At 65.1% G+C, this 57,436-nt stretch carries 49 protein-coding genes and 1 tRNA gene (1 of these 50 running past the window's edge); 25 read left to right on the top strand and 25 right to left on the bottom strand.

What is annotated here, in order from left to right:
* The 3 genes in view from ACSBQT_RS11645 to bioD are tightly spaced (each overlapping or abutting the next) and all read left to right on the top strand, a layout consistent with a single transcriptional unit that may run on beyond the window.
* Positions 1-885: the 3' portion of an adenosylmethionine--8-amino-7-oxononanoate transaminase gene (locus ACSBQT_RS11645; RefSeq protein ID WP_410710453.1), read on the top strand. Its footprint begins 441 nt before the window's first position; only the last 885 of its 1,326 coding nucleotides appear in the window; the start codon falls outside the window, past its left edge; its stop codon occupies positions 883-885.
* The gene (locus tag ACSBQT_RS11640; protein WP_410710452.1) at positions 882-2,015 is read left to right on the top strand and encodes an aminotransferase class I/II-fold pyridoxal phosphate-dependent enzyme; all 1,134 of its coding nucleotides are present in this window, start codon (positions 882-884) and stop codon (positions 2,013-2,015) included. Before ACSBQT_RS11645 ends, ACSBQT_RS11640 begins: the two co-directional genes overlap by 4 nt.
* On the top strand, positions 2,012-2,821 hold the full coding sequence (gene bioD / locus ACSBQT_RS11635; protein ID WP_410710451.1) for an ATP-dependent dethiobiotin synthetase BioD: 810 nt from the start codon (positions 2,012-2,014) through the stop codon (positions 2,819-2,821). The genes ACSBQT_RS11640 and bioD overlap by 4 nt, the downstream gene beginning before the upstream one ends.
* A gap of 68 nt (positions 2,822-2,889) precedes the next feature.
* Here bioD and ACSBQT_RS11630 read toward each other — a convergent pair.
* Positions 2,890-2,966, bottom strand: a tRNA-Leu gene (locus ACSBQT_RS11630).
* Between the two features lie 90 nt (positions 2,967-3,056).
* Here ACSBQT_RS11630 and ACSBQT_RS11625 point away from each other — a divergent pair.
* Entirely contained in the window at positions 3,057-4,343 is a 1,287-nt protein-coding gene (locus ACSBQT_RS11625; RefSeq protein ID WP_410710450.1) for an MFS transporter, read from the top strand.
* A 66-nt stretch (positions 4,344-4,409) separates the two neighbouring features.
* Entirely contained in the window at positions 4,410-5,312 is a 903-nt protein-coding gene (gene ppk2, locus ACSBQT_RS11620; RefSeq protein WP_410710449.1) for a polyphosphate kinase 2, read from the top strand.
* 307 nt (positions 5,313-5,619) lie between these two features.
* Here ppk2 and ACSBQT_RS11615 read toward each other — a convergent pair whose 3' ends face one another.
* The 5 genes from ACSBQT_RS11615 to ACSBQT_RS11595 form a co-directional block, all read right to left on the bottom strand.
* On the bottom strand, positions 5,620-6,810 hold the full coding sequence (locus ACSBQT_RS11615) for a TIGR01906 family membrane protein (RefSeq protein WP_410710448.1): 1,191 nt from the start codon (positions 6,808-6,810) through the stop codon (positions 5,620-5,622).
* A 71-nt stretch (positions 6,811-6,881) separates the two neighbouring features.
* Complete coding sequence (locus ACSBQT_RS11610) at positions 6,882-7,808, bottom strand: AEC family transporter (RefSeq protein ID WP_410710447.1); 927 nt, start codon at positions 7,806-7,808, stop codon at positions 6,882-6,884.
* A 123-nt stretch (positions 7,809-7,931) separates the two neighbouring features.
* Positions 7,932-8,249: a hypothetical protein gene (locus tag ACSBQT_RS11605; protein WP_229663872.1), complete on the bottom strand. Its 318-nt coding sequence runs from the start codon at positions 8,247-8,249 to the stop codon at positions 7,932-7,934.
* 71 nt (positions 8,250-8,320) lie between these two features.
* Positions 8,321-8,668 (bottom strand): DUF202 domain-containing protein, encoded by a 348-nt coding sequence (locus tag ACSBQT_RS11600; RefSeq protein ID WP_410710446.1) that lies wholly within the window; start codon positions 8,666-8,668, stop codon positions 8,321-8,323.
* Complete coding sequence (locus ACSBQT_RS11595; RefSeq protein WP_264801104.1) at positions 8,668-9,060, bottom strand: YidH family protein; 393 nt, start codon at positions 9,058-9,060, stop codon at positions 8,668-8,670. Before ACSBQT_RS11595 ends, ACSBQT_RS11600 begins: the two co-directional genes overlap by 1 nt.
* Positions 9,061-9,111: 51 nt before the next feature.
* On the opposite strand from ACSBQT_RS11595, the gene ACSBQT_RS11590 reads away from it, so the two are divergent.
* The 3 genes from ACSBQT_RS11590 to hrpA all read left to right on the top strand — a co-directional run bounded on the left by ACSBQT_RS11590 (position 9,112) and on the right by hrpA (position 15,564).
* Entirely contained in the window at positions 9,112-9,699 is a 588-nt protein-coding gene (locus tag ACSBQT_RS11590) for a DinB family protein (protein ID WP_410710445.1), read from the top strand.
* 183 nt (positions 9,700-9,882) lie between these two features.
* Positions 9,883-11,205 (top strand): Nramp family divalent metal transporter, encoded by a 1,323-nt coding sequence (locus tag ACSBQT_RS11585; RefSeq protein ID WP_435001790.1) that lies wholly within the window; start codon positions 9,883-9,885, stop codon positions 11,203-11,205.
* A gap of 51 nt (positions 11,206-11,256) precedes the next feature.
* The gene (hrpA, locus tag ACSBQT_RS11580) at positions 11,257-15,564 is read left to right on the top strand and encodes an ATP-dependent RNA helicase HrpA (protein WP_410710443.1); all 4,308 of its coding nucleotides are present in this window, start codon (positions 11,257-11,259) and stop codon (positions 15,562-15,564) included.
* Positions 15,565-15,788: 224 nt separating this feature from the next.
* Here hrpA and ACSBQT_RS11575 read toward each other — a convergent pair whose 3' ends face one another.
* The gene (locus ACSBQT_RS11575; protein WP_410710442.1) at positions 15,789-16,157 is read right to left on the bottom strand and encodes a hypothetical protein; all 369 of its coding nucleotides are present in this window, start codon (positions 16,155-16,157) and stop codon (positions 15,789-15,791) included.
* 162 nt (positions 16,158-16,319) lie between these two features.
* Here ACSBQT_RS11575 and ACSBQT_RS11570 point away from each other — a divergent pair, with 162 nt between their 5' ends.
* The 11 genes from ACSBQT_RS11570 to ACSBQT_RS11520 all read left to right on the top strand — a co-directional run bounded on the left by ACSBQT_RS11570 (position 16,320) and on the right by ACSBQT_RS11520 (position 29,113).
* Complete coding sequence (locus ACSBQT_RS11570; RefSeq protein ID WP_181270306.1) at positions 16,320-17,912, top strand: peptide chain release factor 3; 1,593 nt, start codon at positions 16,320-16,322, stop codon at positions 17,910-17,912.
* A gap of 152 nt (positions 17,913-18,064) precedes the next feature.
* Positions 18,065-19,150, top strand: coding sequence for an inositol-3-phosphate synthase (locus tag ACSBQT_RS11565; protein ID WP_101545123.1), 1,086 nt, complete (start codon positions 18,065-18,067; stop codon positions 19,148-19,150).
* Between the two features lie 288 nt (positions 19,151-19,438).
* Positions 19,439-21,022 carry an AbgT family transporter gene (locus ACSBQT_RS11560; RefSeq protein ID WP_410710440.1) on the top strand — a complete coding sequence of 528 codons (1,584 nt, stop codon included), beginning with the start codon at positions 19,439-19,441 and terminating at the stop codon, positions 21,020-21,022.
* Positions 21,023-21,239: 217 nt separating this feature from the next.
* Entirely contained in the window at positions 21,240-22,022 is a 783-nt protein-coding gene (locus tag ACSBQT_RS11555) for a Bax inhibitor-1/YccA family protein (protein WP_410710506.1), read from the top strand.
* Positions 22,023-22,239: 217 nt separating this feature from the next.
* Positions 22,240-23,136: a dihydrodipicolinate synthase family protein gene (locus ACSBQT_RS11550; RefSeq protein WP_410710439.1), complete on the top strand. Its 897-nt coding sequence runs from the start codon at positions 22,240-22,242 to the stop codon at positions 23,134-23,136.
* A complete protein-coding gene (locus tag ACSBQT_RS11545; RefSeq protein WP_410710438.1) occupies positions 23,133-24,650 on the top strand; it encodes an aldehyde dehydrogenase family protein in 1,518 nt (505 codons plus the stop codon). Before ACSBQT_RS11550 ends, ACSBQT_RS11545 begins: the two co-directional genes overlap by 4 nt.
* 53 nt (positions 24,651-24,703) lie before the next feature.
* Positions 24,704-25,030: a hypothetical protein gene (locus ACSBQT_RS11540; protein WP_410710437.1), complete on the top strand. Its 327-nt coding sequence runs from the start codon at positions 24,704-24,706 to the stop codon at positions 25,028-25,030.
* A 23-nt stretch (positions 25,031-25,053) separates the two neighbouring features.
* Positions 25,054-26,628 carry a molybdopterin-dependent oxidoreductase gene (locus ACSBQT_RS11535; RefSeq protein WP_410710436.1) on the top strand — a complete coding sequence of 525 codons (1,575 nt, stop codon included), beginning with the start codon at positions 25,054-25,056 and terminating at the stop codon, positions 26,626-26,628.
* A gap of 145 nt (positions 26,629-26,773) precedes the next feature.
* Positions 26,774-26,980 (top strand): hypothetical protein, encoded by a 207-nt coding sequence (locus ACSBQT_RS11530; RefSeq protein WP_167194909.1) that lies wholly within the window; start codon positions 26,774-26,776, stop codon positions 26,978-26,980.
* On the top strand, positions 26,977-28,515 hold the full coding sequence (locus tag ACSBQT_RS11525; RefSeq protein ID WP_410710435.1) for a sodium/proline symporter: 1,539 nt from the start codon (positions 26,977-26,979) through the stop codon (positions 28,513-28,515). The genes ACSBQT_RS11530 and ACSBQT_RS11525 overlap by 4 nt, the downstream gene beginning before the upstream one ends.
* 1 nt (position 28,516) lies before the next feature.
* On the top strand, positions 28,517-29,113 hold the full coding sequence (locus ACSBQT_RS11520) for a hypothetical protein (protein WP_410710434.1): 597 nt from the start codon (positions 28,517-28,519) through the stop codon (positions 29,111-29,113).
* Positions 29,114-29,129: 16 nt separating this feature from the next.
* Here ACSBQT_RS11520 and ACSBQT_RS11515 read toward each other — a convergent pair whose 3' ends face one another.
* Positions 29,130-29,552: a VOC family protein gene (locus ACSBQT_RS11515; protein WP_410710433.1), complete on the bottom strand. Its 423-nt coding sequence runs from the start codon at positions 29,550-29,552 to the stop codon at positions 29,130-29,132.
* A gap of 18 nt (positions 29,553-29,570) precedes the next feature.
* Between ACSBQT_RS11515 and ACSBQT_RS11510 the strand changes: the two genes are divergently transcribed.
* Positions 29,571-30,470 carry a DUF6597 domain-containing transcriptional factor gene (locus tag ACSBQT_RS11510; RefSeq protein ID WP_410710432.1) on the top strand — a complete coding sequence of 300 codons (900 nt, stop codon included), beginning with the start codon at positions 29,571-29,573 and terminating at the stop codon, positions 30,468-30,470.
* Positions 30,471-30,555: 85 nt separating this feature from the next.
* On the opposite strand, the gene iadA is transcribed toward ACSBQT_RS11510, so the two are convergent.
* From iadA to ACSBQT_RS11475, 7 genes are all read right to left on the bottom strand, one after another.
* Positions 30,556-31,710: a beta-aspartyl-peptidase gene (iadA, locus tag ACSBQT_RS11505; protein WP_410710431.1), complete on the bottom strand. Its 1,155-nt coding sequence runs from the start codon at positions 31,708-31,710 to the stop codon at positions 30,556-30,558.
* Positions 31,711-31,761: 51 nt separating this feature from the next.
* Positions 31,762-32,598 (bottom strand): ABC transporter ATP-binding protein, encoded by an 837-nt coding sequence (locus tag ACSBQT_RS11500; RefSeq protein WP_410710430.1) that lies wholly within the window; start codon positions 32,596-32,598, stop codon positions 31,762-31,764.
* Positions 32,595-33,386: an ABC transporter ATP-binding protein gene (locus ACSBQT_RS11495; protein WP_410710429.1), complete on the bottom strand. Its 792-nt coding sequence runs from the start codon at positions 33,384-33,386 to the stop codon at positions 32,595-32,597. Before ACSBQT_RS11495 ends, ACSBQT_RS11500 begins: the two co-directional genes overlap by 4 nt.
* Positions 33,383-34,315, bottom strand: a complete 933-nt coding sequence (locus ACSBQT_RS11490; protein ID WP_410710428.1) for an ABC transporter permease — start codon at positions 34,313-34,315, stop codon at positions 33,383-33,385. The genes ACSBQT_RS11495 and ACSBQT_RS11490 overlap by 4 nt, the downstream gene beginning before the upstream one ends.
* Positions 34,312-35,424: an ABC transporter permease gene (locus tag ACSBQT_RS11485; RefSeq protein ID WP_410710427.1), complete on the bottom strand. Its 1,113-nt coding sequence runs from the start codon at positions 35,422-35,424 to the stop codon at positions 34,312-34,314. Before ACSBQT_RS11485 ends, ACSBQT_RS11490 begins: the two co-directional genes overlap by 4 nt.
* A gap of 2 nt (positions 35,425-35,426) precedes the next feature.
* A complete protein-coding gene (locus tag ACSBQT_RS11480; RefSeq protein ID WP_410710426.1) occupies positions 35,427-36,989 on the bottom strand; it encodes an ABC transporter substrate-binding protein in 1,563 nt (520 codons plus the stop codon).
* Between the two features lie 210 nt (positions 36,990-37,199).
* The gene (locus ACSBQT_RS11475) at positions 37,200-38,681 is read right to left on the bottom strand and encodes a malate:quinone oxidoreductase (protein ID WP_435001789.1); all 1,482 of its coding nucleotides are present in this window, start codon (positions 38,679-38,681) and stop codon (positions 37,200-37,202) included.
* A gap of 64 nt (positions 38,682-38,745) precedes the next feature.
* Between ACSBQT_RS11475 and ACSBQT_RS11470 the strand changes: the two genes are divergently transcribed.
* The gene (locus ACSBQT_RS11470; RefSeq protein ID WP_410710424.1) at positions 38,746-39,657 is read left to right on the top strand and encodes a LysR family transcriptional regulator; all 912 of its coding nucleotides are present in this window, start codon (positions 38,746-38,748) and stop codon (positions 39,655-39,657) included.
* A gap of 3 nt (positions 39,658-39,660) precedes the next feature.
* Here the strand turns inward: ACSBQT_RS11470 and ACSBQT_RS11465 are convergent, their stop codons facing one another.
* From ACSBQT_RS11465 to ACSBQT_RS11455, 3 genes are all read right to left on the bottom strand, one after another.
* Complete coding sequence (locus ACSBQT_RS11465) at positions 39,661-41,796, bottom strand: iron ABC transporter permease (RefSeq protein WP_410710423.1); 2,136 nt, start codon at positions 41,794-41,796, stop codon at positions 39,661-39,663.
* A gap of 3 nt (positions 41,797-41,799) precedes the next feature.
* Positions 41,800-42,843 carry an ABC transporter substrate-binding protein gene (locus tag ACSBQT_RS11460; protein ID WP_410710422.1) on the bottom strand — a complete coding sequence of 348 codons (1,044 nt, stop codon included), beginning with the start codon at positions 42,841-42,843 and terminating at the stop codon, positions 41,800-41,802.
* 85 nt (positions 42,844-42,928) lie between these two features.
* Complete coding sequence (locus ACSBQT_RS11455; RefSeq protein ID WP_410710421.1) at positions 42,929-43,753, bottom strand: ABC transporter ATP-binding protein; 825 nt, start codon at positions 43,751-43,753, stop codon at positions 42,929-42,931.
* Positions 43,754-43,875: 122 nt separating this feature from the next.
* Between ACSBQT_RS11455 and ACSBQT_RS11450 the strand changes: the two genes are divergently transcribed.
* Both ACSBQT_RS11450 and ACSBQT_RS11445 read left to right on the top strand, forming a co-directional pair.
* Entirely contained in the window at positions 43,876-45,009 is a 1,134-nt protein-coding gene (locus ACSBQT_RS11450) for a metallophosphoesterase family protein (RefSeq protein WP_410710420.1), read from the top strand.
* Positions 45,006-47,609, top strand: a complete 2,604-nt coding sequence (locus ACSBQT_RS11445; protein WP_435001788.1) for an AAA family ATPase — start codon at positions 45,006-45,008, stop codon at positions 47,607-47,609. Before ACSBQT_RS11450 ends, ACSBQT_RS11445 begins: the two co-directional genes overlap by 4 nt.
* Before the next feature lie 21 nt (positions 47,610-47,630).
* Here ACSBQT_RS11445 and ACSBQT_RS11440 read toward each other — a convergent pair whose 3' ends face one another.
* From ACSBQT_RS11440 to ACSBQT_RS11425, 4 genes are all read right to left on the bottom strand, one after another.
* Entirely contained in the window at positions 47,631-49,349 is a 1,719-nt protein-coding gene (locus tag ACSBQT_RS11440; RefSeq protein WP_410710418.1) for a class I adenylate-forming enzyme family protein, read from the bottom strand.
* 85 nt (positions 49,350-49,434) lie between these two features.
* Positions 49,435-50,640 (bottom strand): acyl-CoA dehydrogenase family protein, encoded by a 1,206-nt coding sequence (locus ACSBQT_RS11435; protein WP_410710417.1) that lies wholly within the window; start codon positions 50,638-50,640, stop codon positions 49,435-49,437.
* Between the two features lie 83 nt (positions 50,641-50,723).
* Positions 50,724-51,518 (bottom strand): SDR family oxidoreductase, encoded by a 795-nt coding sequence (locus tag ACSBQT_RS11430; RefSeq protein ID WP_410710416.1) that lies wholly within the window; start codon positions 51,516-51,518, stop codon positions 50,724-50,726.
* On the bottom strand, positions 51,515-52,537 hold the full coding sequence (locus tag ACSBQT_RS11425; RefSeq protein ID WP_139907412.1) for a phosphotransferase family protein: 1,023 nt from the start codon (positions 52,535-52,537) through the stop codon (positions 51,515-51,517). Before ACSBQT_RS11425 ends, ACSBQT_RS11430 begins: the two co-directional genes overlap by 4 nt.
* A 176-nt stretch (positions 52,538-52,713) precedes the next feature.
* Between ACSBQT_RS11425 and ACSBQT_RS11420 the strand changes: the two genes are divergently transcribed.
* Positions 52,714-53,685: an NADPH:quinone oxidoreductase family protein gene (locus ACSBQT_RS11420; protein WP_410710415.1), complete on the top strand. Its 972-nt coding sequence runs from the start codon at positions 52,714-52,716 to the stop codon at positions 53,683-53,685.
* Positions 53,686-53,697: 12 nt separating this feature from the next.
* Here ACSBQT_RS11420 and ACSBQT_RS11415 read toward each other — a convergent pair whose 3' ends face one another.
* The gene (locus ACSBQT_RS11415; RefSeq protein WP_410710414.1) at positions 53,698-54,864 is read right to left on the bottom strand and encodes an acyl-CoA dehydrogenase family protein; all 1,167 of its coding nucleotides are present in this window, start codon (positions 54,862-54,864) and stop codon (positions 53,698-53,700) included.
* A gap of 230 nt (positions 54,865-55,094) precedes the next feature.
* On the opposite strand from ACSBQT_RS11415, the gene ACSBQT_RS11410 reads away from it, so the two are divergent.
* Positions 55,095-55,733, top strand: coding sequence for a TetR/AcrR family transcriptional regulator (locus tag ACSBQT_RS11410; protein WP_410710413.1), 639 nt, complete (start codon positions 55,095-55,097; stop codon positions 55,731-55,733).
* A gap of 42 nt (positions 55,734-55,775) precedes the next feature.
* Here ACSBQT_RS11410 and ACSBQT_RS11405 read toward each other — a convergent pair whose 3' ends face one another.
* Together ACSBQT_RS11405 and ACSBQT_RS11400 are read right to left on the bottom strand one after the other, a co-directional pair.
* A complete protein-coding gene (locus tag ACSBQT_RS11405; protein WP_410710412.1) occupies positions 55,776-55,943 on the bottom strand; it encodes an ATP-binding domain-containing protein in 168 nt (55 codons plus the stop codon).
* 33 nt (positions 55,944-55,976) lie between these two features.
* Entirely contained in the window at positions 55,977-57,392 is a 1,416-nt protein-coding gene (locus tag ACSBQT_RS11400; protein ID WP_410710411.1) for a nuclease-related domain-containing DEAD/DEAH box helicase, read from the bottom strand.
* Positions 57,393-57,436: the final 44 nt, after the last annotated feature.

Below are 57,436 nucleotides of genomic sequence, written 5' to 3'. Positions count from 1 at the left end.
CACGGTGACACCACCGGGGCGATGAGCGTGTGCGACCCAGTTGGGGGAATGCACAACGATTTCGCCGGGCTGCTCGCAACCCAGCTGTTCCTGCCTCGTCCGCCGTTGCCGGAGGCATCCGCTGCCGAGGTGCACGAATGGTTGGTCAAGGCTGAAAACCTCGTCGATGCGCACGGGGCAGAGATCGCCGGCATCATCGTCGAACCCCTCTTCCAAGGTGCCGGAGGTATGCGGCCGTATCACCCCGCCGCCCTGCAGTCATTGCGGCGGTTGGCCACCGAGATCGATGCCATACTCATCGCCGACGAGATCGCCACCGGCTTCGGACGCACGGGCTCTGACTTCGCCTGTCGGGCCGCGGGGATCACCCCGGACGTCATGTGCCTGGGCAAGGCTCTGACCGGCGGCTATCTCACATTGGCGGCGCTGCTGTGCAGTGGACCAGTTGCCGACGTCATCACCACTTCGTCCCATCGGGCGCTCATGCACGGGCCCACGTTCATGGCGAATCCCCTGGCGTGTGCTGCGGCAAATGCGTCGGTCGGCCTCCTCATCGATGACGAGACGAGCGGCTGGGAGCCGGCCATTGGACGGATCTCTCAGGCCCTCGAAACGGGCCTCGCTCCTGCCAGGCGGCTGGATCATGTCATCGAAGCGCGGGTGACCGGTGGCATCGGCGTCGTCGAACTCGACCGCCCGGTCGACGTGGCGCTGACCACGCGCATAGCCACCGAACACAGGGTATGGCTGCGGCCGTTTCGGCAGCACATCTATACGATGCCGCCCTATATCTCGACTCCGGCGGTGGTGGACACCATCACGACGGCGATTGTCGCGGCAGCCGCGGCACACGGGGACGGGTGTGAGTTCGAGGTTGCATCGTGAACGCGCTCTTCTCCCGCCTTTCCGCCGCCGCCGAGCGCCGAAGTACTGCCGGTCTTGATCGCAGTGACCTCGTGCTCGACGGACTCGACCTCGCCTCGAACGACTACCTCGGGCTCTCGGCGCATCCGCTGGTGCGTGCCGCAGCGATCGAGGAGATCGAACGCAGCAGCACCTCGGCCAGCGCATCGCGACTCGTCACCGGGACCACACACGTCCACCACCGATTGGAAGCTGCGCTGGCCGAACGGCTGCGGCACCCTGCGTGTGTGACCTTCTCCAGCGGCTACCTGGCTAACATCGCCGCCGTCACTGCTCTGGCCGGTCCAGATACTCTCATCATCTCCGACGCCCACAACCATGCGTCACTCATCGATGCCTGCCGTCTGGCAAAAGCTTCGACGAGCATCGTCGCCCACAACGACCTGGACGCCGTTGAAGCCGCTTTGGCTGGTCGTCAGCAGTCAGAGGCGCTTGTCGTCGTCGAATCTGTGTACTCCGTATTCGGTGACACCGCGGACCTGCCTCGTCTTCTTGACCTCTGCGTTCGTTACGACGCTCTGCTGCTCGTCGACGAAGCGCACGGGATCGGCGTGACCGGCGCCGAGACAGCCGTCGGAATGGGGGCGGCCGCCGCGGTGAGCGGTTGCCGCGACCGCCTCGTGGTCACAGCCACGCTGTCGAAAGCGCTCGGCGCCCAGGGAGGGGCTGTGCTGGGAGCCGGTCTCGTCCGAGATGCTGTGGTCAACACGGCTCGTACCTTCATCTTCGACACCGGTCTTTCCCCTGCCATGGCGGCCGCAGCGGGTGCGGCTCTCGACCTCGTTACCGCTGAGCGGGTGGCGTCGATGAAGGCGGCCCGCGCACAACTGGCAGCCGTGCTTGATGTGCCGGTCCCGGCCGGTGCCGTGCTGTCCGTTCCCATGCCGAGCCCGGAATCAGGCGTCCGGGCGCGCGAACTGCTGTGCGAGGAGGGCATCCTCGTCGGCTGTTTCCGCCCACCTTCGGTGCCCGACGGCATCACGCGTCTGCGGCTGACAGCTCGTGCCGGACTCAGCCCTGGGGATCTGGCCAATGCCTGTGAGCGCATTCGAGCGATCACCGAAATCTGCGCTGCGGAGTCGGTGGCATGATCCCGCGCTTTCTGCTCGTCACGGGAACGGACACCGGCGTCGGCAAGACCATCGCCACCGCGGCGTTGGCCGCGGCACTGAATGCGGCTGGGCGTCGAGTGATCATGTGCAAGCCGATCCAGACGGGGCATATCAGGGCCGACGACCCTGAACGTGAGCAGCTCGAGTCCGATTACAGCGACGTCGTCACAGAATCCGACGCGGAGGCAGTGGCTCGGCTGACCGGCATCCAAGCGTTCACGAACACTACCCTCCGCCTGCCGATGGCTCCGGTTCCGGCCGCCAAAGCCGAATGGGACGAGTTCAAGTCGGTCGATGATGAGTCAGTTGGCGCCGTACCATCCGGTCCGGACTCCTCAGGGGCCGACAGAGTCTCGAATCTGCCGAGCGCAGCCGAGCACGTGGACTTCATCTGTAGGGCACTCGCACGAACCGATGCCGACCACGTCCTCATCGAAGGGTCCGGGGGAGTCCTCGTCGATTTCGGAGAGCATACCGTCGCAGACATCGCAGCCGGACTGTCGGAAGGAGAGAACTCGGTCGGTGCCGCTATCGTCGTCCGCTCCCGCCTAGGGACCCTCAACCACACTGCTCTCACCGCTGAAGCCCTTGAGAGCCGGCGGGTTTCGACCACCGGCATCATCATCGGTTCGTGGCCCGAAAAGGCGTCTCCGGTTGACCGTGACAATTGGGCTGCACTGTCGGCGATGGCACCTGTCCTCGGAGCGATTCCCGCCGGAGTCGGAGACAGGCTCGATCGGAACGAGTTCTCTGCCCGGGCACCTGGGTGGCTGCGCCTGTCCTGATCGCAGAGGCGGTGAAGGAATCAGCCTGGTCCTCGCTGCGAAACGTCTCAGGTCAGCTCAAATATCTCTGGTCCCCCCAGTGGGACTCGAACCCACACTGAATCGATTTTAAGTCGACTGCCTCTGCCGATTGGGCTATAGGGGGAATGCTCAGAACACACTTTATCGGCAAAGCCCGGCCACCGCGATCTGAGACATCCCGCGGACGATCCGGTCACACGGCTAACCTGGAGCGATGACGACGAACGGACCCACCAGACAGGCCTGGGTGATCCTCGTCGTCGGCGTCCTCACGCAGATGGCGGCGACCATCGCGATCGCCGGACCCGCCTTCCTCATCCCATACATGCACTCCGACCTCGGGTTCACACTCACCCAGGCCGGCACCGTCGCTGCCGCACCGAGCTTCGGACTCATCCTCACCCTCATCGCCTGGGGCGCATTCGCCGACCGTTTCGGCGAACGTCTGGCGATGACTTTGGGGAGCGGGCTGACCGCTGCGTTCTCGGCCGCCGCTGTGCTCGTCGTCGACTCACCGATCTGGATGGTCATCGTCATCGCCGCTTCCGGTGCCGCGGCCGCCTCGGTGAACTCTGCATCCGGCCGCGTCGTCATGGGCTGGTTCCCCCGCCACCGCCGAGGACTGGCCATGGGCATCCGCCAGATGTCCCAGCCCCTGGGCACAGGCGTGGCCGCCGTGACCATCCCGGGGATCGCCGCGGCCGGCGGATTCCCCGCCTACCTGTGGTTCGTCGCCGCCGTAACTGGTGTACTCGCCCTCGTCTGCTTCGCCCTCATCCGCAACCCCCCGGACCCGACGCCCACCCGCGCCGAGGTGGCCGACCCCGACCGCGACACCGAACCGGAGACGGAACGCCACGGGCAGAACGAACCGGGCACCACCTCGGCGGGGGAGGGGAAGCCCAGCGCCGCCTCGGCGATCAATCCCTACCGCAGCGATTCCTTCCTGTGGCGCATCCATGCGGTCTCCGCGCTCCTCGTCGTCCCGCAGTTCGCGTTCTCCACCTACGGACTCGTCTGGCTCATCGTCGTCCAGGGGATCGGCGCGGGCGCCGCCGGAGCGATCGTCGCGATCGCGCAGATCGTCGGCGCAGTCGGTCGCATGGTCGTCGGCGCTCTCTCCGATCGCACGGGATCCCGCGTCGGCCTCATGCGCATCGTCGCCGTCGCGGCGGTGATCGTCGTCGTGGCCATCGCCATCCTGTCGCTGACGGAGCTGCCCGCCGTCGCCGCAGTCGTCTTCATCCTCGCCTCGGCCGTCTCCGTGGCCGACAACGGACTGGCCTTCGCCTCGGTGGCCGAAGCCGCCGGACCACGGTGGTCGGGCAAGGCGCTGGGAACCCAGAACACAGGACAGTTCGTCATGTCGGCCCTGCTCGGCCCCGGATTCGGTGCCCTGGTGACGGCATTCGGCTATCCGCTGTCCTTCGGACTCATCGCGCTGGCCCCACTATTGAGCGTCGGAATCATCCCGCGACGCGACGTCGATCGCATAACCTGATATTCATCTCGGCACATTATCGTGCACGAGGCACACCCGGTGTCGACAGCGAAAGGGAAGGATCTCGTGAACAATCTGTTCCAAGAGAATCTGCGGGAGTACATCGACAAACTCCGCCTCGAAGGGTACACCGTCGAGGACAGTCAGACCACGGATCCGCACCTCATCGACCCCATGGGCCGGGCCGTCGAAACCTGGCGGGAAGGGTACCCGTACGACGAACAGATGGACCGCGAAGAGTACGAACTCGAGAAGTACAAACTGCAGGTCGAACTGCTGAAATTCCAGTACTGGGGTCAGGACACCGGCGCCAAACACGTCATCGTCTTCGAAGGTCGTGACGCCGCCGGCAAGGGCGGAACGATCAAACGCTTCACCGAACACCTCAACCCGCGTGCCGCCCGCGTCGTCGCACTCAACAAACCCTCCGACCGCGAAGCCGGACAGTGGTACTTCCAGCGCTACATCTCCCACCTGCCCACGAGCGGGGAGATCGTCATGTTCGACCGCTCCTGGTACAACCGGGGAAATGTCGAGAAAGTCATGGGATTCTGCACCGACGACGAATACGAGACTTTCATGGAACAGGCTCCCGTGTTCGAGAAGATGCTCATCGACTCCGGAGTCCACGTCACGAAGTTCTGGTTCTCCGTGACCCAGAGAGAACAGCGGACCCGGTTTGCGATCCGTCAGATCGACCCGGTGCGGCGGTGGAAGCTCTCACCGATGGATCTCGAATCCCTCGATCGCTGGGACGACTACACGGAGGCGAAGGAAGAGACTTTCCGCCGCACGGACACCGACCACGCTCCGTGGATCACGATCAAGAGCAATGACAAGAAACGCGCCCGCCTCAATGCGATGCGCTACTTCCTCAACCAGTTCGACTACGAGGACAAAGACCCGTCGGTCGTCTACGAAGCCGACCCGCTTCTGGTCCGCCGCGGCCGCGACGCCGTCGACGACTAGTCAGCAGTCGTCCACCGTCACCGAGGCGGGGGATCGGTGATCCGGGCAGCGTGCCTGTCTCCTGTGAGTGGTTCCACCGCGGAATCCGCTCCGTGATCGAGGTGAATTCACCCACAGGAGACGCCCCAGCCGAGACACGGTGATCGGGGGATCGGTGGTCTCGTCGAATGATTCCGGACAGGAATTCGGCCGGGTGGAAGGGGAAAGACCACCCGGCCGGAACCGTGGAGCGGGACTCGAACCCGCTGTGCAGTGACGTGCTGCTGTGCCGCCGGACGCCGATGCTCCGGACTGCGGCGAAACCGAATCAGCTCTCTGCTTCGGCGTCCTTCCGTGCCTTGCGCAGCGCCCGGCGCTTCTTGTGACCGGTGAAGCTGAGCAGGAAGAGGATGATCGCCAGAAGCACGAAGAGTCCGCCGCCGGCGATGCCCGCATCGACCCAGAACTGAGGGGGGAAGAGGCGGATGAGCGAATCATCGGCGTAGAACTCCCAGGTCCCATCGGCGAAGAACACCTTGTGGAAGCCGCGGAAGAAGCTGTCCCAGCCGAGGACGGCGACGACGGCGACAGCGGCCATGAAGATGATGCTGAAGATCGACCCCAGGCGCACGCCTGCATGGATGCCCGATCCGTTCTTGCGGCACATGTAGATGCCGAACAGCACGGATCCGATGATGCCGACAAGAGCCACGAGGTAGAGCAGCGAGATCAGACCCTTGACGTCAGCCATATGGCTGAGCTCGTCGGAGATGAAGATCGGCTCCCCGTTGGGCATGACGATATCGGCGAGGTAGCGCCGGGAATCGAAGTTGTGCAAGTAGTCGATGACATAGGTCCCGTAGTGCTCACGGTCGGCGGCACTGAAGCCGAACTGATCGGCCGGGAAGCCGGGCCGGAAGTACTCGAATTTGAGGAAGATCCCCGAGGCGACGAAGCGCACCGCCAGAGCCAACAGGACGAAGGGGGTGGCGAGCATGATCCAGATCGTGCCGATGACATCGAGCACGGACCGACGTCGTTCGGGCACCTCGGGGTCACGGGCATCGGTCGACGTCGCCGCCTTCGACACCGCAGCCCAATCGGCTTCGCTCATCACCGCGGTGCGCGCATTCTGCGGCACCTCGCGTGTGGCACCGGTAACGGTCGAGGATGATGCGCCGGTCGTCGATGCAGCGGTGGCCGAACCCGTGCCGGCGGACTTCTGCGCGGCGGTGTGTTCGGCGGTGCGCGTGCTCGCGGTCGCGGGCTGAGAGGCAGGATTCGTCGAATGGGCGGGAGTCACCCTCACCGGGCCCGTCGAGGGCTTCGCGTCCGCGGAATGCTTGGGGGCATCCTCGGCGATGGGATCCGTGATCGGATCAAACGCCTCGGTGTCGGTCGAGGGATCATTGGCCGCCTCCAGAGGGGCCTGCGACTGCTTATCGGCAGCACTGGCAGACCCTGAACTCATCCGCCTGCTCAGGAGGTCTTCGGTCTCGTTCTTCTCGTCTCTGGACACATCCCCATTGTCAGTGACCACGGGGTCCAAGCCCGGGAGGACACGCCACGGCGGCGGATTTCGCCGGGTCGCTAGCCGAGGAGGGCGGCGATGATGACGAGAGCCGGAACGGACAGGACCGTGGTGATGAAGACGGCATCGCGCATGAGCGCCTCGGATTGTCGGTACTGCATCGAGTAGATGTAGACGTTCTGTGCGGTCGGCAGGGCGGAGGTGACGACGATGGCGAAGAGGTCGATCCCGTCGTAGCCGAGCAGAGGGCCGCCGATGGCCCAGGCGATGACCGGCTGAGCGATGAGTTTGGCGCCGGTGATGTAGCTCAGCTGTGCGCGGCTGCCCTTGACGGGGATTCCCCACCCGTCCTTGAGCGAGATGCCGAACGCCAACAGGGCACCCGGGACCGCGGTCGCGCCGATCATGTCGATCGGTTCGAAGACGAATCGCGGCAGCTCGAAGCCCGTCGCCGAGGCGGCCACACCGGCTGCGGCTCCGAGGACGATGGGGTTCTTGAGCACTTGGAGGACTGCGGAGTACCAGTGCGAATCATGCTGCTTCTTGCCCGCTCCGTCGAGCACGGCCATGCCGATGGGAGCGAGGACGAGCAGCTGGAAGAGCAGAACCGGGGCGACATAGCCGATGTCGCGGAGGACATAGGCGGCGATCGGGATGCCGAGGTTGCCGATGTTGACGTAGCTGGTCGCCCACGCGGAGAACATCGCCTCACCCGTGCTGCGCTTTCTGATCCACTTGGTGAGGACGAACAGGGCGGCACCGACGATGAGTGCGGACCCGCCGGTGGCGAAGAGGGCGGTGTTGAAGATCAGCCCGAGGTCGGTGTCGGCGACGGTGACATAGAGCAGGGTCGGGGTGCCGGCGTAGAAGACGAGCTTCGCGATGACCTGCTGGCCGTGGGGACCGAGAACTCCGGAGCGGCCGAGGACGAACCCGACCAGAATGACACCGGCGATGACGGCGAAACCTTCGAATACGGCCAGCATGGGCTGCTCGGGTCCTCGCTTCCTACGTCTGGGAGTGCTGCGGTCGGTCTGGTGCGGCTGGTGTCAGTCCCGAAGGGCGGGTATCGGTGTGGGACGGCTAGGGTCGGAGCCGTCGGGTCAGGGTCAGTCCGCCTCGGCGATATCGGAGACGACATAGGAGGCTGCGGCGCTGACCGCACTGACGGCGAACACGGCCGGCCATGCGCCGATCTTCTTCGCCAGGGGATGGGAGGCGCCGAACCCGCCGAGGTAGGCCAAGCTCAGTCCGGTGGCGGCCGGCCAGCCCTTCTTCACATACCAGGAGCGGGCGGCGTAGGCGCCCGCTGCGGCGAGGACGACTCCGCCGAGGGGGCGGATCCCGGTCTCGCGGGCGGTGAGGAAGCCGCCGATGAGGCCGACGGCGACGAGCGGGGCGGTGGAGACTTCGCGTGCATCCTTCATACGGACCAGTTTAGGCGTGCAGGTCAGCGGACCGGACGGCGGTCTCATAACGAGGAACGAGAGGTGCGGTCTCAGAACAGGCTGATCTTGATCACCGAGGCGACGCTCAGCACCGAAATGAGGCACACCGAGGTGGTGAGGAAGATGACCGCCCACGGCGACGGCCGGCCGCGTTCGGCCCGAATCGAGACCGAACCGAGCCGGTAGCGCCTGACCTGCATGGCGATGGCGACGATGGCCATGCCCATGCACACGACGAAGAGCGCCACCGACCAGCCTTGGAAGACGTTGATGAAGCGCATGAAGATGAGGCTGACGACCGTCATCGTCAGACTCGTGCGCAGCCAGGATTGGACGGTGCGTTCCGGCTGCAGAGCCGGATCGTCATGCGGCTGCGGTCGCGGTGAGCGGGTCGGCATCACAGCAGGCCGGCGAACACCAGGACGAGGAGACCGGCACCCAGCGCCGAGGCGAGGCTGACGATGGGGATGATGAGCGGCAGCGGCAGCGAGGTCTTGCGACGCATCGCCGATTCGATGCGATGCCAGCGGACGGCGGCACCGGCGGCGAGGATGAAGCCGATGACCATGAGCACGATCGACAGGGTCGCCCGCAGACCGGAGCCGAAGATCTCCGAGGTGAAGGCCTCGACGGCGATTCCGCCGCCGATGAACGCCAGCGCGGTGCGGATCCAGGACAGGAAGGTCCGCTCGTTGGCCAGGGTGAAGCGAGGATCGGGGTCGACTCCGTCGGGGAAGACCCGTCGGGCGATGCGACTGCGGGAGTCCTGCGATGAATTGTTCTCACTCACCCTTCGAGGATAGCCGTAGACGGCGCAGAGATGGTGTGGAAGCCTGTGCTCATGAGCGACGACGAGACGATGAAGTCCTTCCTGCAGCAGTCCCTGCGCCGCGGTCGGACGAACCTGCGATGGAAACTGTCCGGACTCGACGAAAGATCGCTGAGGTGGCCGCGCACCCCGACCGGATTCAACCTCCTCGGTGCGCTCAAACATATGGCGCAGGTCGAGATCGTCTACTTCGGCGACACTTTCGGCCGCGCATGGCCGAACCGGGAAGAGGTCGTCACCGATGCGGACATCGACCTCGATCCGCAGGCAGACTGGTGTGCGACCGAGTCCGAGACGACCGCGTATCTGCTCGACTTCTACACCCGCGTCGCCGACTTCGCCGACGAGACCATCGACTCGCTCAGCCTTCATTCGCCGGGACGGGTGCCGCATTGGCCCACGGGCCGCGACGAGACCACCTTGGGACAGATCATGGTCCACGTCCTCGTCGACCTGACCCAGCACCTGGGCCAAGTCGACATCGTCCGGGAAGGCATCGACGGGTTCGCCGGACTCTCGGAAGGGGCCCCGAACCTGCCGGAGGACTTCGACCACGACGCGTATCTCAAACGTCTGCGAACAATTGCCGACCGCTTCTGAGCGGCGGGCCGGGGTCGGCCGTCGCGAAGGGTGGTGACCGATGACACGACAGCGCCGGTGTCACCTATTATGACTGTGGACATGCTGAGACCGCTGCGCCGCCGATATGCGGGAGAATCCGATGGAGGATCCCCGACCACACGGTGAGTCGGTGCGCGGCCGACGATGAAAGCGAATATCTCCATGAGTGAGCAGTCGAACGGTTCCGGCCCCGGCGACGCGGGCGACGCAGAGACCGTTTCCGGAATCGAAGAGGCCTCCGGCCCGGCCAAATGGAAGGTCATCGGTCCCGGCCTCGTCGTCGCGGCCACCGGCGTCGGCGCCGCGGATATGGTGGCGACCCTGGTGGCCGGCAGCCAGTTCGGCTACGGACTGCTGTGGGCGGTGATCGTCGGCGTCATCCTCAAGATCGTCCTCGTCGAAGGAGCCGGCAGGTTCAGCCTCGCGACCGGAAAGACGATCTTCGAGGGGTGGCGATCGCTCGGCCGCTGGACCACGTGGTACTTCGGGCCGTACATCATCATCTGGGGCTTCGTCTACGGAGCCACGGCGATGAGCTCTGCGGCGCTGCCGCTGGCCGCGCTCTTCCCCGGCCTCAACCTCACAGTGTGGTCGGTGCTCATGGGCCTGGCCGGCTTCGCCATGGTGTGGTTCGGCCGCTACGCCGTGTTTGAGAAGATCACCGCCGTCCTCGTCGGGATCATGTTCATCACCGTCGTGGGGCTGGCGATCATCGCCGCCCCGAACATTCCCGATATGCTCACCGGACTGATCCCGATCATCCCCGAAGGCGGAGTGATCTACACGCTCGCGCTCGCCGGAGGCGTCGGCGGCACCATCACGCTGGCCGCCTACGGCTACTGGCTGCGTGAGAAGGGCTGGCACACTCCGAAGTGGATGCGGGTGATGCGCATCGACAACTCGATGGCGTACGTGATGACCGGCATCTTCGTCATCGCCATGCTCATCGTCGGCGCCGAGGTGGTCCGGGCCGCGGGCGTCTCGATCTCTGCCGAGGACAAGGGACTGCTCGACCTCGCAGACGTCCTGAAAGCCCGCTACGGCGAGGTCGTGGGCATCGGCTTCCTCGTCGGATTCTGGGCCGCTTCCTTCTCCTCCATCATCGGAGTATGGAACGGAGTGTCCCTGATGTTCGCCGACTTCTGGGGGCATATGCGCAAGAAGCCGGGCGGACACCCCGACACCCTGACCGGCGGCAAGTACTTCAAGTTCTATGTGCTGTGGCTGACGTTCCCGCCGATGCTGCTGTTCATCCTCGGCAAACCGATCGGCCTCATCCTCGCCTACGGCGTCCTCGGCTCGCTGTTCATGCCGTTCCTCGCCGTCACCCTGCTCGGCCTCCTCAACGGCAAGAAGATCCCGAAGGAATGGGCGAACAAGCTGCACACGAACATCGCTCTGGCGATCACAGCACTGCTGTTCATCATCCTCGGCGTCCAGCAGCTCTACTCGGCGCTCGCCCCTCTCTGGGGCGGCGGGGAGTAACCCGCCTCGACGGGGCCGGGCCCGGGCATTGCCGCTAAGCTGGGAGACGCAATGGCAGAAGAGAACCCGACCCCGTCAACCACTCCAGCGAACACGAATCCAGGACGGCCGCCTCGGCGCGGGAAGAACGGACGTGGGCGTTCGCAGCAGCGACGCAGAACCACGGCAGCACACCATCAGCAGCGCCGAGCCCGGCTCAAGGACGCCCGCGCTGCCCATCCGGTCGCCGTCACCTACCCCGAGGATCTGCCGGTCACCGCGGCAAAGGACGAGATCGCCGAGGCGATCCGGGACAACCAGGTCGTCATCATCGCCGGTGAGACGGGATCGGGAAAGACCACCCAGCTGCCGAAGATCTGCCTCGACCTCGGCCTCGGGGTCGACGGACTCATCGGCCACACCCAGCCCCGGCGCATCGCCGCCCGGACCGTGGCCGAGCGCATCGCCGACGAACTCGACGAAGAGCTCGGCAGCACCATCGGCTACCAGGTGCGGTTCACCGCGCAGGTCGCCGATTCCACCCGGGTGAAGGTGATGACCGACGGCATTCTGCTGTCCGAGCTCTCGCGCGACAAGCTGCTGCGAGATTATGAAGTCATCATCATCGACGAGGCACACGAACGCAGCCTCAACATCGACTTCCTCCTCGGCTACCTCAAAGAAGTGCTCGACCGACGTCCCGACCTCAAGGTCATCATCACCTCGGCGACGATCGACCCCGAATCGTTCTCCGCTCACTTCGATGACGCTCCGATCATCTCCGTCGAAGGCCGCACCTTCCCCGTCGAGGTCCGGTACCGGCCTCTCGGGGACGATCCTGCCGATGACGACGTCGACGGTCCCGGCGAATCCGGGAACTACGAAACCGGAGTCGAGGAGCAGACCGACGGAATCATCGCCGCCGTCGACGAACTCGCGGCCGAGGCACCCGGTGACATCCTCGTCTTCCTCTCCGGTGAACGGGAGATCCGCGACACCGCAGATGCCCTGACCGACCACCTGCGCAGACGTCCGCGGATGAGCAATTGGGAGGTCGTGCCGCTGTTCGCCCGACTCTCGGCGGGGGAGCAGCAGAAGGTCTTCCAACCCCATTCACGACCCCGCATCGTCCTGGCCACGAACGTCGCCGAAACCTCGCTGACGGTGCCCGGAATCAAATACGTCATCGACGTCGGCACCGCCCGCATCTCCCGCTACTCCAACCGCACCCGAGTGCAGCGACTGCCGATCGAGCGGATCTCCCAAGCAAGTGCGAACCAGCGCAAGGGCCGCTCGGGGCGCACCAGTGACGGCATCTGCATCCGCCTGTACTCGGAAGGCGACTTCGAGTCACGTCCCGAATTCACCGACCCGGAGATCCTGCGCACGAACCTCGCCAGCGTCATCCTGCAGATGGCCTCACTGGGATTCGCCGCAAGCGATCAGGAGATCCTCGACTTCCCGTTCCTCACCCCGCCAGAGGCCAGAGCCGTCCGTGACGGACGGACGATGCTCACCGAACTCGGGGCGCTGACCAGCGACTCGGCAGGGAAGATCCACGTCACCGAGATCGGTCGGAAGCTCACCGTGCTGCCGATCGACCCCCGCCTGGCTCGGATGGTCATCGCCGGGGCAGAGGCCGGCTGCGGGGGAGAGGTCACCGTCATCGTCGCCGCGCTGTCCATCCAGGACCCCAGGGAACGTCCGGCGGAGGTCCGAGCCGCCGCCGATGAGAAGCACGCCCGATTCACCCACCGGGGCAGTGACTTCCTGTCCTACCTCAATCTGTGGAACTACCTGCAGAATCTGCAGGCGGACATGGGATCCTCGAAGTTCCGTCGCCGCTGCAAGGACGAGTTCCTCAACTTCGTGCGCATCCGCGAATGGCAGGACCTCGTCGGTCAGCTGCGCTCTCTGCTCGGTTCGGCCGGCATTCGCATCGAGAAATCCGTCTGGCAGCCGGGCGGCGATGCCGACATGGCCGGATCCGCTCTCGATGGCGAGGGCGGCAAGGTGAATGCAGGGGGGCCCGGTGACGGTTCCGACCGCGGTCGAGGCGGTCGCAGCGGTCGTGGTCGTGAGGGTCAGAATGCTCCTGGCGGTCAGGGCACCCGTGGCGGTCGGGGCGAAGGAAGTGCTCAGGGCGGACGAGGTGCGAACGGCAAGATCGGATTCGCCGAACTCAGCGCCGCCAAACGCAGTGCGAAGAAGCAGGGCGCGACCGGTCCGGCCGGGGACACCGGGAAGCAGGTGGCAGCTGCCAAACTCGACCCGCATGCCGCCGCCATCCACCGGTCCCTGCTCACCGGTCTGCTGACGATGATCGGGTCACGGTCGGAGCGGCACAAGGACTATCAGGGAGCTCGCGGCACCCGGTTCGCGATCTTCCCCGGATCCGGACTCTTCAAGGTCAATCCGGACTTCGTGATGGCTGCCGAACTCGTCGAGACCTCCCGCCTGTGGGCACGCACCGTCGCCGCGATCGATCCGGACTGGGTCGTCGAAGCCGCCGGTGACCTGGTCACCCGCCAACATTCGGATCCGCACTGGTCGACGAAGGCCGGCGCGTCGATGGTCTACGAGAAGATCTCCCTCTACGGGGTCACTCTTGTCAGCGACCGTCGCGTCGGCTACGGCACCATCGACGCCGAGGCCGCCCGGGACGCGTTCATCCGCAAGGGTCTTATCGAGGGCGACTGGCACGAACGCTTCGGCTTCCTCGACCACAACGCGGCCGTCATCGACGAGGCCGAGGAGCTGGCGTCGCGGACACGGAACCGTCGCGTGCTCGACCAAGACGATGCCCTCTACGAATTCTTCGACGAACGGATTCCGGAGGGGATCACCTCGGCGGCGGATTTCCGGGGCTGGTGGAAGAAGCAGAAACGGCGGGACGCGCACCTGCTCGACCTCACAACCTCGGTGCTGCTCAGCGACGACAGTGAGGAGCTGACCGCCTCGGTGGCCTCGGATTTCCCGATGGAATGGGAACTGGCCGATGGCACGCGGGCGAAGCTGCGCTACTCCTTCGACCCCGGCAGCACTGAGGACGGGGTGACCGTGGAGATCCCCGCCGAGGCGGTGCCCGCGGTCGACGCGGACGAATTCAGCTGGCAGGTCCCCGGCCTGCGCGAAGAACTCGTCGCCGCCTATATCCGGTCATTGCCGAAGAGCAAACGCCGATACTTCGTTCCCGCTCCCGACGTCGCCCGCGAGATTCTGCCGGCGCTCACCCCGTACCAGGGAAGCCTGCCGGACGTGCTCGCTGCGTACTTGAGCGAACGCGCCGGCGGGGGAGGGCTGAACGATCTCGTGCCGATCACGGTCACCGCCGACGATTTCGACCGATCGCGGATACCCGCCCATCTGCGGCTGACCTTCCGGGTCGTCGATGGGAAGAAGACCGTCGGTCTCGGCGAGGACCTGGCTGCTTTGAGGACGAAGGCCACACCGCAGGTGCGCAAGGCCCGCCAGAAGCAGAGCGCGTTCACCCCGAAGACGGGTCTGACGGACTGGTCGTTCGGTGAGCTGGCCGATCCTGATCAGGCTGCGGCCGGCGTCGTTCCGGGCCTTGCGGACCGTGCGACATCGGTCGACCTCGTCGCCTTCGACACCGCAGTGCAAGCGCGCCTGGCCACGCGAGAAGCGATCATCACTCTGCTGGGCCAGCACACGTCTGATGCACTGAAGTACCTGCAGGACGGGCTGACCACTCAGGAGAAGCTCATCCTCGCCGGTCATCAGAAGACCGCCGACGAGCTGCTGGGCGGGCTGATTCGTGTCGGGGTCCGCGGTCTCGTCGTCGACAGGTTGGGGCCTGCCGAGACGTCGTGGGTGGCTACCGCCGATGAGTTCGCGCAGCTGCGCAAGGACGTCGACACCGGGCTGCCGCTGACCTGTTCATCGCTGCTGCCGTCGCTGATGAAGGCGCTGCAGGCGGCGACCGAGCTCGACAAACTCGTGTCGAGGGCCTCCTCGTTGGCGATCCTGTCGAACCTCGCCGACGTGCAGGCGTGGCGAGCCTCCCGAACGAGTGCCGCCGCCATTGCGGCGATGACTCCGCAGATGCTGCGTGAGCTGCCCCGCTGGGTACAGGCCGAAATGGTGCGCATCGGCGGAATGCAGGACTCGCCGATCCGTGACAAGCAGCTCATGGATCGAGTCACCGGCTGCAGCAGCGACGTGGTCAAGAAGATCGGCAACCGATTCCCGGCGCTGGCGAAGGCCGAGTGGTCGCAGCTGATCGTGTCGCTGCCTGCCGAATGGGTCGAGGTCGTTGTGATGCTCGAAGAGCTGCGAGTGTCACTGTTCGCGAATTCGCTGGGCACGGCACATCCGGTGTCGGAGAAGCGCATCGCGAAGGCCCTCGCCCAGCTCTGACCCGAGCATCCCTCACCGGCAGCGGCACAACACCGCGTTGCAGAGGGGCGTTGTGTCACGAAGAGTGACGGACGCGCGAGCACCTGTAGGAGAAGCCGCTTGCGGGAGGATTAGTCGCGAAGGGGTGGTTCTACCGCGACGGGTGGGGGCTGCGAGTCCGGGGCTCGCGAAAGCTGGAAGTCTGGATGGGCGGGGCTCAGCCGAGGCCGGCCCGACGGCGAAGGTCAGACGTCGGCGAAGAAGCCGCTGAAGAGCCACCACAGCGGCAGAGCTCCGGCGGCAAGAAGGGTGGCGACACTCCACCAGATGCGCCACTTCCACGTGCGACGGCGAGTGCCGATGAAGAGGAACGCGAGATAGAAGATGAGGCAGAAGGCCCCCGACAGGCTGAGCAGCACCATCCCGGCCGCCTCGGTGCCGGAGGTGCCGAGATCGAAGAGGTACTTCGTCGTCTGCGCGATCTGCCAGGAGAACCAGATCGCCGCGCACAGCAGCGGGACTCCCAGGACCCCCGCGATGATGAGCGGCAAGGCTTTGAGCCAGCGTTCCTTCGGCTCCGAACGGCCGGCGTATTCGACGAATTCCTCAGACATCGCACCCCAGCATATGGGCCGATTCCGACAGGACGCTGGATGCAACGCCCACAGGTCACCCCGCACATACGGTTCCGGGTACCGGACGCCCGCCACAAGCTGGCCCCACACTGTGACTGAGCGGACACGCCGGATGGGCGCGAAGAACGATAGGATATTGCGGTGACTTCTGGCCAGTATTCCGTTAAGGACATCCGACACGAGGCGTCCCGCCGCCGCACGTTCGCTGTCATCTCCCACCCCGACGCGGGCAAATCGACGACCACCGAGGCGCTCGCCCTCCACGCTCGCGCCATCGGCCAGGCCGGAGCCACCCACGGCAAAGCTGGTCGCCGCGCCACCGTCTCCGACTGGATGCAGATGGAGCAGGACCGCGGAATCTCGATCTCCTCCGCCGCCCTGCAGTTCGAGTACCGCGACGCCGTGTTCAACCTCGTCGACACCCCTGGCCACGCCGACTTCTCCGAGGACACCTACCGTGTGCTCTCCGCCGTCGACTGCGCCGTCATGCTCATCGATGCCGCCAAAGGCCTCGAGGCGCAGACGATGAAGCTCTTCGAGGTCTGTGCCCATCGCAACATCCCGATCATCACGGTCGTCAACAAGTGGGACCGTCCCGGCCTCGACGCCCTCGAACTCATGGACGAGGTCCAGCAGCGCACCGGCCTCCTGCCCACCCCGATCACTTGGCCCGTCGGCCAGTCCGGAGATTTCCGCGGAGTCCTCGACCGCACCAGCGGCGAGTACACGAAATACACCCGCACCGACGGAGGCGCCACGATCGCCGGTGAGGACACCTACACGTCCGAGGCGGCCGCCGACCTCGAAGGCGATGCCTGGACGACCGCTGTCGATGAGTCCGATCTGCTGGAGATGGAAGATCAGAACCACGACCAGGAGACGTTCCTCGCCGGCAAGTCGACCCCGGTGATGTTCGCCTCGGCCGTGCTCAACTTCGGCATCCACAAACTCCTCGACCTCCTCGTCGACCTCGCCCCGCCCGCCGAGGCCCGCCTGGACAAGGACGACCAGCCCCGCCCCGTCGACGATCCCTTCTCCGGATTCGTCTTCAAGGTGCAGGCCGGCATGGACTCCCACCACCGCGACCGACTCGCCTACATCCGAGTCTGCTCGGGGGTCTTCGAACGCGGAACCGTGCTCACCCACGCCAGCACCGGCAAACCCTTCGCCACGAAATACGCTCAGCAGGTCTTCGGTCGCGACCGCGATGTCGTCGACGAAGCGTTCCCGGGAGATGTCGTCGGATTGGTCAACGCCTCAGCCCTGCGCGTCGGTGACTCCCTCTACCTCGACAAGAAGGTCGAGTTCCCCGGCATCCCTACGTTCTCACCCGAACACTTCATGGTCATCCGTGCCAAGGACTCCTCGAAGTACAAACAGTTCCGACGCGGCATCGAACAGCTCGACCACGAAGGCGTCATCCAGGTGCTGCGCTCGGACCTGCGCGGTGATCAGGCACCCGTGCTCGGCGCCGTCGGGCCCATGCAGTTCGAAGTCGCCGAAGACCGGATGACCAACGAATTCAACGCTCCCTGCACCCTGGAGCGTCTCAACTTCTCCCTCGCCCGACGCACCACTCCCGAATGCGTGCCGACCCTGGCACGGGAACGCTCGGTCGAGGTCCTCCACCGTTCCGACGGAGAGCTGCTGGCGCTGTTCTCCGACCGGTGGCGGCTGCAAGGCGTGCAGAAGAACCACCCCGACCTGGTTCTCGAACCTCTGGTCGTCAGCTGAGACGAGCACTGCCGCGTTCGAAGGCCGGTGTCCGGCATTTTGACGCGGAGATTATTATGGATAGCTGGGGCCGAAGCGAAGCCCTACAGGGCCAACCGCCCGCGTGGGACATTCCCGCCGCTCGGTGAAACCCAAACAGACAAAGGAGAATTGTGGGAACGAAATCGATTCGAGTCGCGATTGCCGGACTGGGCAACTGCGCCTCGTCCCTGATCCAAGGCGTGGAGTACTACCGGAACGCGTCGCCCGGGACGAAGGTTCCCGGCCTCATGCACGTGGAGTTCGGGGACTATCACGTCGGTGACATCGATTTCGTTGCCGCCTTCGACGTCGACGGCAAGAAGGTCGGCGTCGACATCGCCGAGGCGATCACTGCCAGCGAGAACAACACCATCAAGCTCGCCGACGTGGAGCCGACCGGCATCGAGGTCCTGCGCGGACCCACCCTCGACGGACTCGGCGAGTACTACCGCGACACGATCGTCGAATCCGACCGCGAGGCCGTCGACGTCGTCAAGGCCCTCAAGGACGCCGAGGCGGATGTGCTCGTGTGCTATCTGCCCGTCGGTTCGCAGAAGGCCGTCGAGTTCTATGCTCAGGCCGCGATCGACGCGAAGGTCGCCTTCGTCAACGCCCTGCCCGTGTTCATCGCCGGCACCAAGGAATGGGACGAGAAGTTCCGTGCCGCTGGTGTCCCGATCGTCGGCGACGACATCAAGTCCCAGATCGGTGCGACCATCACCCACCGTGTGATGGCGAAGCTGTTCGAAGACCGCGGCGTCGTCCTCGACCGGACCTACCAGCTCAACGTCGGCGGCAACATGGACTTCAAGAACATGCTCGAGCGTCAGCGCCTCGAATCGAAGAAGATCTCGAAGACCCAGGCCGTGACTTCGAACACCTCCGCCCAGCTGTCCGACCGCGACGTCCACATCGGACCCAGCGACTACGTCGAATGGCTCGACGACCGCAAGTGGGCCTTCGTGCGCCTCGAAGGCCGCAACTTCGGCGACGCTCCCGTTTCCTTGGAATACAAGCTCGAGGTGTGGGACTCGCCGAACTCCGCCGGCGTCATCATCGACGCCGTGCGTGCGGCGAAGATCGGCCTCGACCGCGGAATCGGCGGTGCCCTCATCTCCGCCTCCTCGTACTTCATGAAGTCGCCCCCGGAGCAGCAGGACGACGACGCCGCCCACGAGGCCGTCGAAGCGTTCATCCGCGGCGACCTCGAGCGCTGATATCGCCGAGGCGGCCCACCCTGATCTGAGATGCTGAGTCGCCTGCCGGCTGAGAGGGCGCCGATCGCAGAATCTGCGGTCGGCGCCCTCGGCTATTCACTGCGGTCGGTGAGAACGGAACCGCAGGGCCACCTCGGCGAGGGAAGGATGCTCACGGCATCCGGAATATGAGATTCCCGTGACACAACGCCGATTGTCCATGACACTTGCTCCTTAAGGTGATCGCTCTCACAGGGGCGAGAACCTGCTCAACGCATTCGCAAGCGCCGCCCTGACCGAGGAGAACCGATGTCGAGCACCACACCTGCAACCGCAGAGAAGAGGAAAGACAGTTCCGAGCTGAGCTGGCTGATGCGCGTCCTCGTCATCATCGAGAAGGCCGGCAACAAACTGCCCCACCCGTTCTGGCTGTTCCTCTCGCTGGCCGTCATCGTCATGATCCTCTCGGCGATCTTCGCGTCCACCGGACTCAACGCCGTCAATCCGGCCACGGACGAGAAGGTGACGGTGACGAACCTCTTCTCCACCGAGTCGCTGCGTGAGATCGTCGCGGGAGCCACGAACAACTTCGTCACCTTCCCGCCGCTGGGACTCGTTCTCATCGTGCTCATCGGCGTGGCCGTGGCCGAGCAGTCCGGGCTCATCCCGGCGATGCTGCGCGGAACCATCGCCGGTGCTTCTCCGAAATGGATCACGTTCATCGTGGCCCTGGCCGGAACCGCCTCGTCGATCGCCTCGGACGCGTCCTACATGATCATGATTCCGCTCGGCGGACTCGCGTTCAAAGCCGTCGGCCGCAATCCGCTGCTCGGCTGCCTCGTCGCCTATGCCGCGACCTCGGGAGGCTATTCGGCCGCGCCCATGGTCAACTCGCTCGACACGATCCTCGGCGGCCTGTCGACCTCGGCCGCACAGATCATCGACGCCGACTACTCGGTCAGCCCGGTCGCGAACTTCTACTTCAACTTCATCTCCATGTTCGTCGTCGCCGCCGCGGTGACCCTGGTGACCGAGCTGGTCCTGTCCAAGCGAGCCGACCAGATCGAACTCGACGAGGAGACCGACGACGATCCGGACAACTTCGACGTCAAGATGGCCCTCGACGCCCACGAGAAGCGCGGGATCATCATCGCCGTCGTCGCCATCGTCATCTGCGCGGCGGTGCTGTTCGCCCTCGCCTGGCCTGCCGGATCGTTCCTCCGCGATGAAGCCGGAGGCTTCGGTCCTGAATCGGGTCTGATGGCCGGAATCGCTGCGATCATCGGCTTCGGCTTCTTCATCGTCGGCATCGTCTACGGCTACGCCACCGGATCGATCAAGCACACCGCCGATATCCCGGAGATGATGGGCAAGGGGCTGCTGCCGTTCGTGCCGGTGATCGTCCTGTTCTTCGCTGCCAGCCAGTTCCTTGCGCTGTTCAAGATGTCCAACCTCGGCGAGATCTTGGCTATCAAGGGTGCCGAGGTCTTCGGCGCACTCAACACCGGACCGTTCGTCATCCTCGTCGGCGGGTGGCTGCTCGTGGCACTGGGCGCACTGTTCCTCACCTCAGGTTCGGGGCTGTGGACGCTTATGGCACCGGTGCTCGTCCCGATGTTCATGCTGCTGTCGATCTCCCCGGAGACCACACAGGCTCTATACCGCATCGGTGACTCGACGACGAACATCATCTCCCCGATGAGCCCGTACTTCGTCGTCGTCCTCGGCTTCATCCAGCGATACAAGAAGGATGCCGGCATCGGCACGGTGCTCTCGTTCACGATCCCACTGTCCTTCGCCATGTTCATCCTCTGGGGACTGCTGTTCTTCGTCTGGTGGGCCACCGGAATTCCGTGGGGACCGGGCTCGGCCACTCACTATCAGATGGGCTGAGCCGATCACCGGATGGGCCGATGCGGGAATTCTCCCGCCTGATCAGGTGTTGTCCACCACAGCATCACGATCGTGCAACGTCGGACGCTGCAGGCGGGAATCCTCAGTTCCCGTCCAGACCGTCCGGTTAGACTGTGACTGTGAACGATCATCCGCGCAGCCTCCCGGCTGCGCACCTTCTACTCAGATCGAAAGGATCTCGACCGTGAGTAACCCCATGATGAACCGGGCGATCAACCAGGGAGCCCAGGCCGGACGCAACCAGCCGGTCATGTCCGATCAGGAACTCAACAACCTGTTCAACCAGCCTGCCGCGGAGAACCGCAACGCAGGCCCCCAGGTCGCCGACCGTGCGATGACCTATGACGATGTGATGATGAAGACCGGTGTGCTCTTCGCCATTCTCCTCGCAGGTGCCGTCGTCGGCTGGCTCGTGCCGATGCTCGCCCTCCCTGCGATGCTCATCGCGCTCGTCCTCGGCCTCGTCAACGCCTTCAAGAAGGAACCGAGCAAGGCTCTCATCATCGGCTACGCCGCATTTGAGGGTGTCTTCCTCGGCGGAATCTCCGCGATCTTCGAGTCCATGTACCCGGGCATCGTCGTTCAGGCCGTGCTCGCCACCTTGAGTGTCTTCGGCGTCATGCTCGCCCTGTTCAAGTTCAAGGGCGTGCGCTACGGCTCCAAGATGATGAAGTTCATGGTGATCGCCGTGGGCGGCTACGCGGTCTTCTCGATCATCAACTTCTTCTTCGCCATGTTCACCGGCTCCGGCGGCGCCCGCAGCATCGAGATCTTCGGAATGCCGCTCGGAATCGTCATCGGCATCGTCGCCACTGTGCTCGCTGCCATGACCCTGATCATGGACTTCCAGATGATCGAAGAGGGCGTGAAGCACAAGATCCCGGAGAAGTACTCCTGGATGTGCGCCTTCTCGCTCATGGTCACCCTCGTGTGGCTCTACATCGAAATCCTGCGCCTCATCTCCTACTTCAGAGACTGAGAGACGTGACCGTCCCACGCACGTGGGCTGCGGCCGAACGCTGAACGAAGGGCGGATCCCCAAGGTGGGGGTCCGCCCTTCGTCGTGCGTTGCGAACTGCCCATTGCTTGTGATCACTTTTCTGCCTATCGTCTGAGGTACCGACGAGAAGCGTCGGCGGACCGTCTTCATCGATGAAGCGCGGTCCAAGGACCTCATGGCCTGAGAGGACGATTCGATGACGAATCCGATGCGCGGTGTGTTCGCCGTTCCGACGACCCCCTATTCCGACGACGGAGACCAGAACCTCGACGCCCTGGGCGGTCGCATCGAGGAGGTGCTCGCCTCAGGAGTGACCGGGCTTCTCGGCCTCGGCGCTACGGGGGAGGCGCTGGCACTCAGCGCCGCCGAGCGGGAGGCACAGATCAGGACCATCGTCTCCGCCGTCGACGGCCGGGCGCATGTGGTCATCGGCTGTATGGCCTACACTCCGGCGCAGATGTCGGCCCAGATCTCGAATGCCGCCAGCTGGGGCGCCGACGCCGTCATGGTCACTCCTCCCTTCTACGGCGGACTCGAACCCGATGCCGTCATCGCCGCCCTGCGACCGGTGCTGACCGAGTCCGCACTGCCGGTCATGGTCTACAACAATCCCCACTCCACCGGCACCGATCTGCTCCCGGACCACCTCGCCGGCCTCCAGGACACCGGCCGACTCTGGAGCGTCAAAGAGACCTCCGGCGAAGCCACACGGATCCGGGAGCTGCGCGACCGCCTCGGTGACGACACCGAGATCTTCGTCGGGGCAGACGGCATCGCCCTCGAGGGCTTCGCCCAGGGCGCCAGCGGCTGGGTGGCAGCCTCGGCGTGGCTGCTGCCCGATCACTGCCAGAGACTGTGGGAGTTGGCCGACAGCGGTGACTGGGCCGGAGCCGTCGACCTGTGGAGAAGCCTCGGGCATGCCCTCGGACTCATCGAGGGCGACTCCGCCTTCATCTCACTCATCAAACGGGCGCTCACCCATTCCGGCCGGGAACAGGGACCCGTGCGTCCACCCCTGCCGACCGCCGACACCGAAGCACTGGCGTCGCTGCTCGACGCGATCGCCGAACTGGAGAGGAAACCCGCAGCATGAGCACTACGACTTCAACTGACAGCACCCTCATCGACCGTGGCCGAACCGCGCTGCGGGACATCATCGACGGCGACTTCGGACAGTGGATCGGCGGCCGCGCCGTCACCGGCACCGGCGACGAGATCGGTCTCATCTCACCGAGCGACGGAACAGTGATCGGAAGCCTGTCCGCGGCGAGCGTCGAGCAGCTCGATGACACCGTGGACACAGCGCGCACGGCCTTCGACGAGGCCGACTGGGCAGGAGACGCGAAGCTGCGGGCGCGAGTGCTGCGTCGCCTCGCCGACCTCGTCGAAGCCGATGCCGAAGAGATCGCCTACCTCGACGGCATCGAAGCCGGGAAGGTCGCCCTCGGCAGCGTCGACGAAGACGTCCCCGACGTCGCCGCGAACCTCAGACTGAGCGCCGACCTCATCTCCCGCGATGACGGACGCTACCTGCAGATTCCTGACGGCTGGGGCTGGGTGACGAAGGTGCCCAGCGGAGTCGTCGGTGCGATCCTGCCGTGGAATTATCCTGTGGCCATGCTCGGCTGGAAGGTCGCCCCGGCGCTGGCCGCCGGCAATGCGATGGTCGTCAAGACCTCTGAGGATTCGACGCTCAGCGCCCTCCACCTCGCCAGGCTCGCCACCGAGGCAGGGGTGCCCGACGGCATCGTCAACGTCCTCACGGGCACCGGCTCAGGCATCGGCGCCGCGATGGGCCTGCACAACGACATCGACGTGCTCACCTTCACCGGTTCGGGACCCGTCGGCAGGTCCCTCCTCGAGTCCTCGGCCCGGTCGAACCTCAAGAAGGTCTCCCTCGAACTCGGCGGACGGGCCGGCTACATCGTCGACTCCGCACACGCCACGGACTTTCCCGCCATCGTCGCCGACATCGCCGGTGCGTCCTTCGGCACCAGCGGCCAGAACTGCACCGCCGCCTCGCGGGTGATCTACGTCGGCGACGATGACGAGCGGTTCGCCGAGTTCCGCACCGCACTCATCACCGCGACCGAGGCACTCACCGTCGGCGATCCGTTCGCTGCCGAAACGGACGTCGGACCGGTGATCAATGCTCGCGCGCGCGACCGCATCACCTCGTGGGTCGACGAAGCGGTGGAGAAGGGAGCGCGAATCCTCAACACCCGTGCCGACGTCCCCAGCACCGGCACCTGGTACCCGCCGACCGTCATCGAGAACGTGCCTGACAACAGCGAACTCGGCCGCGGAGAGATCTTCGGCCCCGTCACCCAGCTGCTGCGACGCACCGACAGAGACGACGCCGTCGACCTCATCAACGGCGAACCCTATGGGCTGGCCTCGAGCGTGTGGTGCGAGGACATCGCCCGAGTCCGATGGTGGGCCAGCCGGATCCGCGTGGGCACGCTCGCCGTCAACGGCTACAGCGAAGGCACCGAAGCCACTCCGTTCGGCGGAATGCGACAGTCCGGATTCTGGGGCCGCGACAACGGCCCGGAAGCGCTGGAGACCTATCAGGAGACCATGACCGTATGGGTCGCCGACTCCTGAGCATCGTCTGAAGTTCCGCCGCGGCCGCCACTCCTGAGGACTATCATGGGTCCATGACCACAGCAGCGGCGGAACTCGAGACCGAGGTGCGTCGTCTGCGGATCCGAATCATCTCCCTGACCACTGCCCAACTCGACGAGGCGGCCCCACCGGCGTCGAGCAGACGTGCAGTCATCCGTGAGGCCCTGGCCGAATTCTCATGGATCGGATCCGAGGCCCGGCCGGTCCCCGAACTCGGAGATCAGAACCTCGCGGACCAGGTCGTCGTCCTCCTCGAACACGGACTTCGTTCGGCGCAGACCCTGCCCGAACCCGATCGCGAGAACCGGATCAGCACCCTCACCGAGGCGGCCGTGCGCCTGCGTCGAAACCTGGCCTGAGCATGGGGGAGACGGAGGGTCTGGTGGGGAGCACTCAGCGCATGTGGCCGTCCGTGCTCGCCGGGGTCGTCGCGACGCTCATCTATTTCGGCGCGGCCGAACTCATCGCCCGCAGCCTGGACGTGGCGTCGGCCCCTGCTCTGCTCATCGGCCAGGCGCTCATCCCGCTGATGCCGACCGTGCTCATCAAGTCCGCGATCGCGGTCTTCGGCACTCACGACAAACTCGCCCTCGCCATCACCATCGTGGCAGGAGGGGCGGGGTGCGGTGCGATCATCGGGTGGATCGGCGCTCGCCGTCGCGCTCTGGCGCTCGTCCTGCTCATCGGTTTCGGGCTGCTGCCTGCCGTCGTCGGCTTCAGCTCCGGTGCCGGGCTTGTGGCCACCCTGCCGAGCCTCGGCGGAATCGCCGCCGGGGCCGCAGCCTTCCTCGTCCTCCTCCACCTCGCCGAGGCTCCGACTCGAGCCGGACAAGGCACGGCCGGCACGCCCTCGGAAACCACGTCATCTCCGACCCGACCCGGGCGGAGGGCCTTCTTCGGGCTGGCCGCGGGACTGAGCGCGGTCGGCATCTCCGCCGTCGCGGCCGGACAGTCCGCGGCCACACTGGCGCGCAGTGCGGCAGGAACGGTGACGAAGCTCGTCCTGCCACGGCCGGCCGCCTCGGCGCCGGAGATCCCCGCGGGCGCCGAACTCGACGTACCCGGACTGACCCCGCTGGTCACGGAGACCTCTGACTTCTATCGCATCGACACGGCGCTGTTCCCGCCGTCGATCGATGCGGGAACGTGGATGCTGCGCGTCCACGGAATGGTCGAGAACGAGTTCACGATCTCCATGGCCGAACTCCTCGAACTTCCACTCCAGGAGCATTATGTGACCCTGGCCTGCGTCTCGAACGAGGTCGGCGGCGATCTCGTCGGCAATGCGAAATGGCTGGGCTATCCGATCCGGGATCTGCTCGCCAGGGCGAAACCGCACGCCGGCGCGGACATGGTGCTCTCGGGCTCCGATGACGGATTCACCGCCTCCACCCCGCTCGAAGTGCTCACCGATGACCGGGCGGCCCTGCTGGCCGTGGCCATGAACGGCCACGCCCTGCCACGCGACCACGGATACCCGGCCCGGCTGGTCGTCCCGGGACTCTACGGGTACGTCTCGGCCACGAAATGGGTGACCGATATCGAGGTGACGAGGTTCGCGGACAAGGAAGCATATTGGACGACCCGCGGCTGGTCCACCCACGGACCCGTGCTGGTGGCCTCCCGCATCGATGTGCCCCGCCCCGGCGCCACCGTTACGCCCAAGAGCGGCGACCGAATCGTCACCGCAGGCATGGCCTGGTCGCAGCACACCGGCATCGAGAAGGTGCAGGTGCGCATCGACAACGGGGACTGGACCGAAGCGGAACTGAGCGAGGAACTCACCGCCGATACGTGGCGGCAGTGGCGGTGCGAGCACACGGGACTGAGCACGGGCACGCATACCGTCAGCGTCCGCGCGATCGACCAGGACGGAAACGTGCAGACCTCGGAGCGCAGACCCGCCATTCCCGGTGCCGCGACGGGACTCCACGAACGCCAGTTCACCGTCGAATGACGCCGCGCACCAGGTGGGAAAGGACTCGAGTCTGACCAGCACTTCCCACCATGCGAGCCCGGTGCGGCAGTCTCAGGCTTCTCGCGATACGTTGTAATCTCACTCACAGAAGCTGTTCTACTTACGTCACAACGAGGTGGTCAACGTGTTCGGTCTCCCGACGGCGACGGTCGTCATCATTGTCGGCATCCCTGCGATCTGGGTGATCTACACCCTTGTCTTCGTCTTCCTCTCCCGCGGATGGAAGGCCGAGGACGTGGCCGAGGATCAGGCACTGGCGCGAACCGCGAACGGCACGGACGGACGAGACGGCGGGGCCGCCTCGGCGAACGGGAACGGGGGAGCGGCATGAACATCGAAACCTGGTTCCTCGTCATCTACTTCGTCGCCATGGGCGGGATCGGCGTGTGGACGCTCAAGATCGGGTCGAAGGGCAGCGAGGGATATCTGCTGGGCGGCCGCAGCTTGGGCGCCGCGGTCACGGCTCTGCGTCTGCAGTCGTCGTCGATGTCGGGGTACATGTTCCTCGGTGCGGGATCGCTGGCCTATACGAAGGGCTACTTCTCACTCTGGTACGCGATGGGTGACATCGGCGGCGGCGTCCTCAATCTCTCGATCCTGGGCCGGCGGATGCGCAAGCTCTCGCAGATCCTCGGATCGCTCACATCGATCGAATACCTCGAACATCGGTATCCGTCGAAGTGGATCCGCGCGATCGCCGCACCGGTCGCGCTGTTCTGCATCTTCTTCTATGTCATGAGCCAGTTCATCGCCGGCGGACGCGGCCTCGAGATGGTCACCGGCGTCCCCTACGCCTGGGCTCTGCTCATCGCCGTCGGCGTCATCGTCTTCTACACCTTCCTCGGCGGCTACCTCGCCGTGGCCTACACCGACTTCGTGCAGGCGATCATCATGCTCATCGGCATGGTGTGGATCCTCATCGCCTGTCTGCAGGCCGTGGGCGGATGGACGGCCGGCAACGAGGCGGTCGGGCAGATCAATCCGAACCTGCTGACCATGTGGGGACCCGATGGAATCGAATCCGTCCAATGGGGAGTCATCGTCGGCGCCGTCCTCGTCTTCTCCATCGGCTATATGGGCTGGCCGCACGTCAACGTCAGCCATATGGCGATGAAGCGGCCCTCGGTGGCCAGGCGCGCCAGCCTCTACGCCACCGGGTTCAACCTGCTGTTCATCCCGGCCCCCTATATCGTCGGCATCATGGCGCTCGTCCTGTTGCCGACCCTGGACAACCCGGAACTCGCGGTCTTCCAAGTCGCTGACACGGTGCTGCCGGACTTCGCCGTGGGCATCGTCATGGCCGGAATCATGGCCGCGATCATGTCCACCGCGGACGCTCTGCTGCTGCAGTCGGGCACGATCGCCAGCCAGGACCTGTTCCAGCGCTTCTTCAAGAAGGACATGTCCGACCAACAGTCCGTCTGGGTCTCGCGGTTCACCGTCCTCGTGCTGGCGATCATCGGCTACTTCGTCGCCGTGAACGATCCGCCCGCAGTCGCCGAGGTGGTCATCTTCTCCACCACGGTGCTCGGCGCCGCATTCGTCCCCGTCTACATCGCCGCCGCGTGGTGGAAGAAGGCGAACGTGCCCGGTGCGATCACCTCGATGATCGCCGGCACCGTGTCCTCCGTCGTCTGGCAGCTCACCGGACTCGTCGACGTCACCGGAATCGACCCCATGGGAATCGGCATCGTGTGCTCGACGCTGGCTCTCATCCTCGTCTCCCTGGCCACCCAGCGTTCGCATCCGGTGCCTGCCCACGTGCTTGAGGCCATGAAGGAGACCGACAAGATCGGTGCGGTTCCCGCGCACATGCTCACCGGTCAGAACGATTCCCTGGCCGGTCAGGTTCCGAAAGACGCCTGAGATGAGTGCTGAGATCGGAACCGGGCACCCGGTCGGCCCGGACCTGCAGGTCGAGGATCCGGTGCGAATGGAACCGCACGTCACCACCGCCGAGGCGCTCGCAGCCTTCCAGCGCAAGCTCCCGGGCGCTGTCGCCGAGGCGAGAATCGTCCACCATCCGTTCTGGTGGGCCGCCCTCGATGTGCACACTCGTGGATTCTTCCGTCGGGGTGCGGCCGGGCCGGGGCAGCGCATCGACGTGCTCGTCAATGCGGTGTCCGGGCGGGGCATGATCGCGGACTTCACCCCTCGCGGCGCCTCCGCGGACCCTGAGGAGTGGTCGAGTCTGATCGGCGAGCAGGCGGGACCGCTGCCGAGCCCGGGGGCGGCCGAGCGGACCGCACGATCATTGGCCCGTGCGAAGGTCGTCAAGACGGTCAAACTCGGGATGGGCATCGACATCACGCCCGCCGACGGTCTGCGCGGTGTGCTCAAACCTAACTGGATCGTCACCGGAGGGAATGAGAAGCATTCGGCGACGATCCTCGTCGATGGTCTCGACGGGTCTCACTACATCGTGCGGGTGGACAAGGCAGGGCGGAGCCGAGAGATCGGCTGAACGACAGCCGGGATGCTCAGCCCCAGTTCTTGGCGTCCGTGATGCAGAACGGATGACCGGCCGGGTCGAGGAGCACGACCCAGGTCTCGCCCGGCTGCGGTTCGGCTCGGGAGGCACCGAGTGCGACACAGCGATCGGCTGCCGCTTCGATGTCATCGGCGGCGAGGTCGAGGTGGAACTGCTTGTGTCCGTCGTCGGGCCATCTCGGTCGCTGATAGTCCGGGATCGTGCCGATGCCCAGGGCATGGCAGGGGCCGGTGAGCATCGCATAGTTCTCGTCCGAATAGGCGATGGGCCAGCCGAGGACGGCGGAGTAGAACTCTCCGAGAACGGCTGCGTTCGGGGCGTCGAGGGTGACCATCGCCAGAGTGGCGACAGGTGCTGTGGCGGAGTTGTCGGCGGTGGCAGCCGCGGTGTCGGTCTTCTGTGTTTCAGTCATGTCTGACATTCTTGTGCCATGGACGACGACGTCACTAGGAAAAATGCGTCACTGCCGCAGCACTTCTTCGGACGTGTGCTCAAACCGGGGGAAATGCTCGAGCATGCGCGCTATTCGTCCGTTCGTGTCGTCGCCGAGCGCCTGCGCCCCTTCGTCAAACGCTATTGGGCCGTCGAATGGGATCTGCCGGAGGGCGAGAGCTATCAGACGGCGACTTTGTCCGAACCGACCATCCATCTGACCTTCGAGTTCGGCAACAGCCGGCGGGCACACGTGGACGGCCCCGGGGCATGGGTGACCGGTCCGGTCACCAAACGGCGCTTCGATGTGGGAATCTTCGGACGCGGCGGAGTCTTCGGCGTGAACTTTCAGCCGGGTGCGACACTGGCATTCTCCGAGGAGAAGCCGGCGAGCATCCGTGATTCGACCGTCCCTGCCGCACTGTGGTTTCCGAGGTTGGATGCCGACCTCGGACTGACCGAGATGTTTGCGCAGTCTCAGAGATCCGGGGCGCCCGACTTCAGCGAACTCGCCGCTTCGGTGGAAAGCTGGCTGCTGTCCTGGCGGCCGCAGATGACCCCGTCGTTCGAACGGCTGAAACGAGTGCTCGACATCCTGTCCGATCCCGAAGTCGTGAGCCTGAAGATTCTCTCGGAGAGAGCCGATATCGGTGAGCGGACGCTGCAGCGGATATTCGCAGACTTCTGCGGAGTCGGAGTGAAGAAGGTCTTGGCCAGGGCGCGGATCATCGACACGGTCGCAGCGATCGACCGCGGGTGGGACGGAACTCTGGCCGACCTCGGCGCACACTTCGGATGGTTCGACCAGTCGCACTTCAGCATGGATTTCGTTCGCGTCACCGGTTTCAGCCCCGCCGAGTACGCGCAGCGGAAGTCCGCGCGGGTCACGCGAGGCTGACCGGGGACAGACCGACCAAGTCACCGGCCTCGCCGCGCGGGCGGGCGAACGCCTCAGCGGTCTGGTCGGTGCGGTCGGTACCGGTTCAGCGTGGCGTCTGATCGAATGTGCTTCTGACCAGCAGCTCGCCCCTGCTGATGGTCGGCCGGCCCAGTGCGAAACCGTGCTCGATGGAGTGCCTTTCGTCGACGAGCAGCAGATCGGCGTCACAGCCCGGACGGATCCGTCCCTTGCGTGGGAGCTTCAAGGCGTCTGCAGTGTTGGCGGTGACGAACGAGAGGACCTGCGACAGAGGCAGGCCGCTGGAATCAGCGCACGCCCACACCTGGTCGAACAGCGTCGACTGGTCTGCCACCTGCAGTTCCGTCAGGCGTCCCTGAGCATCGAACTTCGGCAGGCTGCCGTTGGCGTCCGAGGACAGGGTGAGCCGGTTGAGACTGCCGCCGAATTCGACGAACTTCTTCACCGCTTCGACGGTGGACGCTCCGGCGGTCATGTCGACGAAGGCGCCTCTGGCCGCGAGGTCGACCGCCTCGGCGATGAGCTCGTCATCACGGGTGATGTGGGTGGCATACACGGCGGGCGGGGCAATCGGATAATCGTCGAGGAGCCGAAGAAGGGGCGCGAGCCGAGTCGAATGCGATCCGACGTGGAAGTGAGTGACACCGGCCTTTCCGCTGAGCAGGCCTCCGACATGGCATTGGCTGACGATATCGGCGAGGTCTTCGATCGTCGGTTGGAACGACCGTCTTTCGGAGATGGCGATCTCGCCGGCCCCGATCACCTTGTCGATGAGGACGATATCGTCAGCGACGGAACCGGTGACGGTTCGTGCCGGAAGCTGGTAGCTGCCGGTGTAGACGAAGGTCGTGATGCCCTCTTCTTCGAGGCCTCGTGCTTTGGCGAGGAGACCGCGGTGAGAGCGGGTGATGGAGTCGGTGCCGAGGCAGCCGACGACAGTGGTCACTCCTGCGCGGATGATGTCGCCGATGTCGATCTCGGGAGTGCGCGTCGCGTATCCGCCTTCGCCTCCGCCTCCGATGATGTGCACATGGGGGTCGATGAAACCGGGTACGGCAGTCAGCCCGTCGGCCTCGATGATTGCCGAATCCGGCAGTTGCGCGACTATGTCGCGATCCACCTGGCCGAGGTGGGCGATACGTGAGCCCTCTACGAGGATGTCGCGCACTCCGAGCGGTTCGGGCGCACAGATCTCCGCCCCGCGAATCAGGATGACCATGACTCTCGTGTCCTTTCGATGCCGCTTCGCGTCCGCCGGCTGCTCGGCAGGTCAGTCGCTGCCGGGGATGATCCCCTTGCCGTCGACCTTGGGAATCGCGGCCAGCAGCTTCTTCGTATACGGGTGCTCCGGGTCGTTCCAGATCTGGTCGGTCGGAGCGACTTCGACGATGCGTCCGGCTTCCATCACTGCGACCCTGTCTGCAATATCGCGAACGACCGAGAGATCGTGGCTGATGAAGATCATCGAGGCACCGGAGTCGATGGCGAGGTCGCGCATCATGCGAGCGATCCGTGCTTGCAGGAACGCATCGAGTGAGGCGATGGGCTCATCACCGACGAGCACTTTCGGGCCTGCAGCCAGGGCCCGAGCGATGGCGATACGTTGTCTCTGTCCGCCGGAGAACGAATGCGAATAGCGCTGGGCGGAGTCGGCCGGCAGGTCGACGGCTTCCAACAGCGATTCGACGGTCCACGTGCCGTCAGGGTTGAGCGCCAGCGCATCGTCGAGCTGGTCGCGGATCCGCCTGCGCGGATTGAGCGACGCGTAGGGGTTCTGGAAGACCATCTGAATGCCGAGCAGTTCCTTCGCTCTCTTCTTCAACCCGAGCGCTCTGACCGGATGACCGTCGAAGGTGATGGAGCCGTCTGCCGGCTTCTCCAACCCGCAGATGAGTTTGGCCAGCGTCGATTTGCCGCAGCCGGATTCGCCGACGAGCCCGAGCACTTCCGAGCGACCCAGTTGCAGAGACACTCCGTTGACGGCGCGGAAGCGGCCGCCGCCGTCGAGTTTGTATTCGCATGCCACTGAATCGAGTTCCAGGAGCGGAGCACCTGATGCGGGGGAGTGAGCGGTGGCGGCGGCCGGGGCCTGGTCGATCGACGTCATGGGGAGACCTCCGCTCCTGGCAGCGATTCGATGAGCGAACGCGTGTATTCGTGTTGAGGAGCGGTGATGACCGCCTCCCGTTCACCGGTTTCGACGACGACTCCGTTCTTCATGACCACGATGGTGTCCGCGACCGAGGAGAGCACTCCGAAGTCGTGGGTGACCAGCAGCACGGCGAGGTCGAGATCGTCGCAGAGTTCACGCAGCAGCCGAAGGATGCCTGCCTGCACGGTGACATCGAGTGCTGTGGTTGGTTCGTCGGCGATGAGCACCTTCGGATCGCAGATGATCGCCGAGGCGAAAGCGATTCGCTGCAGCTGTCCGCCGGAGAACTGGTGCGGGTACTTCTTCACCGCCTCCTCCGGGTGCGGCACCCTGGTTCGGCCGAGGATCTCGACGGCTTTGGCCAGGGCAGCTGTCTTCGACACTTTCTGGTGGTGTCGAAGGTGGTCGGTGATCTGGTCGCCGACTGTGAGCATGGGATGGAACGCCGAGGCCGGATCCTGAAAGACCATCGACAGCTGCACTCCGCGCAGGCGGTTGTGCTGCTTGGCAGGCATCCCCACCAGTTCGACCCCGTCGAAATCGATGCTTCCGCTCAGCTCCGCGCCCGTGGGCGAGAGTCCCATGACGGCCAGACCGGTCTGGGTCTTGCCGGACCCAGACGCACCTGCCACACCGGTGATGCGACCTGCTTCGAGGTCGAACGAGACGTCTTTGAGGATGTGGGTGGTCTTCTTGCCTGCAGTGACCGACAGATTGAGGTCTCTGATGCTGATCATGCTCATGAGGTCGTCTCACCGACTTCCTGGGCGGTATGGGGATCGAGGGTGTCGCGCAGACTGTCGCCGATGAAGTTGAACGCCATGACGATGGTGAGGATGCAGAGGCCGGGGAAGAAGGCGATCCACCAGGCAGCGAACTGAGAGACGCCTTCGCTGATCATTGCGCCCCAATCGGGGGTCGGCGGAACGGCACCGAGAGACAGGAACGACAGTCCTGCCATGGTGAGGATCGCCGAACCGACATCGAGGGTGGCGAGCACGACGACGGGAGAGATGACGTTCGGTGCAATTTCGCGGGCCAGTGATCTGCCCGCGCTGAATCCGAGCAGGCGTCCGGCGATGACGTACTCACTGCCCCGCGCGGTCATCACCAGCGATCTGGTGACACGCGCGTAGGACGGCCAGGAGACGAGCAGGATCGCGATGATCGCGTTCTTCAGGCCCGGGCCGAGGGCGGCTGCGATGACCATGGCGAGGATGATCGTGGGGAAGGCGAACACCAGATCGGCGATGCGCATGATGATCTCGTCGACGGCTCGACCGAAGTATCCGGCAATGGCACCGAGCACCGAGCCGAGCAGCGCCGAGCAGATGACGACGAACACCGCGGCGGGCAAGGTGGTGCGGGCGGCAACGAGGATGCGGGAGAGCACGTCTCGGCCCAGTGTGTCGGTACCGAGCAGATTCTCCCCGTTGGGAGCCGAGAGCCTCGGAAAGTTCTGCGCCAGAGCATCGAACGGGGCCAGCAGCGGTGCGAAGATCGCTGCGATCAGCCAGAGCGCGAGTATTCCTGCGCCCACGAACCCCAGGGGAGTGCGCAGGGCTTTCGGGAAGCGGATCTGCCACCTTTTGAGTCCGGGGTCGACGGGATCGCGGCGGACCGCCTCGGTGGTGGGGGCATTGGTGGGTTGCTTCGGGGTGCCGATGCTCATCTCACCCTCACCCTCGGATCCACGAAGCCGTAGATCAGGTCGACGATGAAGTTCACGAGGATATAGACGATGCCGATGACGAGGCCGACGCCCATGATGACGGGCAGGTCGAGCGTCGTCGCTCCGCGGTAGGCATACTGGCCGAGTCCGTTCCAGGCGAAGACGGTCTCAGTCAGCACAGCTCCGGAGAGCAGGGAGCCGAATGCCAGACCGACGACGGTGATGATCGGGACCAGCGCACCGCGGAAGATGTATTTGAAGACCACTGTCCGTGCCGGCAGCCCTTTCGCCTTCGCGGCGGTGACGTAGTCGAGTCTGATGATGTCGAGGACGCTCGAGCGGCTGAACCGTGTGAGCAGGCCGATGGTGAAGAGGGCGAGCACGCACGACGGCAGAATGAGGTGGCCCAGCGCATTGGCGAAGGTTGCCATCTGTCCCGCCAAGAGGGAGTCGAGCGTGTAGAGGCCGGTCACTTTCGGCGGCGGGGTGATCCACGGGTCGAGTCGTCCGGCGCCGGGGACGACTCGAAGTTTGAAGAAGAACACGAAGTAGGCGACGGTGGCGATCCAGAATGTCGGTGCCGAGATGCCGATGAGGCTGAGGGTGCGGATGGCGTGGTCGACGAGGCTGTTCTGTTTGAGAGCACTGAGCAGACCGAGCAGGAGTCCGAGGATCACTGAGATGAGGATCGCCCCGATGCCGAGCTCGATCGATGCGGGGAAGACCTGCCCGATCGAGGCGAGCACGGGTGTGCGGGTCTGATTGGAGACTCCGAGATCTCCCTGCAGCAGATTGCCCAGGTACGTGAAGTACTGGACGAGGAGCGGTTGGTCGAGTCCGAGCTTCTCCCGTGTCTGCGCGACGATCTCGGGATCTGCCGCGGCCCGGTCGCCGAGGATGGCGGCGACCGGGTCGGTGGGCACGAGGTTGGTGAGCAGGAACGTCACCACGGTCACGCCCCAGATCAGGATGAGCGAGATCCCGATCCGAATGAGGATGAACCGGAGCAGAGGGTGGAGCTTCGGCGGTTTGACTCGCTGCGCCGCGTCCGTCTCAGCAGTTGCGGACGCGGCATCAGCATCGTGAGGTGCTGTGGTGGCTTCCGCCATCCTCACTCTGCCTTTGCGAAGTCGAACGAGATGTCGGCGTTGGAGACGAACTTCTCAATGCTCGAACCGACGGCGACGGTGCTGACCGGCTGGACAAGCGGGATCCACACCGCGGTGTCGGTGGTCGCCTTGAACAGCTTCGCGTAGGCGGCATCGCGCGCATCACCCTTCGCCTTGGCCGCTTCGTCCGCGAGCTTCTTCAGCTTCGGGTCGGCGCTCCAGTTCACGCGATCGGCAACGTCGCCGCCGGGAATGAAAACGTTGTAGTTCGTCGGATCGGGGAAGTCCGCACCCCAGGTTCCGATGCCCATCGGCTGTTTGGCCGAGCGGAAGCCGTCGAGCTGAGTCGAGCTCGGGGCAGGTTTGAGATCGAGGTTGATGCCGGCCTCCTTCAGCTGCGCCTGCAGGGTTTCGGCCAGCTGTGCGAGGTCGACTCCGTTGACAGCCTGATCACTCGAGTAGTGGAAGGGAACCTTCTCTCCGTCGTAGCCGGCCTCCTTGAGCAGCTTCTTCGCCTTGGCGAGGTCACGTTCGGGAGCCTCGTCCTTCGGGACGGCGCCGACGAACTCGTTCGGCACGAGACTGGCCATGCGCTGGGATCCCTTCCCGGCGAGATCGATGAGTTTGTCGTAGTCGATCGCCGCCATGACGGCCTTGCGGAAGTTCGGGTCTGCTGCGGGGCCGCCGATCTTCTCATCCGTGTTGTTGAAGATGTAGAGGCTGCGAGTCGAGGGCAGGCTGGAGATCTTGCCCATCGATTCATCGATCTGCTTCGCCTGATCGGCGTTGAGGTCGTAGGCGACCTGAGCCTGGCCCGACTGGATGTCGGTCAGCTGGGTCTCGGCAGAGACATTGCGCAGGACCACTCGCTTGTACTTCGGTTCCGGACCGTTGTAGTGCTCGTTCGCGGTCAGCACGACCTGGCTGTCGGCGTCGTACTTCTCCACCTTGTACGGTCCCGAGCCCTGCGAGTTCTCATTGAGGAACTGTTCGGCTCCGTCCATCTCATCGGTGGTTCCCTCGTTCTCCTTGACCACCTTCGAATTGACGATGCCGATCGAGGAGTTGGGGAGGATGTAGGGCAGTGCAGGGTTGGGTTCTTCGCTGGTGAGCGTGACCGTCTTGTCGTCGACCTTCTTCACCTTGACCCCGTCGAGGAAGAACGAAGGGTTGCCTTTGATGCCCTGCAGCCGTTCGAAGGAGAAGACGATGTCGTCGGCGGTGACGGGGTCGCCGTTGGAGAATTTCGCATCCTCGTCTTTGAGGGTCAGCGTCATCTCCTTGTTGTCCTCGGACATTTCGAAGGAGCAGAGGCCATCGGTCGGTTTGGTGAGGTCACCGTCCTCGAATTCGAGAACCGTCTGGTAGATGGCGCTGTCGATCGTCGAACCGGTGAATTCGAATTGTCGGTGCGGGTCGATCGTCTTGAGGTTGAAGGCGGTCTCGGCCACGATCGTGTCGCCGGCGCCGCCTGCTTCGTCGGAGCCGCTGCCGCAGGCGGCGAGTCCGGCGGTCAGTGCGAGGGTGGAGCAGATTGCGACGAAATTGCGGGTCAGACGCCTCATGTGTGATCTCCCTAACGGTAAGTGTTGTGAGTCACATTAGAGTCGAAATGCCTCCCATGCAATTCAACCTGCCACAAAGCTGAAGGATTTCCACTGTGCACTTCCGCCAACGTCCCGGGCCGCGAAATGAGATCTCAGATCTGCGGCTTCAGACGGTGGCTGTTTTCCTCGACCGACGCGGGGCAAGCCCGCAGCGGAAGACCGCGCGGGTCACCCGAGGCTGACCGGGGACAGACCGAGCGCCTCATCGGTCGTGGCATGGGAGCGGGCGACCGCCTCTGCGGTCCAGTCGGAGCGATCGAGGTCGGGGACCGCCTCGGCGATCTGGGACTTCCAGTCCCCGTGCCATTGGGCGGGGAAGGCCTGCTTGAGCAGATCGACCATGATCGGCACCGCCGTCGATGCGCCGGGGGAGGCCCCGAGCAGACCCGCGATCGAGCCGTCGGCGGAGACGACGAGTTCGGTGCCCTGCTGGAGGACGCCGATCTTCTTCCGATCCGGTTTGACCAGCTGGGCCCTCTGCCCGGCCGGCAGCAGGGTCCACTCATTGCGTCGGGCCAGCGGCAGATAGCGTCGCAGCTGCGCGAACTTCCGCGACGGGCTGGCGGCGAGCTCCTTGACGAGGAACGACACGAGGCTGAGGTTCTGCAGACCGGCGGCCGCGATGACGTGCAGGTTGTCGGGCCGCACCGTCGCGAAGAAGTCGGTAAGGCGGCCGTGCTTGAGCAGCTTCGTGCTGAAGGTCGCATACGGACCGAACAGCAGATGCTCCTTGCCGTCGACGACTCTGCGGTCCAGATGCGGCACCGACATCGGCGGGGCGCCCACATCGGCCTGACCATAGACCTTCGCATCATGGCGGGCGACGACCGCCGGAGTCGAGCACCGGTAGAAGGCGGCCCCGACAGGCAGAACCGCGTAGCCGCGGACTTCGGGGATCCTCGCTTTCTGCAGGAGTCGCAGCGCGAAGCCGCCGGCCCCGACGAACACGGTCTTCGCGTGCACGGCGAACTGTCCCGCCGGCGTCGAACCGCTGACCGTCCAGCCCGATGCGCGCGATTCGAGCCCGGTCACCGTGTGACCCGTGCGCACCTCGGTGGACCCGATGTTCAGCAGCGCCGACGTCAGAGCGCCGAAGTCGACGTCGGTGCCGCGCGGGTGCCGGGCCGCCGCCATGGGCTCTTCCGTGTCGGCTCGTCCCTCCATCGTCAGGGGAGCCCACCGGGCGATGGTGTCCAGATCCTCTGTGTACTCCATTTCGGAGAACAGCGGGTCGGCTTTCAGGGTGTCGACGCGTCGACGCAGGTAGGTGACGTCCGTGTCCCTGAAGACGAGGTTCATATGTGGGGCCGAGTGGATGAAGTCCGCCGGGTCGAGGAGTCCGAGTCGGACGAGGTGGGCCCACCATTGTCGGGTGAGGTGGAACTGTCCGGCGATCTCTGCCGGTTTCGCGCCATCGGCAGGATCAGGCATGTAGTTGAGTTCGCAGTACCCCGAATGCCCGGTGCCGGCATTGTTCCACGGGTCGCTGCTCTCTCCGGCGATGTCCTCGGCCTGCTCCAGAACGAGGATCCGCAGATCGGGATCGAGCAGAGTCAGCATCGAACTGAGAGTCGCGGACATGATGCCCGCGCCGATGAGGACGACATCGGCGTCCGGCAGCTGGTCGGTGTGCTTGGGGTTCGCAGTCATATTCTCACCATGCGCCCCCATGAATCATCCGTCCAATGAGCGGTTGGAACTGTATCATCCGAATATGGAACGACCATCCGATTCCCGCACGGCGCCGCCGACGGCGCTGCGGGAACTCGTCGAACTGGCCGATCAGGACGGGCATCTGACCGAGGCCGCCGCCGCCCTCGGAATACCCCAATCCACGATGAGCCGACGTATCCGCGCCCTCGAAAGCCACCTCGGGGTGCCGCTGACTGTTCCGCGCGGACGCGCCATCGGTCTGACGACGGCGGCACTGGATCTCGTGGCCGCGGTGCGTGCCCCGCTGACGGAGATCGAAGCGGCGCTGGTCGATCTCGCCGAGGCGGCCGATCCCGAGCACGGCACGATCCGGTTCGGATTTCCGCTGACGATGGGAGCCGGCGAGGTTCCCGACCTGCTTGCGGCCTTCAATCGGGCTCATCCCGGCATCCGCCTCGATCTCAAACAGGCCCACGGTGCCGAGCTCGTCGCTGATCTGCAGCGGGGCACTCTCGATCTGGCGATCATCATTCCTCCGCCGCCCGAGGTCAGCCACGAGGTGCTCGCACGGCAGACGATCATCGCGGCGCTGCCCGAGGTGCACCCGCTGGCAGGCGTCCGCAGCATCACCCTGGATCGGCTGGCAGACGAGGCATTCATCGCCACCCCTGCGAGTTACAACCTGCGGGTGCTGACCGACCGCTGGTGTCGGGCCGGCGGATTCGAGCCGGAGGTGAAGATCGAGGTCACCGAGTTCTCGACGATCCGCGAATTCGTCGGCCGCGGAATGGGGGTGGCGTTGATTCCGCCCGCGGTGCGTCCGGTCGACGGAATCACCGAGGTGGCTCTGGACGGATTCGACTATGTCCGTGAGATCGCGCTGTGCTCGGCCGTGCGCCGACCCGGTCGGGTCGTCGAGCGCCTGCGCGACTTCATCCGCGAGCACGCGGCCGCGTGGACGCGCGGGGACTGACGGTCACGCGCGGGTGCGTGCCAGCAGGTAGACGAAGTACGGGGCGCCGATGAGGGCGACGATGAGACCGGCCGGTATCTGCGCCGGAGCGATGACCGTGCGCCCCACGGCGTCGGCGACGACGAGGCCCACGGCTCCGAGCAGCATCGCCGTGGGCACGACCCGGATGTGACGGGCGCCGACCAGGGCGCGCGCAGCGTGCGGGGCGACGAGGCCGATGAATCCGACGACGCCGACCGCCGATACGCTCACCGCAGCGAGCACGGCCGCGGTGATGAGCACCGCCAGGCGCACCGGTTCACGCGGAACCCCGACCAGCCGTGGCGTGTCATCGTCGAGGGCGAGCAGGTCGAGCTCGCGCGTCCACACGAACGCCAGCGGCACGGCGACGAGCAGGGCGAGGGCGACCGGAGCGATGTCCGCCCACGCCCTTCCGTACGTCGATCCGGACAGCCAGGTGAAGAGAGCAGGCGTGTCCCAGGGGTTCGCCCGGACGAGGAACAGCGTGGTCAGGGCGGTGAACCCGAACCACAGGCCGATGCCGATGAGGACGAGACGATCGGTATTCATTCCGCCCCGCCACGAGAGCCCATAGACGATGGCGAAGGCGACCAGGGCGCCCACGATGCCGACCGCAGAGACGAGCCCGACCCCGGCGCCGGGGATGAGGGTGACGACGATGACGGCACCCAGCCCGGCTCCACCGGTGATGCCGAGCAGGCCGGGTTCGGCCAGAGGGTTGCGCGCACTGGCCTGGACGAGAGTGCCGGAGAGTCCCAGCGCGGCACCGGCGGCCAGGGCAGCGGCGACGCGGGGCGCCCGAGAATCGAAGGCGAAATCGATGACGGGTGCCGCCCGGTCCTGGAACCACAGCAGCACATCGCCGAGGAGGTAGAACCGTTCCCCGGTGAGCAGACCGATCGCGGCGACGAGGACGAGGACCACGACTCCGATGCCGATGACGAGGGCCGCTCGTCGCGGACCGACGACGGTCGAATTCGCCGCCGAGGAGGCCGCCGCCGGTGATACCGTGCGCATCGACCGTGCCAGCAGAACGAGGACGATCGCCCCGAGCACGGTCGTCGTCACTCCCGACGGGAGCGTGATCGCCTCGGTGGCGCCGACGATCGCGCGCAGCAGGGCATCGGCGACGATGACGATGATCGCACCGATGAGACCGGCGGCGGGAAAGAGCACGGCATGACGGCCGAGGCTCGGTACGACGCGGGCGAGGAGTCGGGCGATGACCGGGGCACAGAGGCCGACGAAGCCGATCGGACCGGCCAGGGTCACCGCAGTGGCGGTGAGCATGACGGCGAGGAGGATCCCGATGGCCCGCGTCGACCTGACCGGAACCCCGAGCACCGAGGCAGCGTCGTCTCCGAGCCCGAGCAGGTCCAGACGCCTCGACAGCAGGATCGCACCGCCGGCGATGACGACGATGACGGGAATGCTGCGCAGGGCCGCGCTGCCATCGAGCTGATTGAGAGTGCCCGAACCCCAGGAGAAGAGACTCGTCGTCTCTTCGGCGAAGAGGATGAGCAGAGTCGATGTCGCCGCCTGAAGCGCCATCGCCGTGGCCGTGCCCGCCAGCACGAGACGAGTCGTCGACGCTCCCGCGCCTCCGGCCAGGCCGAGGACCAGGGCTGCGGCAAGCAGGCCGCCGAGGAAGGCGACCCCTCCCGAGGCCCAGATCGGAATCGCGATGCCGAAGGCGGTGACCACGGTGACGGCGAAGTACGCACCGCCGGTGACCGCCAGCGTGTCCGGCGACGCCAAGGGGTTGCGCGCCAGTGATTGGAACAGGGCGCCGGCCACACCCAAGGCGAGGCCGACGAGGATGCCCGCCCCCACGCGCGGCAGCCGGGACCCCAGCAGGATGTCACGGGCGCTGGGGCCATCCTCGGCGGGGGAGAGCGTGTCGGTCGCGGCCGTGAACAGTTCCCTGATGCCGATGCCCGAGGTTCCCTGCGTGATATGCCAGGCGGAGGCGATGACGAGGACGGCAACGAGGCCGAGCAGCGCGGCGGCGGTCGACAGGGCGCCGACGACTCCGCGGCCGCGGACCGGAACCATGGTCGGTTCCGGTGCCGCAGCCGTCTGCTGGGAGGTGTTCGGACGGGTCAGGGGAGAGGCCACGGTCTACTTGGTCAGTGCGTCGACGTAGGCGTCGAGGGCCTGCTCGGACGACTTGGGTCCGCCGAAGGTCCAAATGCCTGCCGGGAAGGCCGTGGTGCGGTCGTCCTTCACTGCGGGGATGTTCGCCCAGATGTCGTTCTTCTTCAGCAGCTCCACATAGTCCTCGGACTCAGGGTCCTCGGTCCCGGTGTAGAAGAAGTTCGCGTCACCGACCTTCGAGATGCCTTCGATATCGGTCTGTCCGAGGCCGTACGCGGGGTCGACCTCACCGGTCCACGCGTTCTTCAGGCCCAGCTCCTCGCCGAGTTCGCCGATGAGCGAACCCTGGCCGAAGGGACGCAGCGCCACGTTCGAACCGTTGACCCAGCCGTCGAAGTAGACGAATTCGGTGGTGGCCGGGTCCGCCTCGGCGATGGCCTTCTTCGATTCTTCGAGCTTCGCATCGAAATCTCCGAGGACGGTGTCGGCGCGCTCGGTGCGACCGGTCGCCTCGGCGACGGTGGTGAACGTGTCCTTCATGTACTTGACGGGATCCTTCCCGTCGGCGCCGGCCATCGCCATCACGGGGATTCCCTGCTTCTCGAGCTGACCGACGATCTTGTCCTTGCGGTTCGTCGTTTCGATGATGACGAGATCCGGATCGGCGGACAGGATCGATTCGACGTTGGGTTCCTGGCGAGTGCCGACGTCGGTGGTGGAGTCGGGCAGCTTCTCTGCCGTGTCCCAGGTGGTGAAGCCCTTCGCATCGGCGACGGCGGCGGGATCGACGCAGAGGGAGAGGAGATCCTCGGTGTACTGCCATTCCAGGGAGACGACCTTCGCGGCCGGCTTGTCCAGTTCGATCTCGTGGCCGGTGTCGTCGGTGACGGTGACCGGATCCGCCGAGGTGGGGCTCGAGTCGTCCGTGCACGATGCGGAGGTCTGTCCCTTCGCATCAGCAGGAGCGTCGGTATCGGTGGTGCCGCATCCGGTCAGGGCCAGTGCGCAGACCGCCGTTGCCGAGGCGAAGGCGGCGAACGAGGTGCGCGACAGAGGAGTTCTGGTCATGGTGTTCTTTCTGTGAACCGATCGGCGATCGGAGATGAGGTGGTGCGATTTCTGGGTGTGACTGTCAGAAGGTGGGGTGGTGCGCTCAGAGGGCTGCGGCCGGGCGACGAGTCCGTCGGTGGAGGGCTTCGACCCGGACCAGGCCGGTGTCGGCATCGATCCGGGTCGAGATGGGCAGCCCGTAGACCTCGCTCAGCGTCTCGGCGGTGAAGACGTCTTCGCAGGTGCCGACCGAGCGGATGCGCCCCTGTTCGAGCAGGACCACGTGATCGGCGACGGTGGCGGCATGTTCGAGGTCATGGAGGACGACGCCGACGGCGATGGAGTGGTCGTCGGCGAGTTCACGTATGAGGTCGAGGATCTCCGCCTGGTAGCGCAGGTCGAGATGGTTCGTCGGTTCGTCGAGCAGGAGGACTCCGGTGTCCTGGGCCAGACAGGTCGCTAACCAGACGCGTTGGAGTTCGCCGCCGGAGAGCTGGTCGACCGGACGGTCGGCCATCACCATGGTGCCGGTGAGGGAGAGTGCGCGATCGACAGCAGCGCGATCGACGTCGGTGAGCCCGGCGAAGCGCTTACGGTGCGGGTGGCGGCCGAAGGTGACGATCTCACGGACGCTGAGACCCGACGGATGCGGGCGCGACTGGGACAGCAGGGTGACGAACCGGGCGAACTCTCTGGCCGTCAGAGTGCTCGACGGAGTGTCTGCGTCAGCCTCGGTGATGACGACATCGCCCGAGGTGATCGGGTGCAGCCCGGCCAGTGAGCGCAGGACGGTCGACTTGCCCGACCCATTGGGTCCGAGCAGGGCGGTGACCCGTCCGGGGACGATCGTCAGGCTCACGTCATGGACGACCTCGGTGCGGTCGTAGCCCAGATTGAGGCCGGTGGCAGTCAGTGCAATCGCGTTCACAAATGATTAGCCTAACCTAAGTCGACGCTTGAGGGTATGTGTGTGGTGCAGATCACTTGTGTCAGCGCCTGCCGATAGTGTGGGCCTGCGACCGTAGGATGGGACCGATCGAGGAGGAGCAGATGAGATTCATCGCCACGGGGGACTGGCAGCTCGGCATGACCGCGCACTACCTCAGCGACGAGGCGCGCCCGAGGTTCCACCGCGCACGCCTCGATGCCGTGGCTCGCATCGGTGCGCTCGCCGCCGAGACGGGCGCGGAGTTCGTCCTCGTCTGCGGAGACGTGTTCGAAACCAACCAGCTCGACCGCGCGATCATCGCCCGGACCTTCGAAGTCCTCAACGCGTTCACCGTGCCGGTCGTGCTGCTTCCCGGCAACCACGACCCCTTGGACGCCGCATCGATCTACGACTCCCCAGCCTTCTCCTCGCGAGTGCCCTCCCATGTGCATGTCCTGCGCGACAGCGACCCCTTCACCGTCGTTCCCGGGGTCGAGATCATCGGCGCCCCATGGTCCTCCAAACATCCCCAAGGGGATCTCGTCGCCGCAGCGACGAAAGACCTCGCCGAGGTGGCGGCCGGTGATATCCGGATCATCGCCGGCCACGGAGCCGTGAGCGTCCTCGACCCCGATCGGGAATCGCTGGCCACAATCGACACCGACCATCTGCGGGCACTGCTGCGCGACGACCGTGCCCAGTTCGTCGCACTCGGCGACCGACACGCAACCTTCGAGGTCGCCGACCGCATCTGGTACCCCGGAGCACCGGAGGTGACCTCACGGCGGGAGACCGATCCGGGCAACGTGCTCCTCGTCGACATCGACGCCGACACCCACCGGGCCGAGGTCGAGAAGATCCACGTCGGCACATGGGCCTTCACCGTCATCGAAGCCGACCTCAACTCCGCCGAGGATGTCACCGAGTTCGAAGAGCAGATGAATGCCGTTCCCGACAAGGACCGCACGGCGGTGTGGCTGATCCTGCGCGGCACTCTGCCGACGGCGGCGAAAGCCCGACTCGACGAACAGCTCGACCATTTCTCCGACCTGTTCGCGCTCGTCTCACTCTGGGAGCGGCACATGGACCTGGCCGTCGTCGCCGCCGACGACGACTTCGCCGATCTCGGACTGAGCGGATATCTGCAGGAGACTCTTGACGAGCTCTCCGCACGAGCCACAGCAGACGACGACTCAGCAGTCACGGCCCAAGACGCACTCGGCCTGCTCTTTCGATTCGCCAGGAGCGGCTCATGAGACTCCATTCCATCCGCCTCATCGACTACCGCGCCATCAGCGACGCCACCGTCGACTTCAGCTCCGGGGTGACGATCGTCGAGGGCCCGAACGAGGTCGGGAAGTCTTCGATCCATCAGGCCATCACACAGCTGCGCGAGGACAAGGACAGCTCCCGCAAGGCCAGCGTCAAAGACACCCAACCGGTCGGCTCCGATGTCGGTCCGCAGGTCGAACTGCACCTGAGCACCGGGGACTACGAACTCCGATACAGCAAACGCTGGATCAAACAGCCCTTCACCGAGCTGAGCGTTCTCAAACCCGTCCCCGAACAGCTCAGCGGCAGCGAAGCACACGAACGGTTCTTGGCGATCCTCGACGAAACCGTCGATGTCGACCTGCTCGACGCCCTCGACGTCGCTCAGGGACGCAGCCTCGATCAGGCCTCCCTGGCCGAGATCAAGGCACTGCACGGTGCTTTGGGCGAGGCCGGGGAGGAACCGGCTGACCACGATGCCTTCCTCGACAGAGTCGAAACCGAATACCTGAGGTTCTTCACGGCAAAGGGCAAGGAGACGGGTGAGCTGCGCAGACTCACCGAAGAACTCCCCGGTGCCGAAGAGCAGCATCGTGAACTGAAGGCGCGCAGCGCCGATATGGACGGGCTCGTCGACCGGCATGCCCGAGCAGCCGAGAGGCTGACGAATGGGCGCACTCAGCTGGCATCGGCCGTGACCGAACGCGAAGAGGCTGAACAGGCTGTGCAGTCCGTGTCCGGGCTCAAGGCCGAACTCGATCGAGCTCTCGAACGCGCGGGCGTCGCACAGAGAGAACGTCAGCGTGCCGAGGAGGCGCGAGACCGACGTCAGGCACTCATCACCGAGGTCACCACGGCCGAAGAGTCGGTGAAGACTGCCGACGATGCACTCAAGACGGTCACGACCGCACAGCAGGAAGAGGACTCGTCTCTCGCCGAGGCGCAGAAGGGCCTCGAGGCCAAACAGGCCGCACTTCTCACCGCTCAGGTTGAAGCGAAGACCGCAGCCGCCGATCTCGCTCGGGCCCGCGCACGCAGAGAGGTCGACACTCTGCGGAAGAGGCTGGCCGACATCCGCGACCAGGAACGCAGAGCAGCCGAGGCGAAAGCGACGATCGGGTCGATCACCGTGACCGCGAAAGACGTGGAGAAACTCGGAGGACTGTTCACCGAGCTGCGCATTGCGCAGAACGCGAAGACCGCGGCCGCCGCACAGATCGTCGCCCGCCGCCTCGGCGATACCGCCGTGAGCATCGACGGAACCGATGTGCCCAAGGGGTCCGCCGAGGAATTCGCCGTCACCTCGGACCTGCAGATCCTCGTCGACTCCGTCGTCGACATCACTGTGCGACCGGGACAGTCACCAGCCGAACTCGACCGGGCCCTCGACTCCGCACAGACCTTTCTCGACGCGGAACTCGACCGGCTCGGCGTGACCTCCCTAGAACAGGCACGCGAACGCAGCGAGGTGCGCACCGATGCCGAGGCCGTGCTGGCCGAAGCCTCATCGACTCTGCGGGTGCTCATCGGCGACGACGACCGCGACGGACTCGATGCCGCGCTCACCCGAGCCGAACACGTGGCGGGGGACCCCGCTGATACCACCGGAACCGCCGCATCGATCGACGACCTCGAAGCACTGGTCGAATCGACGTCAGCAGCCGTTGACGATGCGACCGCGCAGGTCGAGACGGCTAGGACCGTGCTCGAACGCATTCGCACCGACCGGGATGAGGCACGGGTGTCAGCCGTGCGTGCACAGTCGACGCGCGAACAGGCGGCGACGACGCTGCAGAACCTCAGCACCCGCCTGAGCATGGACAGGGAAGCGAACTCCGATGAGTCCCTCGACGAAGCACTGACCGCTGCCACGGCGACACAGACACAGGCTGAGGACGAAGCCGCTGCCGCACGCTCCGCATACGAGGCCGCCGACCCCGAGACTCTTGAGATGCGACTGCAGAACGCTCTCCAGCTCGTCGACAGCAAACAGAAGCAGCAGGAGAAGGACCGGCAGGAGGTCGATCAGCTCTCGGCTCTCATCGATGACCGTGCGGCCGAGGGCATCTACGACAAGCTCAAAGCTGCAGAGCAGAACGTGGAGTCCATTCGGTCGAAGCAGGCTCGCATGCAGCGGCAGGCAAATGCGATCCGACTGCTGCGCGACACCGTGCTCGCACACAAGGAAGAGGCTCAGCGGAGGTACGTCGCCCCGTTCAAGGAGGCGATCGAGAAGCTGGGTCGGGTGATCTTCGGTCAGGGACTGTCGGTGGAGATCTCCGAGAATCTCGAAATCGTCTCCCGCACGCTCGACGGACGCACCGTGGCCTTCGACGCGCTTTCGGGCGGGACGAAGGAACAGCTGGCGCTCATCGGGCGACTCGCCGTCGCCACCCTCGTCGATGCGGAAGCCGGAGCACCGGTCATCCTCGACGATGCCTTCGGCTTCTCCGATGAGCAGCGCCTGTCCGCCCTCAACGTCATCCTCGGCAATGTCGGCCGCACGGCCCAGGTCATTCTGCTCACCTGTCAGCCCGACCGCTTCGCCTCCATCGGCGGCGCCGAAACCGTCAGCCTGGGCTGAATCTCAGCCCCGACCTCAGCCTCAGTCGGCAGACCCCGCTGCCGCTTTGGTTGCCTGGGCGGCTTCGACGGCATCGGCGCGGATGGTCCGCCGCAGGATCTTGCCCGAACTCGTCTTCGGCAGCTGATCGATGAACGTCACCTGGTGCGGAGCCTTATAGGAAGCGAGCTTCTGCCGGCAGAATGACATGATCTCCTCAGCGGTCGCCTCGGCGCCGGGCTGCAGGGTGACGAACGCCGACACATCCTCGCCGCGGTAGTCATCGGGGATGCCCACGACAGCTGCCTCTTGGATGGCAGGGTGCATGTAGAGCACATCCTCGACTTCCCGCGGCCAGACTTTGAAGCCGGAGGCATTGATCATGTCCTTCTTCCGGTCGACGATGAACAGCCACCCGTCTTCATTCATAAACCCGACATCGCCCGTGTGCAGCTCGCCGTTGGGGATCTGCTCTGCGGTGGCCTGCGGGTTGTTGAGGTAACTGGAGACCACTTGCGGTCCGGAGATCGCAACCTCTCCGACCTCCCCGGGGCCCACGGGCTGACCGTCGTCATCGAGGATGCGGATCATCACATCCGGCTGCGGAAGACCGCAGGCGAGGTTCCCGCTGTCCGGGTCGACCGGGGCTTGGAATCCATGCGGCACGGTGGCGACCTGAGCGCAGGTCTCCGACAGGCCGTAGCCCTGACCGACATAGATCTCGGCACGCTCTTCGAACTTGTTGACCAGTCCTTCGGGCAGCGGTGCACCGCCGGACATGAGGGACTTGAAAGATGCGAACTTCTCGGCGCTGAAGTCGGGGTGCGCCATCATCGCCGTATATATCGTGGCCGGGCCAGCCATGTACGCAGGCTTCTCCCGATCACACAGAGCGATGAGCGAACCAGGTTCGAAACGATAGTTGAGGATGAGCCGGGCACCACCGGCCACAGCCGCAAGGAACTGGCAGATGAATCCAGTGATGTGGAACAAGGGAGCCAGTGAGACGTAGCCGTCGCCGGGACCCAGGATCGGGTTGCGCAGGCAGTAACGCGAGTTGCTCGAGATATTCGCATGAGTCGCCGCCGCTCCCTTCGACCGTCCCGAGGTGCCTGACGTGTAGGCGATGAGACCGAGGTCCGACGGAGCAGGGGAGTGCGGGGTGAAATCGGTATCGAGGTAGCCCTCCACCGCCTCTGCGAACGCGAAACGTCCCTCGGCGGGCGGCAGCTCCTCGAACCGCGGAAGCTTGTCGAACATCGCATAGATCGCATCAGGGCCATCCGCCTGGAAGCTCCGGTCATCACTGAGCACAACCAGTGGCAGGTCCGCCGTATAGTCCTTGACCCGGTCGAGATAGGCGGCCTGAGAGACGATGAGTCCCTTGACCTCGGAATCGGCGAAGATGTGATCGAGCTCGCCGCGGTACATGGGGTTGAGGGGGACGACGGTGCCTCCGGCCTTCCAGATCCCATAGGTGGAGATCACGAACGCGGGGGTGTTCTGGTCATAGATGCCGACACGGTCGCCGGGCTTGATCCCGTGGGCCGAGAGGAAGGCAGCGAAAGCCGTCGACCAGCGGTCGAACTCCGCCCAGGTCAGGGTGAATCCGTAGTAGTTGATGCCTTCCTCGTCGCCACGGGCGTCGACCGTGTCAGCCAGATCGGCCAAGGGCGTGGAATCCCGCAGGACATAGGGCTCCTGAGCGAGATCGCCCAAAGTGGTGATCCATGGGCGCTCCTCAAACCAATTGTTCGTCATTGAACATCCTTTCGCAGGCTGTGCCAGGCCCGTGCACTCTGCTGCGGGCGCGGTGGGGTCTCACTGTATCGCGGAAGAGTCGACCTCAAGCGCGGTATTTCCTGATCTCATTGCGGGCGATAGAGCGCTTGTGCACTTCATCCGGTCCATCGGCCAGACGCAGGGTGCGCATATGCGCCCACATCCGGGCCAGTGGGAAGTCCTCGGTGACTCCGCCGCCGCCGTGGACCTGAACCGCCCGATCGATGACCTTCAGCGCCATCGTCGGTGCGACGACCTTGATCTCAGCGATCTCGTTCTTCGCCACCTTGTTGCCGTACTTGTCCATCATGTCCGCGGCGTGCAGGGTCAGCAGGCGAGCCTGATCGATTTCGATCCGGGACTCGGCGATCCAGTCCTGGATGTTCGCCCGGTTCGACAGCTTCTCACCGAAAGTCACGCGGGATTCTGCGCGCTTGACCATGAGTTCGAGCGCCCGCTCGGCGGCTCCGATGGCACGCATGCAGTGGTGGATCCGGCCCGGACCCAGGCGCGCCTGACTGATGGCGAAGCCTTCGCCCTCGCCCTTGAGAATGTCCTTGAACGGCACGAGCACGTTCTCGAAGACGATCTCGGCATGGCCCTCCCGGTCGGCGTAGCCGTATACGGGCAGGTTGCGCACCACGGTGACTCCGGCGGCATTGATCGGCACGACGAGCATCGACTGCTGACGGTGCACCTCGGCGGTGGGATCGGTCTTGCCCATGACGATGAGCACCCGGCAGTTCGGGTGCATCGCGTTCGACGCAAACCACTTGCGGCCGTTGAGCACGAATCCGTCGTCGGTGCGCTCCATGCTCATCTCGACGTTCGTCGCATCGGAGCTGGCCACGGCCGGCTCGGTCATGGCGAAGGCCGAAGCGATCTCACCCTCGAGCAGGGGCCGCAGGTACTTCTCCTTGTGGTCATCGGTGCCGAAGACCGTGAAGACCTCCATATTGCCGGTGTCCGGCGCATTGCAGTTGATCGCTTCCGGGGCGATCTCCAGGCTGCGTCCGGTGATCTCGGCCAATGGAGCGTATTCGAGGTTCGTCAGCCCGGGTCCCCATTCCGGGTGCGGGTGGAAGAGGTTCCACAGGCCCTGCTTCTTCGCTTCGGCTTTGAGGTCTTCGAGGATCTGCGGCTGTGTGTGGGGGCTGGCCGCCGCGGCCATCTGCTCGGCGTAGACCGGCTCGGCCGGGTAGACGAATTCGTCCATGAAGGCGTTCAGACGCTCCTGATACTCGCGTCCGCGTTCGCTGATTTCCAACACGTGGGCTCCTTGCTTCTCGGTGGGTCTCACACTGCTGTGAGGTCTGGTCTCGGGCGAGTCTCACTCGTTGGTGGGGCTCGGTGTCACTGTTCGCTGAGTCGGGATTGGTATCGGGACATTCCGCGCAGCCAGCGGTCGTAGTCGCTGCCTTTCATCCGGTACATCTCGAGCACTTCGGGGTGCGGCAGGATGAGGAACTGCTCGTTCTCGACGGCGTCGAGGACGATGGCGGCCACCTCGGCGGGCTCCAGGACGGTCCCGGCTGAGGTCACGGCCCTCTGGGCGGCGCCGCCGGCGGATCCGGCGTCGTCGAGCAGATTCGTGTTCACTCCCATCGGGCAGACCACCGAGGCGCGGATTCCGTCGTCGCGATAGGTCATGGCCAACCATTCCGCGAATCCGACTGACGCATGCTTGGTCACCGAATATGCGGCCGAGCCGATCTGCGTGAGCAGCCCTGCCGCCGAGGCGGTGGCGACGAAATACCCGGAACCGGCCTCTTGCCAACGGGGGACGAGTGCCTGCGCGGCGCGGACATGGGCGCGCGTGTTGACGTCGATGATCGTGTCCCAGTCGGCGTCGGATTCTCCGAGCATCGCCGGACCGATGATTCCGGCATTGGCGAAGTAAAGATCGATCCCGCCGAGGCTGTCGTCGGCAGATTCGATGAGCGCACCGATTCCTTCGACCGATGACACGTCGCCTGTCCACGCGAATGCCGAGGTGCCGAGTACGGCGGCGGTGTCGCCGACCGTGGGGGAGAGGTCCGCGAGAACGACTGACGCACCGCGTTCGATGAGCTCGGCGGCCAAAGCGGCGCCGATTCCACCGGCGGCCCCGGTGACGACCGCACGCTTGCCGACCAGGGATGAGGTCATGATCTCTCCAACAGGTCGAGGGCTTGGCGAGCGAGGTCTTCGACCCCGGCTCCGGCCTCTTCCGGGTCGAGATCGAGGTCGCCCATCTTGCCTGTCGCCAGTCGTGTGTAGACGCCTTCACGGATGCAGGCCAGTTTCCACATCGCGAACGCCGAGTAGTAGCTGACATCGTGGACTTCGTGCCCGCTGACTTCCTGATAGCGGTCGATGAGTTCGTCTGTGGTGGGGAAACCGTCGTCGGCTCGGGGCACCCAGATGCTGGTGTACTGTTCGGGCACCGTGAGCATGGCGACGAAATAGCCGAGGTCGGTGAGCACCTCGCCGATGGCTGTCAGCTCCCAGTCGACGACGGCGTTGACCGACCCCGACGGCGCGAAGATCATATTGTTCGGTTTGAAGTCCCCGTGTGCAATTCCCACGGGCGAGCCCGCAGGGTCGGGCATGGCCTCGCGGAGGACATCGTGGACTTCGTGGATTGTCGGAGTCTCGCGCATCGCGATCTTCTCGACCTGCCCGATCCAACGACGCAGCTGCCGGTCGATGAGTCCGCCGGGTCGACGCAGATCGGACAATCCGACAGCATCGACGTCGACGGAATGGATCGCCGCCAGCGCGTCGACCATGCCGAATGCACAGTCGCGGCGGTTCTCAGGTGGGATGGACTCCCACTCGGTGGGAGTGTTGATCGGGAATCCCGGGCAGTGATCCATGAACACGAAGGGCACATCGAGGACCTCGGGGTCGTCGACGATGTCGAGGACGGTCGGCACCGGAACGTCACTGTCATTGAGCGCTGCCATGATCCGGCCCTCGCGGGCGACATTGTGAGCGCTGCCGCCCTCGTGGCCCAGGGGAGGGCGGCGCAGGACCCAGCGTGGGTTGCCGTCGACGAGGATGGTGAACGTCAGATTCGACCGACCGACCGACATAACTTCGACGTCGAAATCGCTGATCCCGAATCTCCGCTCGATCCATCTGCCGATGCTGTCCGCATCGAACCCTGCCGGTGATTGTGTCATCCTTGACCTTCCCGAGTGAACAGTCGTTCAGTAGAGTTCACAGTATTCATCCCGAGCGGGGGAGTCAAGCCGTGAAAGTGATCACGGTCATAGCCGCTCGGTGTGATAGAGGTGAGAAGACCGCCGACACCGGAGCTCGAGTGTTCCGTGTGCGTCACAACGATAGCGAGGAAACTATGAAAGCCATTCGCGTCACCGCTCTGACCGGCCCCGCTGATGTGGAGCATCTCGATGTGGAGCGCCCGTCGCCGGGGCCGGGCCAGGTGCTCATCAAGGTCGCATATGCCGGCGTGACGTTCCCCGAAGTCCTGCAGACTCGCGGAATGTACCAGGTCAAGCACGACCTGCCCTTCACTCTGGGTTCCGAGGCCTCCGGCGTCGTCGCCGAGGTGGGTCCGGACTCCCGCTACTCCGTCGGGGACCGCGTTGCTGCGATCACCGGAAAGGGTACCTTCGCCGAATACCTCGTCGCCGGTGACGAGGCCACCGTGAAGGTCCCGGATTCGGTTTCCTTGGCCGATGCCGCAGGCATGCCGATGAACGTGCTCACCGCTGACTTCGCACTGCGGGTGCGCGCGAATGCCCAGCCTGGCCAGAGCCTCCTCGTCCACGGAGCCGCAGGCGGTCTCGGTTCGGCCGCAGTGCAGCTGGGTCTGGCGATGGGCCTCGAAGTCATCGCCGTCGTCTCGACCCAGGCGAAGGCTGAAGCGGTTCGCGAGATCGGCGCCACGCATGTCGTCCTCGCCGACGGCTTCAAGGACGCGGCGAAGGAGATCTGTCCGGGCGGCGTCGATTTCGTCTTCGACCCCGTCGGCGGCGACCGATTCACCGATTCGACACGAGTGCTCGCTCCGTTCGGTCGGCTTCTCGTTCTCGGCTTCACTGCCGGTGAAATCCCCTCGATCAAGGTCAATCGCCTGTTGCTGAAGAACATCTCTGTCGACGGCGTCGCTTGGGGCGCGGCGGCCTGGGGTCACCCGAACTTCATTCACGAGCAGTGGGACGCCGTCCTCGGGCACGTTGCCACAGGTGACCTCAACCCGCGCATCCACGCGAACTACCCGCTCGCCGAGGCCTCCTCGGCGATCAGGGAACTCGACGGCCGTGCCGTGATGGGCAAGGTCCTCCTCGAAGTCGCGGGAGAGTAGCCGCAGGCGTCATCACCTCTTGCGGTGGCGCTTGGCGATATCGCGTCCGATGAGTTCCTTCATCACTTCATTCGCTCCGCCGAAGATCGCCTGGATGCGGTTGTCCTTGTAGGCGCGAGCGATGGGGAACTCGAGCATGTAGCCGTAGCCGCCGAAGAGCTGCAGGCAGCGATTGACGACCTCGATCTCGAGGTCCGAGCCCAAGTACTTCGCCTTGGCGGCGTCGACCGCAGTGAGTTCGCCTTCGTTGAGAGCCAGGGCACAGCGGTCGACGAACGCCTCCAGGGCGTCTACTCGGGTTTCGAGCTCGGCGAGTTCGAAACGGGTGTTCTGGAAGTCGCCGATGGTCTGACCGAAAGCGGGGCGGTCGAAGACGTACTCGGCCGTCCATGCCAGCGCTGCCCGCGCCGATGCCAGGGTTCCCGATCCGATGAGGAGGCGTTCGGTGGGGAGGTTGACCATGAGGTGGATGAACCCCTGATCGAGTTCGCCGAGGAGGGCATCGGCCGGCACCCGGACATCGGTGAACGAGAGTTCGGCAGTGTCCTGGGCGTCCAGGCCGAGCTTTTTCAGTTTGCGGCCCTTCTCGAACCCAGGTGTGCCTGCCTCGACGATGAACAGCGAAGTGCCTTGAGACGCCTTCGCCTCCGGGTTAGTGCGGGCGACGACGATGACGAAATCACAGTGGATGCCGTTGGTGATGAAGGTCTTGGCGCCGTTGATGATCCAATCGTCGCCGTCGCGGACAGCCTTCGTGGTGATGCCCTGCAGATCCGAACCGGCATCCGGTTCGGTCATGGCGATCGCCCCGATCATCGCGCCCGAGGTCAGTCCAGTCAGATACTTCTGTTTCTGCGCCCGAGTGCCCAACTCCATGAGATAGCCGGGGACGATTCCGTCTGAGACGCCCCAGCCGCTCGTGGCCGCACCGACGCCACGGCGGGCGATCTCTTCGGCTCGCACCATCTCGAACCGGAAGTCGGAGACGCCGCCACCGCCGAACTCCTCGGGGATGGCCAGGCCGATGATGCCCGACTGCGCTGCCTTGCGCCACATTTCCCGATCGACGAGGTGGTTCTCCTCCCAATCCTCGAAGTGGGGGACGACTTCGCGGTCGAGGAACGCAGCGACCGATCCTCGGAATGCCTCGTGATCCTCGTTGTACAGATTCCTCTTCATCGATTGCGTCCTCTTCTCAAGCAGTGGTTGTCGCTGGGCGGGCAGACAGGCCGGTCTTCGGGCCGAGGCGATGATGTGTGCCCGGTCACTGAGCGTGCGTTCAGTCTGGCATCCGCCTGAAAAACAGTCAATACAGACTGGATCTGTGAGATAGTCGGAAGCAGCCCGTTTCGACCGCAGTTCTGCGGTGTCGAACAGCTCCAGAACGGAACACGGCAGAAGGGGATGCGATGGATGCCGGCAACCAGGCCGAACGCACTGCGCGCTCACGCGACCTCATCCTCGATGCCACGATCGAATGCCTGCTGCGCGAAGGATATGCGGCGACGACGACGGTGAGAGTCCAATCGATCGCGGGGGTGACTAGGGGGCGTCTGCTCCACCACTTTCCCTCAAAGCAGGATCTGCTCACGGCTGCAGTCAGCCGCCTCGGCGAACAGAGACTCAGCCTACGGCTGGAGGACCAGGACGACGAATTCGGTCGGATACTGGAAACGGAACGACCCGACGCCGCCGACGCCAGAAGCGATTGGGCGATTCGGACCCTGTGGACGGGGCTGATGCACGGCAGCTTCTTCTCTGCCCTCGAACTGTGGACGGCTTCGCGCACCGACGATGAACTGGCCGGAAACGTCCGTGAGCACGAGAAGATCGTCCTCGACCGCGTCAGGGACAATGCCCGTGAGCTCTTCGGATCGGCGGTCACGCGGAACCCGGAGTTCGATGAGGTCTTCACGATGATCTTCGCGAGCATGCGCGGAATGGCCGTGACCTACACCTTCTCCCGACGTGACCCACACCGGGAGCCGATGCTCACCACCTGGCAGCGGACCGCGCGAACCCTGCTCTTGGGTGCGGCACCGGACTGAGATCGCAGACCCACCGACGAGAGCCGGTGAGAAGCTGAGCGATCAGTTGTCGTAGATCTCGTCGAAGATGGTCAGGTCGCCGACGACGATGAGCTTCGTCGTCGCTCTCGACATACCGACGTAGAGCATGTCGATGGCCCGCTGGGGGTCTCTGAACCCGTTGAGGCTGAGCACCACGGCGGGCCTTTCGAGTCCTTTGAATCCGAGCACATGCCCGTAGAAGACGTCCTCTTCAGCGAAGAACTAATCCCAGTAGGCTGCGATCCCTTCGCTCTCCACGATGTTCTTCTGCTCCGGATGCCTGGATCCGGTGGTCAGCAGCGCGACCTGGCCGGCGTTCCACCCGGCATCCATGAGTGCTTCGACCTGCCCATCCGCTTCGGCTACGGCATCCTCGAGGCCGACGTCGATCCACTCGATTTCGTCGCCGGGTCCGTTGCGTGCGATCGGCGGTTCCAACGCGAGGTCGGCGATTCCGGCGACGATCTGGGATGAGTTGCGCAGATTCTCGTCGAGCTGGATGGGGTTCATCGTGATCGGTGATGCGCCGTGACGGTCGAAGATCCGTTGGCGCTCATCGGTGAAGACGTAGAGGGTGTCGGCAAGCTGATTGCGCAGGCAGGATTGGACGGCTTCCCACCACAGCAGGCTGAAGTCCTGGCCTTCGTCGATGACGATGGCGTCGAAGAGGCTCTTGCGCGGACGCTCGTCGGCGAGTTCCTTGAGCATCGTGGGCAGTCGCTGTTCCCAGTACTCCGAGTCGTCGTCGCTGCCGGTGGGCGCACCCCAGCTGATGGGCAGGTCGTGGAAGAGCCCAACGAACGCGGGCCGGTCGACTTCGGGCCATTGTGCGGTGAAGAGCTGGAGGAAGCGGCCGAGCCCGCGGGAATAGCACATGAGGGCGACCTTCTTCCCCTCCTGCGTCAGCGCTCTGGCCTTGAGCAGGGCCAGATAGGTCTTGCCCGATCCTGCACCGCCGCTGATCTCGGCACGATTCTGGTGGCGGAGGATGCGGATGAGCTTCGCCTGCTCACGGCTGAGGGCATCGGCTCGGTCAGAGATTTCGGAGGCTCTGAGCTTGAGATTCTCCACCGCCTGGTTGGTCCTGCGGAGGTTCTTCAGCACGAACTCGTGGCCGGCCGTGGGGTCGTGGCGTTCGGGGTCGAAGTCGAAGCGCAGCTGAGTGGCGATCTTCGATGCCAGGGAACCGATCTCGGTGCCGTCGACGAGCTGACGCCTCGGCGCGTCCGGCTGGTCCCAGTCGCTCGGCAGTTCCGTGTAGGGGAGGACCGCAAGGTGGCTGATCGGTCCGGGGAGGCGGGAGAGCCGCGGGCGCAGATAGTCCACGAGGGTGTGCTTGGCGATCATCGCCTGCTCGAGGGGAGAGGTGGGCAGTCGGTTTCGCTTTCCCTGGGCGCCGGAGGTGAACCAAGCGCCGTCGACGACGTCGACGCGTCCGCCTTTGACCTCGACGACGGCGATGCCGGCGCCCGGCCACAGGATGAGGAAATCGATCTCGACATCCTTGTCATCGCCGGTCAGTCGTTGACCATGGATGATCGCCGCTGCATCGGGCAGCTGCCGGCACAGAGCATTCCACACGAGCTCCTCGGCCGTAGATCCATTGAAATCTGGCTGTTCGGGAATCAACGTGACCATGACACGAGATTAACCCAGACTCAGTCGCAGAAGACCGGCGACAC

The sequence above is a fragment of the Brevibacterium sp. H602 genome (genome assembly GCF_051172395.1).
Classification (GTDB): Bacteria; Actinomycetota; Actinomycetes; order Actinomycetales; family Brevibacteriaceae; genus Brevibacterium.
Note: the sequence above shows the minus strand (reverse complement) of the source record. Positions and strands in the feature narration are given on the sequence as shown.

What these genes read in the sequence shown, in the direction of transcription:
- ACSBQT_RS11605 (WP_229663872.1), bottom strand. Translation starts at nt 8,249, where the DNA reads ATGAAGGATGCACGCGAAGTCTCCACCGCCCCGCTCGTCGCCGTCGGC.
- ACSBQT_RS11525 (WP_410710435.1), top strand. Translation starts at nt 26,977, where the DNA reads ATGAACATCGAAACCTGGTTCCTCGTCATCTACTTCGTCGCCATGGGC.
- ACSBQT_RS11520 (WP_410710434.1), top strand. Translation starts at nt 28,517, where the DNA reads ATGAGTGCTGAGATCGGAACCGGGCACCCGGTCGGCCCGGACCTGCAG.
- ACSBQT_RS11485 (WP_410710427.1), bottom strand. Translation starts at nt 35,424, where the DNA reads ATGGCGGAAGCCACCACAGCACCTCACGATGCTGATGCCGCGTCCGCA.
- iadA (WP_410710431.1), bottom strand. Translation starts at nt 31,710, where the DNA reads ATGGTCATCCTGATTCGCGGGGCGGAGATCTGTGCGCCCGAACCGCTC.
- ACSBQT_RS11410 (WP_410710413.1), top strand. Translation starts at nt 55,095, where the DNA reads ATGGATGCCGGCAACCAGGCCGAACGCACTGCGCGCTCACGCGACCTC.
- ACSBQT_RS11420 (WP_410710415.1), top strand. Translation starts at nt 52,714, where the DNA reads ATGAAAGCCATTCGCGTCACCGCTCTGACCGGCCCCGCTGATGTGGAG.
- ACSBQT_RS11585 (WP_435001790.1), top strand. Translation starts at nt 9,883, where the DNA reads ATGAGTGAGCAGTCGAACGGTTCCGGCCCCGGCGACGCGGGCGACGCA.
- ACSBQT_RS11550 (WP_410710439.1), top strand. Translation starts at nt 22,240, where the DNA reads ATGACGAATCCGATGCGCGGTGTGTTCGCCGTTCCGACGACCCCCTAT.
- ACSBQT_RS11425 (WP_139907412.1), bottom strand. Translation starts at nt 52,537, where the DNA reads ATGACACAATCACCGGCAGGGTTCGATGCGGACAGCATCGGCAGATGG.
- ACSBQT_RS11470 (WP_410710424.1), top strand. Translation starts at nt 38,746, where the DNA reads ATGGAACGACCATCCGATTCCCGCACGGCGCCGCCGACGGCGCTGCGG.
- ACSBQT_RS11590 (WP_410710445.1), top strand. Translation starts at nt 9,112, where the DNA reads ATGAGCGACGACGAGACGATGAAGTCCTTCCTGCAGCAGTCCCTGCGC.
- ACSBQT_RS11495 (WP_410710429.1), bottom strand. Translation starts at nt 33,386, where the DNA reads ATGAGCATGATCAGCATCAGAGACCTCAATCTGTCGGTCACTGCAGGC.
- ACSBQT_RS11460 (WP_410710422.1), bottom strand. Translation starts at nt 42,843, where the DNA reads ATGACCAGAACTCCTCTGTCGCGCACCTCGTTCGCCGCCTTCGCCTCG.
- ACSBQT_RS11400 (WP_410710411.1), bottom strand. Translation starts at nt 57,392, where the DNA reads ATGGTCACGTTGATTCCCGAACAGCCAGATTTCAATGGATCTACGGCC.
- ACSBQT_RS11560 (WP_410710440.1), top strand. Translation starts at nt 19,439, where the DNA reads ATGTCGAGCACCACACCTGCAACCGCAGAGAAGAGGAAAGACAGTTCC.
- ACSBQT_RS11415 (WP_410710414.1), bottom strand. Translation starts at nt 54,864, where the DNA reads ATGAAGAGGAATCTGTACAACGAGGATCACGAGGCATTCCGAGGATCG.
- ACSBQT_RS11625 (WP_410710450.1), top strand. Translation starts at nt 3,057, where the DNA reads ATGACGACGAACGGACCCACCAGACAGGCCTGGGTGATCCTCGTCGTC.
- ACSBQT_RS11450 (WP_410710420.1), top strand. Translation starts at nt 43,876, where the DNA reads ATGAGATTCATCGCCACGGGGGACTGGCAGCTCGGCATGACCGCGCAC.
- ACSBQT_RS11480 (WP_410710426.1), bottom strand. Translation starts at nt 36,989, where the DNA reads ATGAGGCGTCTGACCCGCAATTTCGTCGCAATCTGCTCCACCCTCGCA.
- ACSBQT_RS11610 (WP_410710447.1), bottom strand. Translation starts at nt 7,808, where the DNA reads ATGCTGGCCGTATTCGAAGGTTTCGCCGTCATCGCCGGTGTCATTCTG.
- ACSBQT_RS11500 (WP_410710430.1), bottom strand. Translation starts at nt 32,598, where the DNA reads ATGACGTCGATCGACCAGGCCCCGGCCGCCGCCACCGCTCACTCCCCC.
- ACSBQT_RS11545 (WP_410710438.1), top strand. Translation starts at nt 23,133, where the DNA reads ATGAGCACTACGACTTCAACTGACAGCACCCTCATCGACCGTGGCCGA.
- ACSBQT_RS11600 (WP_410710446.1), bottom strand. Translation starts at nt 8,668, where the DNA reads ATGCCGACCCGCTCACCGCGACCGCAGCCGCATGACGATCCGGCTCTG.
- bioD (WP_410710451.1), top strand. Translation starts at nt 2,012, where the DNA reads ATGATCCCGCGCTTTCTGCTCGTCACGGGAACGGACACCGGCGTCGGC.
- ACSBQT_RS11540 (WP_410710437.1), top strand. Translation starts at nt 24,704, where the DNA reads ATGACCACAGCAGCGGCGGAACTCGAGACCGAGGTGCGTCGTCTGCGG.
- ACSBQT_RS11490 (WP_410710428.1), bottom strand. Translation starts at nt 34,315, where the DNA reads ATGAGCATCGGCACCCCGAAGCAACCCACCAATGCCCCCACCACCGAG.
- hrpA (WP_410710443.1), top strand. Translation starts at nt 11,257, where the DNA reads ATGGCAGAAGAGAACCCGACCCCGTCAACCACTCCAGCGAACACGAAT.
- ACSBQT_RS11575 (WP_410710442.1), bottom strand. Translation starts at nt 16,157, where the DNA reads ATGTCTGAGGAATTCGTCGAATACGCCGGCCGTTCGGAGCCGAAGGAA.
- ACSBQT_RS11515 (WP_410710433.1), bottom strand. Translation starts at nt 29,552, where the DNA reads ATGACTGAAACACAGAAGACCGACACCGCGGCTGCCACCGCCGACAAC.
- ACSBQT_RS11510 (WP_410710432.1), top strand. Translation starts at nt 29,571, where the DNA reads ATGGACGACGACGTCACTAGGAAAAATGCGTCACTGCCGCAGCACTTC.
- ACSBQT_RS11475 (WP_435001789.1), bottom strand. Translation starts at nt 38,681, where the DNA reads ATGACTGCGAACCCCAAGCACACCGACCAGCTGCCGGACGCCGATGTC.
- ACSBQT_RS11445 (WP_435001788.1), top strand. Translation starts at nt 45,006, where the DNA reads ATGAGACTCCATTCCATCCGCCTCATCGACTACCGCGCCATCAGCGAC.
- ACSBQT_RS11430 (WP_410710416.1), bottom strand. Translation starts at nt 51,518, where the DNA reads ATGACCTCATCCCTGGTCGGCAAGCGTGCGGTCGTCACCGGGGCCGCC.
- ACSBQT_RS11440 (WP_410710418.1), bottom strand. Translation starts at nt 49,349, where the DNA reads ATGACGAACAATTGGTTTGAGGAGCGCCCATGGATCACCACTTTGGGC.
- ACSBQT_RS11555 (WP_410710506.1), top strand. Translation starts at nt 21,240, where the DNA reads ATGATGAACCGGGCGATCAACCAGGGAGCCCAGGCCGGACGCAACCAG.